The sequence below is a fragment of the Salinispora mooreana genome (assembly GCF_000379065.1).
GTDB classification, from domain to species: Bacteria; Actinomycetota; Actinomycetes; order Mycobacteriales; family Micromonosporaceae; genus Micromonospora; species Micromonospora mooreana.
The window spans coordinates 3,990,128-4,044,728 of the sequence record NZ_KB900614.1; the positions used below are offsets into that span (position 1 = coordinate 3,990,128).

A 54,601-nucleotide genomic window follows, 5' to 3' on the forward strand; every position below is an offset into this window, starting at 1 on the left:
GACCGGATGTCCTCACCGATGAGTGGCTCCGGTACGGAGTGGTAGAGGGTACGGGCACCCAGCCGCCAGCGCGCCGCGTCCAGTGCCTGCCACGTCTCGGTGCCGACGCGGCCGTCCACGCTCAGCCCGCGGGACTGCTGGAAGGCGCGGACGGCACGTTCGGTGCGGGCGTCGAACTCGTCGCTGTCCGGCGCTGCCGGGACGAGTAGGTCGAGGCCGGCCAGCACCTTACGGATCTCGGTGACCGCCGGTCCACGGTCGCCGGGTCGGATCGGACGCACGAGCGACCCCCTTTTGCACGGATGCTGGCTAGCCGGATGGCCCGGCGCGGCTGCCGATGGCCCGGTTCCGGTGGCCCCGCCGACGACCGGCGGTGTTGTCTCTGGGATTGAGGTTAGGCGCTTGCCGGGCCTGAGGTGTGGCGGCCGGAAAAAGACCCGCCCCCCGCACCCGGTGGAGCGGATGCGGGGGGCGGGTCGGCGGCGGGGTGCCGGTCAGAGCGCGGATTGGATGAGCTTGACCAGCTCCCCCTTGGGCTTGGCGCCGGCGATCGACTGCACTGGCTTGCCGTCTTTGAACACGGTGAGCGTCGGCACCGACATGACCCGGTAGTTACGGGCGGTCTCCGGGTTGTCGTCGATGTTGAGCTTGACGATGGTGACCTGATCGCCCATCTCCCCGGCGATCTCTTCGAGCAGTGGCGACACCTTCCGGCACGGCCCGCACCACTCCGCCCAGAAGTCCACCAGAACCGGCTTTTCGGACTGCAGTACCTCGGTGGTGAAGCTGGCGTCGGTGACCGACTTGGTTGCTCCCACTACGTTCCCTCCTCGGGGGATGTGTTTCGGAATTCAGCCCTGGATCGTGGCGATGAAGCGCTCGGCGTCCAGGGCGGCGGCGCAGCCCGTACCGGCGGCGGTGATGGCCTGCCGGTAGGTGTGGTCAACCAGGTCACCAGCGGCGAACACACCCGGGATGCTGGTCTTGGTGCTGGGCGCGTCCACCTTCACATACCCCTCGTCGTCCAGGTCCACCTGGCCACGGAAGAGCTCGCTGCGGGGATCGTGGCCGATCGCCACGAAGACGCCGGTCACGTCGAGCACCCGGGAATCGCCGGTGTGCACGTGGCGGAGCCGGACGCCGGAGACCTTACCGTCGGCGCCGAGGATCTCCTCCACCACGGCGTTCCACTCGACCTTGATCTTGTCGTTACCCAGCGCGCGCTCGGCCATGATCTTGCTGGCCCGGAACGAGTCTCGACGGTGGACGATCGTGACCGACTCGGCGAATCGGGTCAGGAAGTTGGCCTCCTCCATCGCCGAGTCACCACCGCCCACCACGATGATGTGCTGGTTGCGGAAGAAGAAGCCGTCGCAGGTGGCGCAGGACGACACACCGTGGCCGAGGTACTCCTGCTCACCCGGCACACCCAGCGGGCGCCAGGCGGAGCCGGTGGCGAGGATGACGGCCTTCGCCCGGTAGCTGGTCTCCCCCACCCAGACGGTGCTGACCGCGTCTGAGCCGACCTCACCGGTGTTCTTGAGCTCAACCCGGCTGACATCGTCGGTCAGGAACTCGGCGCCGAAACGCTCGGCCTGCTTGCGCATGCTGTCCATCAGCTCGGGACCGAGAATGCCGTCGGCGAACCCCGGGAAGTTCTCCACCTCGGTTGTCGTCATCAACGCGCCACCGGACTGCGCTCCCTCGATGACCAGCGGTGCGAGGTTCGCGCGCGCGGCGTAGACCGCCGCCGTGTATCCGGCCGGCCCGGAGCCGATGATGATCAGGTTGCGGACGTCGTCCACTGCCGTCTCCCGATTCGTCTGTGTGTTCGCCGACGGCGCACCGACGGCGAGTCGGTGCCGACACCCCTGGATCAGGCGTCGGCCGCTGATGTAGAGAACGCCATCGTACGAACCGGGAATTCCCGAGCCGGTCATCCGGTGGGTCAGCTCACGCCACGGCACAACACCATGCGACCGTCGTGGGGTCCTACCCTACCCGCGTACGGTACCGGGTGTCCGCGCCCGACCCCGGTACCCCGCACTCGGGCCCGCTGACCCAGGCCCAGCGGGCACCAGTCGCATCGGTGAACCGGACGACCAGCGCCGGTTGGCGCTCGAACCGGGCGTAGTCCACCAACTCGACCGCCAGCCGGCCAGCATCATGCTCGACGCCGATCTCGGCCAGGCAGGTGTCGAGCGCGGCCGAATCCGCCAGCCGATCGAATCCGATCGACCCGGCTGTCCGGTCGCCCTGGATCCCCACGCCGGATGGCTCCGATTCGGCGGTGGCCTCGCCGGAGAGCTGCTGCGGCGACGAGGCCGGAGCCGCCAAGTCCTCCCGCTGGTAGTCCCTACCGGTCTGCACCGGCGGCGCGGTGGTGACCACCGGCCCGGCGACGGCCTGCTCGGTGGTGCCGGTGGTTGACCCCGGGCCGTCCGTCCCCCGGTCGAGTTGGTCCAGGCCGAGCAGCCCGACAGCGGCCACCGCTACCGCGGCGAGCGCGACGGGAGCACCGACCCGCTGCCATCGCCGCCGCCGTCGGCCGGGGCCGGCGGCGGCCAGTTGCGGAACGCCACCGGGGCGCCGCGAACCAGCGTGCGGCTGGGCCGGCACGACCGAAGGGCGCGCTGCCCTGCCGGCCGTCCCGCCCTCGGTTGCCCTGCCGGCCGTCCCGCTCTCGGCAGGCGTGCCCTCAGTCGTCGTCGCGTCGTCGGTCGCGGCCAGCGCGGCGCGAATCTGATCCGCCACGGCCGCGGGCATCTCCTCCGTCGTCCCGTAGGCGACCAGGGCGGCGTGGACCTCCGCGACCGCCGGTGCGAGCCGGGTGTAGGCGTCCGCCCAGGCCGTGTCCCGTTCGACCAGGCGGGCGACGGTCACCTCGTCGGGAGTGCCCACGAGCGCCCCGCCGACGTAGTCGGCGAGTAACTCGTGGTCGACCTCCCGGAACCCCCCGGTCGTCACAGCTCCTCCTGGTTGGCTTCGCGCCGGGGTTGCCCCGACACCGATCGGACGCCACCGCGCGGCTGCTGGTTCCGTCCCGTGACGGCTGGCATGCCGCCATCCGAGAGTGGCTGCCCCAGTGCCGGCCGGAGATAGCCGAGCGCCGCCGCCAGGCGGGCCCGGCCCCGGGCACACCGGCTCTTCACCGTTCCCTCAGCTACCCCAAGGATGCGGGCAACCTCGGCTATCGGGTAGCCCTGTACGTCAACCAGGATCAGCGCGGCACGCTGGTCGGCCGGTAGCGCGGCCAGTGCCTCTCGGACCACCAGCGCGGTGTCGTGGTCGGGCACGGGAGCGGCCGGCTCTGGGCCACCGGTGGCACCCGCCACCTCGCGTACGCCGTCGGGCAGTGGCACCGTCGGATGCGCCTGGCGGCGTCGGATCCGGTCCAGGCAGGCGTTGACCACGATCCGGTGCAGCCAGGTGGTCACGGCCGAGTCACCCCGGAACCGCCCGGCGGCCCGATGGGCAGAGAGCAGCGCGTCCTGCAGCGCGTCGGCCGCCTCCTCCCGGTCGCCGAGGGTGCGCAGCGCCACCGCCCAGAGCCGGTCCCGGTGCCGGCGCAGCAGCTCGGCAAAGGCGTCCCGATCGCCAGCTACGTGCGCGCGCAGCAGGTCGAGATCGGAGGAAGGATCGACGGCCGGCGGGCTGTCGTTACCCACCGGCCGCTCGGCCGACCCGTTCGGCCCCATCACCACGTCCGGCGGAGACGATGCCGGGGACGCGGTGAGCGGATCACGAGACCCTGATCTCCTGGATGCCGACCTTGTAACCGCCGTCACTCGGCGGCAGCTCGGTCAGCCAGACGAGCAGGTACTGGTATTCCGTGTCCGCGTCGAACGCGTCGAAGGTCATCGTCGTGCCGGCGTCTTCCTTGGCCGGCCCGATCGGGTTCTGCTCGTACTCATCGAAGAGCGCGTTGTCGCCCGCACTCGAGGAGGGGTGCTCGTTGGTGCCCGTGAACAACCGGGCCGACGCACCCCGGGCCGAGAGCTGGACCTGCAGGGACGTGAGGGTGCGGGGCTCACCAAGATCGAGCCAGACGCCCATCCCCCGCTTGATCCGGCCGAAATCCGGGTGCCCCTTGTAGGTCTGGGTCGCCCAGCCCTCATCCAGACTGCCGTCGAAGACCTTCTCGGCGTCGCGGACCTCGGCGCGGTCCCCGCTGTCCGGATCAACGATCTTCGCAGCGGTGATTGTCGGTGGTCCGGCCGCTGGGGGGTCGGGCGGGTCTTCACCGGCCGTCGTGGTGGGAGCGGGGCGTGCGGCCGTCGCCGGGTTCTGATCGCTGTCCCCGCCTCCGTTGAGCATGCTGATGCCGATCAGGAGGCCGACGAGCGCTACGGCGAGGAGACTGGCGATCCCGACGGCGAACTTGCGCCCGCCGGCGGCGGTCAGTGGTGACGGCTCGTCTCCGGTCTCGGCGGTGAAGCGCAGCGGGCCGTTGCTCTCCAGGAAGTGCTCGTCGGCCGGGACGTCCAGCCGGGCCAACTCCGCGGCGAGGACATCCGACGGCGGGGGCGGGAGTGAGCCGTCCAGGAGGTCCATGGTGAGGTCGTCCAGGTATGCCGGAACCCCGGCCCGCACCTGGCGCGGCGCGGCGAGCGCACCCTCCGGGCCCCGGACCGCGTCGGGGGTCGCCGCCCGCCCGTGTCCGGCGGTGGCACCGTGTAGCGGGACCTCGGCGTGGGGCCAGTGGCCGGTCAGCGCGAAGTAGAGGACACCCCCGACCGCCCGGATGTCGCTGGCCTGGCTGTCGGCCCCGTCGGTGCGCGCGTCCGCCAACACCACCCGGCCGTCGTTACTGATCATGATCGTGCCGGGGTGGACGTTGCCGTGCACCATTCCGGTGGCGTGCACGGCGGCCAGGGCGCTCGCGACGGCGTTACCGACGGCGGTCGCCCGAGCCGGGTCCAGCGCCCCCGCGGCCACGAGTTCCCGCAGCGACTGTCCGTCGACCCACTCGCGGACCACGTATGCCCGCTCGCCCTCGTCGATCGCGTCGTAGACACCGACCAGGTTGGGGTGGATTACCCGACTGGCCGCGACGGCGGCCTGGAGCATCTCGGTGGCGGAGTCGCCGCCCGGGTAGCGCAGCACCACTGCGACGGGACGGCGCAACACGACATCGACCCCGCGCCAGAGCAGCCGGCCAGCGCTGTCGTTGTTGATGTGCTCAACGAGTTCGTACCGCTCGGCGAGCACGTCACCGGCGACCGGAGCACCGAAGGTCATGACCGGCGGAGCGCTCTCGTCCGCATCTTGACCCTCGCCGACCTGGGGCACCCGTCCTCCCTTGGTGATCATGTCGATCGATGGAGCAGTGTTGCTGGGCATCGTGGCTTCCGCTTTGCCTTCCACGAACCGGCCGGCTGTTGTCGGCACCTGCGCCGACGCCTGCCACATCCGTCGAGAGCGACCTTACCTGGGTTCGCCGCCTTCCCCAGCATGTCATCTTCCCGCCGCACCGGTAGCGACTGCCGGGCTCGGGTTACTTGTCCGGTTATGGCCGTTGTCGGCGGTGTTGCTGGCGCATGTACTAGCCAATCTAGAGGTTGACCGCTAGTAGTTGCCGCAGGGGCTGGGGTCAGGTGGCGGGCACCCGGGCCAGGTTCCCGGGTGCGTACCGGACATGCCTCCCCGCCCGGCGAGTTATCCACAGGACGACTCGGCAACTGAGCGGCGAGGCCACAGTTATCCACAGCCACATCCCCAGGTTGGTGATCCTCGTTCACGCAGAGTGCACTCCACCCGGTGGGCAGATCCGATCGTCCGGACCCCGAGAAACGGTCATAACGGGACGCTCAGTGACCGAGCCGGCGGCGAATCATGGCGACCACCTCGGTGACCTCCCCGATCCGGAGCAGCATTGCGAGCCCGAGGTAGCTGAAACCGATCGCCGCCCCACCGATCAGCAGCTGGACGGCCGCCGCGAACCACTCGAGCTCCTCCGGTCGGCCCGGCAGCAGGCGGACCACCAGGAGACCGACCAGCGCGGCTCCGAGCGCGGCGACCAGCACCTTGCCCACCGTACGCATGATCCCGCCCAGCCCGATCCGACCAACCCGGGGCCGCAGCAGCAGCGCGGAGAGCACCACCGCCGCCAGGTACGAGATCGCGTTGCCGAGCATCATGCCGGCCGCCGCGAAGGTGGCGGGAAGGACGACGTAGAGCCCGACCTGCAGCAGCACCCGCAGCGTCACCACCGGAATGTTGACCAGCGCGGGCGTACGGGTGTCCGGCAGCGCGTAGAAAGCGAAGGTGAGGAGCTGGCTGACCGCGAAGGGCACCAAGCCGATCGCGGCGACCAGCAGCACGGTGGCGGTGGCGACCGCGTTCTCCCCGGTGAACGCGCCGTAGCGGAACACCACCACGGAGATCGGCGCGGCCAGCACCGCGTAGCAGACCGCCACCGGGGCGAGCACGGCCGTGACCATCCGGGTGCCCCGGGACAGGTCGGCCGTGAGGTCGGTGAATCGGCCGTCCGCCGCGGCGGCGCTCATCCGGGGCATCAGCGCGGTGATGATCGAGACCGCGATGACGCCGTGCGCCATCATCAGTAACAGGAAGACGTTGTTGTAGATCAGCAGGCCGGCGTCGTCCTCGCCGGCCACCCGGGTGAGCAGGTTGACCACCACGAAGAGCCCGAGCTGGTTGACCGCGACATAGCAGAACATCCAGGCGCCGAGCCGAGCCAACTCCCGCAGCCCCAACGCGCGGAAGTCGAAGCGCAGCTTCCACCGGAAGCCGACCTTGCGCAGGGCGGGCAGCAGACCCGCGGCCTGCACCGCCACCCCGAGTAGGGTGCCGCCGCCGACCAACAGGATCCGGTCCGGCCCGACCTGGCCCGGCTGGAGCGCCTGCGCGCCGTAGACCCAGATGTAGAGGCCGAAGGTGCCGATGGCCACCAGGTTGTTCAGGATCGGCGCCCACATCGGGGCGGCGAAGTGCCCGCGCGTGTTCAACACGGCGGCGATCAGCGCACTGATGCCGGTGAAGAACAACATCGGCAGCATCAGGTACGACAGGTTGGTGACCAGGCCCCGGTAGTCCTCGTCCTTGCCGCCGGCGTAGATGCCGGTCAGCACCGGAGCCAGGACCACCGCGATCAGGGCGGCGGCGGCGAGCGCCACCACCGCCAGGGTGAGCAGCCGCTGGGCGTATGCCTCGCCCCGGTCCGGGTCGGCCTTGCGCCGCCGGACCAGCACCGGCACCAGCACGCTGGTGAGCACTCCGCCGAGCAGGAACTCGTACACCTGGTTCGGGAGGAAGATCGCCGTGGTGTACGCGTTACCGACCAGGTTGCCCAGGGCCGCGCCGATCATCAGGTTCCGGATGAAGCCCGTACCCCGACTGACCAGGCTGCCCGCGGCCATCACCAGGCTGTTCGCCGCGGCGCTCCCCTCGGCCACCGCCTCATCCGGGGGCGCCACCGCCTCGGCGGCCGGCTGGTTCAGCGGCTCAGCCGAGATGAATATCGCGTCGTCACCCGTCGGTCGGCCACCGTCGCCCAGCGCGTTGGCGCTGCGGTAGAGCCGGCCGCTCATCGTTGTCGCCTCCAGGGTCTGGTCGGTGCCCGGCACCGACCATGGGTCCGCGGGCGAGGGCCTCGACACAGACTAGTGGTCGGCCCGGCGTCATCCGCGCCCGGCGGACGCCGGGCCCGGTCGGACCGATAGGCTGGCCCTCCCATGTCCGACTCCGCACCGCACGCCGCCGACCGCCGCGAGCTCACCGCCGCGCAGCGCACCGCCGTAGCCGAACTGCTCCGGGTCTCCCCGGTCGCCGACGAGTTAGGCCGCCGCTTCGCGAGCGCCGGTCACGAACTGCACCTGGTCGGCGGATCGGTCCGCGACGCACTGCTCGGCCGCCTCGGCGACGACCTGGACTTCTGCACCGACGCGCAGCCGGACGAGACGCTACGGATCGTGCGTGGTTGGGCCGAGGCGATCTGGGAGACCGGGCGGGAGTTCGGCACCATCGGCGTGCAGCGCGACGGTCTGCGGCTGGAGATCACGACCTTCCGCGCGGAGGTGTACGACCAGGTCAGCCGCAACCCGGTGGTGCAGTACGGCACGAGCCTCGCCGAGGACCTGAAGCGGCGGGACTTCACCGTCAACGCGATGGCGGTGAGCCTGCCCGAGCATCGCTTCACCGACCCGCACGGCGGGTTGGCGGATCTCGCGGCCACAGTGGTCCGTACCCCGGCGGCGCCGGAGGAGTCGTTCCGCGACGACCCGCTGCGGATGCTGCGGGCGGCCCGGTTCGCCGCGCAGCTGCGGTTCGCCGTGCACCCGGACGTCCGGGCGGCGATGGTCCGGATGGCCGCCGACCTGGACCGGATCACGGCGGAGCGGATCCGGGACGAGTTCACCAAGCTGCTCTGCGGCGCCGACCCGGTCGCCGGCCTGCGGCTGCTGGTCGACACCGGGCTGGCCGAGCGGTTCCTGCCCGAGCTGACCGGGCTCAAGCTGGAGATCGACGAGCACGCCCAACACAAGGACGTGTACGAGCACACGCTGACCGTGGTGCGCAACGCCGTCTCCTACGAGGAGGACGGCTGCGACTTCATCCTCCGGATGGCCGCGCTCATGCACGACGTCGGCAAGCCGGCGACGAAGGCGGTCGGGTCGGACGGTCGGGTCAGCTTCCACCACCACGAGGTCGTCGGCGCCCGGATGACCAAGGCCCGGATGAAGGCGCTGCGCTTCCCCAAGGAGACCACCACCAAGGTCACCGCACTGGTCGCGCTGCACCTGCGTTTCTACGGGTACGGCCGGGGCGAGTGGACCGACTCGGCGGTGCGCCGGTACGTCACCGACGCCGGTGACCTGCTGGCACGGCTACACAAGCTGACCCGCTCCGACTGCACCACCCGCAACCGGCGCAAGGCCGCCCAGCTCGCCGCCGACTACGACGCGCTGGAGGAGCGGATCGCCCGGCTCGCGGCCGAGGAGGACCTGGCCCGGGTCCGCCCCGACCTGGACGGCAACGCGATCATGGAGCTGCTCGGCGTACCGCCGGGTCCGGTCGTCGGGCAGGCCTGGAAACACCTCAAGGAGGTACGGCTGGAGCGGGGCCCGCTGGGGCGGGACGAGGCCGAGGCCGAGCTGTTGCGCTGGTCCCGCGAGCAGGGAATCGTCGAGTAGCCCGCTGTCAACGGGGCGCCACCAGAACAAACGGGAGCTGCCCGACCTCGCCCGGAAGAGCCTGCCGGACGAGGTCCCGGCCCTCCAGGTCGATCAACACCATCTCCCCGGTCAGCCGGTCCCGGTACAGCAATCGGTTGTCGGGGCCCCACACCGCCTCCGCGCTCGCCGTTGGCCCGAGCACGCGTCCGGTCGCCACCTCGACGATCTCCGGCCCCTGCGGGCCCCTGACCACCACCCGCTGCCCGTCCGGCGACCAGGACCACGGTCCGGTGGGGTCCCCCTTGATCGGGAGGAACCTGGTCGGACGGCCGTCGTCGGGGGAGAAGAGCTGCACCCCCCGCCGGATGTGCGGCGCCGCCTCGGAGTGGGGCGCGGTGGGGTCGGTCTGTTGCCACACCACCTCCCGGCCGTCCCGGGTCCAGGTGAAGTAGCAGGAGTCGGTGCAGAAGTACCTCTCGGTGTAGTCCACCGGGAACATCCGCCATTCGCCGGTGGCACTCAGCACGCGGAGAAATCTGTCTCCGCTCGCCTTGTCGGGGATGGTCAGGGCGATTCGGCTGCCATCGGGTGACCACTGCGGCGTCATGCCGTGCTGACCGGTACGCACCCAGCGGACCACACCGCTGTCCAGGTCGAGCAACCCGAACTCGCCCGGCCGGTCGTAGTCCACCACCCCCGCGACCTCACCGCTGGGCGAGGCCCAGATCTCGTCGTACTGGTCGGTGCTGACGTACTGGTTGTGGGCGCGGTCCAATGCGTACCCCTGCCGGATGATGCGCTGGCCGTCCGGCGTGTAGGACGTGCCGGTCGGGGTGGCACCGACGAGTAGCCATCCGCCGGGCAGCGTCAGGGGGCACTGGGTCCAGTCGCCGGCGGGTGCCGGTATCCGGGATGGGCTCGGCGTCGCTGAGTCTGCCGGCGGACCCCAGGCGGCGGGGCCCGGCTCGGGGGCGGTTGGCCGGAGCCAGACGAAGGGAGCGGCCAGGGCCACCAGCGCCGCCAGCGCGCCACCGGTCATGGCGAGTCGTCGTTGGTGCCGCAGCCGGGCCAGCGCCCGGGAGGTCTGACTGGCGACCGTGCCGGCCCGGCAGCCGAGCAGCTCGGCGGTCTGCTCGACACTCAGGTCTTCCAGGTAGCGCAGGGTCAGTACCGCGCGTTGCCGTGGTGGCAGCGCCAGCAGCGCCTCGCGCAGCAGCAGCCGCAGGTCAACCTCGTGCCCGCGGTCGGGTCCGCCGACGTTGTCGGGCGGCACGGCGACCGGGAACTCCGGCCGGCGGGAACGGCGCCGCCAGCCGGACACCTGGTCCCGGTAGAGGATCTGGCGTACGTACGGCTCGGCGTCCCGTTACTTCCGACGCCGACGATCGCTGAGAGTTTGCCCGTTCAGGGAATCTAGATGTTGACAAGATTCGGGCGGAGGTGCATCTTTACACTGACTAGTTGGAGGTGCCCGCATGTCCCCGTCAACCCTGCACACCGCCGGAATCCTGCTGATCACCGTCGCGACGATCGCGTTTGGCGGACTGGCCCTGCTCCAGCACCTCGCCGGGCGCACAGCCGGCTACCTGGACAACCCGGTCCGCCGGGGCCTCTGGACCGCCGGGCACGCGCACGCCGGGGTGCTGGTCCTCTTCGCCCTCGTGGCCCTGCCCTACATCGAACAGGCCGACGCGGGGGACGGCACCCGTACGCTGATCCGGCTGCTCTTCGTCGCCGCCCCGATCCTGATGCCGCTCGGCTTCTTCCTCTCGGTGGTCCGGCCCCGGGACACGAAGCCCAACAAACTCATCTGGATCACCGTCGCCGGCGGCGCCAGCCTCACCGCCGGCACCCTGCTGCTCGGGGTAAACCTCCTCTGAGCCCGGTCAGGTGGTGACCGGAGGGTTTACCCCGTCGTTGTGGTGGCTTGTGGCCGGTTCGCGGCCAGGGCGGTGTCGATGAGGGTGGTGGCGGCGGCGCGGGCGTGGTGGGCGGCGTCGTTGGTGCCGGCGATGGCGGCGGTGGTCTGGGCTCCCTCGGCGAGGATGGCGAGTTGGTGGGCGAGTGTGGCGGGGGCGCCGGTTTTCGTGACCACATCGGCCAGCCGTGCCTGGAAACTCGCCTTGTGTTCGCGGATGAGCGTGGCGATGTGGGGTGCGGTGCCACCGAGCTCGCCGAAGGTGTTGATGAAGACGCAGCCGCGGAAGTCGTCCTCGTCAAACCAGTGGGCCAGCATGTCGTAGACGGCGAGTAGTTGGTCGCGGGGTGTGTCTCTACCGGTGGCGATGGCAGCTTCGACGAGTCTGTTCCAGACCCGGCGGCGACGGTGCAGGACCGCCTCGATGAGGGCCTCTTTCGAGGGGAACAGCTGGTAGAGGCGTTTGAGGGAGACGCCGGATTCGTCGCGCAGCGCGTCCATGCCCACGGCGTGGATGCCACGGCTGTAGTAGAGCCGGTCGGCGGTGTCCAGGACGCGCTCGCGGATCTGCTCGGCCTGGAGTGTGGTCCGGTTTCGGGCGGTGCTGGCCATGGTCTCCTCTTGTCCGGTTCGGTGTGGTGACGGTCACGCCGCTTCGACTGGCACTCGGGAACGTTCGTTCTCTAACGTACTCCTCAGCGCAACTGAGAACGAGCGTTCTCAAAATTGGCTGGGAGGCCGTCATGCCACACATCACCGTCGGAACCGAGAACAGCACCAACATCGACGTGTACTACGAGGACCACGGTCAGGGACAGCCGGTCGTGCTCATCCATGGCTACCCGCTGAACGGGCACTCGTGGGAGAAGCAGTCCGCCGCCCTGCTCAAGGCCGGGTACCGGGTGATCACCTACGACCGGCGGGGGTTCGGGCAGTCCAGTCAGCCCACCGTCGGCTACGACTACGACACCTTCGCCGCCGACTTGAACACCGTCCTGGAAACCCTTGACCTCACTGATGTGGTGCTGGTCGGCTTCTCGATGGGCAGCGGTGAGGTCGCCCGCTACCTGTCCCGCTACGGCTCGGCGCGGATCGCGAAGGCGGCGTTCCTGGCCTCGCTGGAGCCGTTCCTGCTGCGGACCGACGACAACCCCACCGGGGTGCCGCAGGAGGTGTTCGACGGCCTCCTCGCCGCGGTCACCGCGGACCGCTACGCCTACTTCACCGACTTCTACCGCGACTTCTTCAACACCGACGACACCCTCGGCACCCGCCTGTCCGAGGAGGCGCTGCGTAACAGCTGGAACGTCGCCGCCAGCGCGTCCTGGTACGCCTCCAGCGCCGCCGTGCCCACCTGGGTCACCGACTTCCGCGCCGACATCCCGAAGATCGACGTACCCAGCCTGATCCTGCACGGCACGGCGGACAACATCCTGCCGATCGACGCCACTGCCCGTGAGTTCCACAAGCAGCTACCCGAGGCCGACTACGTCGAGATCGACGGCGCACCCCACGGGCTGCTCTGGACCCACGCCGACGAGGTCAACCAGGCCCTCCTGACCTTCCTCGCCAAGTAACGCCAACTCGGTCCCCTGCCAGGACCACACTCAGACAAGGAAACCCGACATGGACACCCTCGACACTTCCAGCCGCGTGACCAGCCACCGCCGTCGTCCCGTGTGGGCCGCGCTGCTGGCCGGTGTGGCCGTGCTCAGTATCGCCGCCGGCGGCACCGCCATCGCCACCAACAGTGCCAGCGAGGCCCAGGCCGGCCCCGCCGCGACCGGCAAGGACGCCGACCGCAACGAAGGCTTCGTCACCACCCGCGACGGCGTCGACATCTTCTACAAGGACTGGGGCCCCCGAACCGGACGACCCGTGGTCTTCAGCCACGGCTGGCCCCTGAACTCCGACAGCTGGGAATCCCAGATGATGCACCTGGCCGACAACGGCTACCGCGTCATCGCCCACGACCGTCGAGGCCACGGCCGCTCCTCCCAAACCTGGGAGGGCAACGACATGAACCACTACGCCGACGACCTCGCCACCGTCATCAAGAAGTTGAAGCTGCGGGACGTGACCCTGGTCGGGTTCTCCACCGGCGGCGGAGAAGTCGCCCGCTACGTCGGCCGACACGGCACCGACCGCATCGCCCAGGTCGCCCTCGTCGGCGCGGTCACCCCACTGATGCTCCAGACCCCCGACAACCCCAACGGCGTACCCATCGACGTCTTCGACGGCCTCCGCGAAGGCTCCCGCGCCGACCGCTCCCAGCTCTACCGCGACCTCGCCAACGGACCCTTCTTCGGCGCCAACCGCCCCGACGCCCAGGTATCGCAGGGCATGAAGGACACCTTCTGGCTCCAGAGCATGCAGGCCGGCCACAAGGCCGCCTACGACTCGATCAAAGCCTTCTCCGAAACCGACCTCACCGAGGACCTCACGCGCTTCGACGTACCCACCCTGATCATCCACGGCGGCGACGACCAGGTCGTACCGATCGAGAACTCCGCCAAGGAAGCCCACGAAATCGTCACCGATTCCACCCTCAAGGTCTACCCCGACGGCCCCCACGGCGTCACCGACACCCACAAGCAGCAGCTCAACAACGACCTACTCACCTTCGTCAACAGCCTCTAACCACCACACCACCACAAACCGGGGGTGGGCCGGCCCGTTGTGGCCGGCCCACCCCCGGTTTGTCGTACCGGCGAAGGAGAATAGGCGGATGCGCTGGACCGTGCTCGACTCGCCGATCGGCGAGTTCTCCCTGGCCACCGACGGTGAGAGCGTGTGCGGAGCGCACTTCGCGCGGGTCACCGAGGCCGCCGACGAACCGGCCGACGACCTCTCGGCCCGCGCCGTGGCCGAGTTGCGGGCCTACTTCGCCGGCGAGCTGACCGCCTTCACCGTGCCGGTGCGAATCCCCCGGGGTTCGGAGTTCGAGCGGGCGGTGTGGCGGGAGATGACCGCCATTGACTACGGGGAGACGCTCACCTACGGCGAGGTGGCCCGGCGGCTCGGCGACGCCTCGGCGGCGCGTGCGGTCGGCGTGGCGTGCAACCGGAACCCGGTGCCGGTGATCGTGCCCTGCCACCGGATCGTCGGCTCCGGCGGCAAACTGGTCGGCTTCGGTGGCGGGCTCGACCGGAAGGTGAAGCTGTTGGAGCTGGAGGCCGGTGTGGCCCTTCGGCGAAGCTGGTCGGCGGCGGGTTAGCCGGTCAGGGTGCCGGACCGTAGGCCGGTGAGGAAGTCGGTCCAGCAGGTGGCGGAGAAGCCGAGGACCGGGCCGGAGCGGTCCTTGCTGTCGCGTACGGCGACCCGCCTGCTCCCATCGAGCACCGGCCCCGCCTCGACACAGTCACCGCCGCCACTGCCGCTGCGGGTGCTGATGTGCCAGGCGACCCTGCTCGGCTCGATCGGGTGGACCCAGGTCTTCGCCGCCATGCTCACTCCAGACGTGCTTTCAGATCAAAGAGGAACCGCTGCACGGCCCCATTGCGCAGCCCTGCTACGGGTAGTGCTCTGCGAGTAGGACCCGAAGCTTGCGGCGAGGCCCTTCGGCGTAGGTGGTCGGCGGCGGGGGGTTAGCCGGTCAGGGTGCCGGACCGTAGGCCGGTGAGGAAGTCGGTCCAGCTGGTGGCGGAGAAGCCGAGGACCGGGCCGGAGCGGTCCTTGCTGTCGCGTACGGCGACCCGCCTGCTCCCATCGAGCACCGGCCCCGCCTCGACACAGTTGCCGCCACCGTTGCCGCTGCGGGTGCTGACTCGCCAATCAACCGGTGCCAGGTTCACCGGTCTGGTCGTGTCCGTCGCCACCATTGCCAACTCACTCCAGACGCGCCTCGAGATCGAAGAGAAGTCGCTGCACGGCACCGTTGCGCAGTGCCATGGTGCGGAGACGATCGTACCGCTGGAAGAGTGAATCGGCCTTGTTCCCCCCGACCACGACGATGCCGACAGCGGTGGAGATGCAGCCAGTTGGCGGGTAGGGCCGCTGCATTCGGAACGCGTCGAAGGCGCCGTCCGGACTGGCATGCGCGCCAGCCGTTGCTGGTAACACCATGATCTCCACGTTTGGCCAGGTGGAAACGCTTCGCAGGTGGGCGAGTTGACCGCGCATGACGTCGGGATTGCCGACGGTCCGGCGTAACACGCCCTCCTCGATGATCGTTGAGAAGGCGACCGGCTGATCTTGCTCCAGCTGGCGCTGTCGGCTCATCCGTAGCTCGACGTACCGGTTGATCTGGTCTTCGCTGGCTCCGTCGTCCTCGGCCCGGATGACGGCCTCGGCGTACTCCCTTGTCTGGATCAGGCCGGGGAGGACACTGACCTGAAACGAGTAGATCCGGGTGGCCCGGCTTTCCAGCCAGACCCAGTCGATCAGCGTGCCGGCGACGTTCGGCGTGAATCCATCCCACCAGCCCTTCTGCCAGGCGTCCTGAGCCATTGTCTTGAGGTCGTCGCGCCGTCGCGGATCGTCGATGCCGCAGAGGTCGAGGTATGCCAGGACCTCCGGAACGCGGGGCGGGATGAGCCCTGACTCCATGCGACTTACCGTGGACGGGTTTCGATTCAGGTAGTCGCCTACCTCCTTGAGGGTCAGCCGTGCCTGCTCCCGCATGCCTCGTAGCTGATGGCCGATCCACTGTGCTCGGAGTGTCACCGCCTGCTCGGTAGCCATCGCTACTCCCGCCCTCGACTAGATTCAGGATGAACGACGAAACATTGAAATGCAAGCTTGCGTCGATGCAAGAGCTGATGCGTGCTCAGTAGTAATAGCGACACGACGAGTGAGTTGAAGAGCGGGTCGGGGTGGGCTCTGGTTTGGCGGCCGGCCCACCCCGACCCGGGAACGAGCCGTGGGAGACATCGCGATAGATCGCGTCCCGAAGACCGACTCAGTGACTGTCTACCATGCCGTACCCCTGTGCCGGCAGCCCGCCGGTCCCGGGCCGATGCGTGCCTCCCCGGCTTCCGACCGTCCGGTGTTCTTCGATGCCGGACCAGGCCGGGCGTGCATCTGGTCCCACGCCGTCGCGATCGGTCGCGGCTGCTAACTCCGCTGCGACCTGTGCGCGCCCCAACGGAAGGGTGCCAACGGCATGGCTGTCCATCAGAGCAGGGCGCGAGCGGAAACGCTGGCCGCGCACGAGATGCTCGCCGCGCACGTCCTCGATTCGGAGAGCCAACTCTGCCGGGTCTGTCTGGCTGTCGCACCGTGCTCACCGGCCAACGCGGCGGCGAACCGGCTGGTCGAGCTGGGCCTCCCGGTTCTCGAACCAGTGCTGCCGCCGCAACGCCGTGACGCGCTGCGGCGTTGGTTCGCCCCACACTGGCGAGGTCGACCACGTACGGCACCGCTGCTCACCTGGGCCTGGCGTAGGCGGTTCGGGTTGGTGGTGGACTGATGCGGCTCAGCTTCGATCCGGAGAAGCCGCCGGAGGACCCGCCGGCCGAGTGTGTGTCGCCGACCGTTTGGCGGCTGAGCTACCGGCTGTACCGCAGCCACCAACTCACCGATCCCGGCCGCTGCACCTGTGGCGACCCTTTTCCGTGCTCGGCTCGCCGCCTCGTGGAGCGCGGCTTCTTGGCGGCGCTCGGCGTGAACACTGAAGTGAGTCGTCCGAGCGATCTGCTTGACCGACTCACCCAGGAGGAGAGGTGGCGCTGAGGTGCCGACCACTCATACCTCCGAGCGGACAATGCATAGATAGCCGGACAATAGAATTATTGTCTCCCAATCTTCCAGATAGGCCGAGAAACGCCCGTCGTTGGTCGAGTCGGCAAGATCCCGCCAAACGCCAGCCGGCCGAGGGGCGGGCCGGAGGTAGCGCGTTGCGGTCGCTGCCTTCTGAACGCTGGGCAGGCCTTATGTCCGGTGCAGACCTGTTTGGGGTGTGGTCGGGGGCATGGCGGTGGCGGAATCTCGGCGGGGGTCGGGGCGTTACACCATGCGTACGACCGAGGAAGTGCCCCGCCGTCAGCGGGGTCGGCCGCCGGGAATGATGGTGGCCGGCCGGTCGTTACATCTGGACCCGGCGCCGTGCGTGTCCCGCGAGACCCGCGGTCGCCGACCTTTCCCCTGGTTCTTTGAGCGCCAGACGGTGCTTGCACCCCGCTCCCGACCCCCTTCGGGTGCGTGTGGGTGTCGACCCCCGAATGGAGCATTCCCCATGAACACGATTCTGCGTCGTAGCGCACTTGGTATTGCTGGTCTGGCCTTCGGTGCTGGTGTGATGGCCGGCCCTCAGGCCTTCGACACCACCACCGCTACCACCCCCACCCCCGCCACGTCGGCGGACGTGACCGCCTCGGCGGCTGCGGCGCCGGCGAAGAAGCCGGACATGGCCACGCTGATCCCGCACGGCACCCAGGGTGAGCAGTCCCGCATCGACCTGGGCGACGAGCAGGTGTCGAACGTGAAGGCCATCATCGAGGCCACCAAGGCCGCCGGGATGGACGAGCGGGCCGCCGTGGTCGCGATCGCCACCAGTTTGCAGGAGTCGAAGCTGGAGAACCTGGGCCACCTGGGCGCGCGTAACGACCACGACTCGCAGGGCCTGTTCCAGCAGCGCCCGTCGTCCGGGTGGGGCACGGTGGAGCAGATCACCGACCCGGCCTACTCCACCACCGCCTTCCTCAACGGCCTCAAGCAGGTCGAGGGCTGGCAGGACATGCCCCTGACCGAAGCCGTGCAGACGGTGCAGGTGTCGGCATTCCCGTTCCACTACGCCCAGTGGGAGACCCAGGCCGCCGACCTCGTCGCCGAACACTGGACCAGCTAACCCACCCACACCACCACACATATCTGACCCGCAAGGGGGAACACGTTGTTGGCCGGCACCCGGTTCGGGTGCCGGCCAACGGCTGTCTCTGGAAGGTGCGCTGCGCGGGTGGGCGTCAGTGGGAACTGTCGGTGGCGGTCCTCTCGCGGCGCCCGGCTCGAGTCAGGCCGACGGTGAGCAGCGCGTACGCGGTCAATTCGATGGCGGCGGCCAGTGCGGGGAGCGGGGCCACCATCAGCGCCGGTGGCGCGACGGCGAACGACCTGACCACGGCGGAGTTCCGCCCGGCATCGAGCGGCAGGGCTACCGCGGCCAGCGCCAGGTCCACCTGTGGCAGGGCGGCGACGGCGAGGAGCGCGGCACCTCCGGCGGCGATCGCCCGACCCCGCCGGAACAGTACGGCGGTGAGACAGATCGCGGCCAACCCGAGTACGAGTGGCGCCAGCAGCACCGAGCCGGCGCTGAACACGGTCGCCGAGACCGGGTCGGTCGAAGCGGAAGTCGACTGCTCCCGCGCGAACAGGTCGAGGGCGATCTCGCCGAGCCGGACGGCTGGATAGGCCGTAAACAGCAGAGTGGCAAGTATGGTGCCCACGACGACCGGCCCGCGTCGCGGGGCCGGCTGGTGATGAGCGACCGGCCAGCGGCGTCCGGCGTCGAGCAGCAGCAGGGAAACAGCCAGGGCTGCCCAGGTCAGGGCGAGACCGTCGGTGAGCATGACCGGTGACGGGGAGTGGCCGTCGGGCGCGACGGCCAGCCGCTGCAGGTCACCGCCGCCGTTGATATCGGCCGGAGCGGTGCGGTACGCCTCCACAACGAGCACGAGGAGTGCGGCCGGTACGACCCAGCGGGGCTTCGGCAGCTCACCGAGCAGTGCGTAGGCCCCGAGCGCCAGCAGGGCCCAGACCTCCGCGTGGCGCAGCGGGGGATCGCCAAACAGGACGCCGAGGATGTGGGTGGCGGCCAGTACGGCCGCCGTGCCGAGCAGCAGTGGTCGTAGGCGCACCGCCGTCATGCTGCCAGGAGCGGTGGTGCTGCGCTGCCCCGTGCCGGGGACACCGTATGCGTCGCTGCCGGGGACTCGGTACACGGCGCCGAGGGGGTGGGGCCACCGGCCCCACCCCCTCGCGGTACGTCAGAACGTCAGCGCGCGATCTCGCCGGCGATGAACTCCTCGACGGCGGCGTGCGCGTCGGCGTCGGCGTACTGCACCGGCGGGGACTTCATGAAGTATGACGACGCCGACAGGATCGGGCCGCCGATCTTCCGGTCCAGGGCGATCTTCGCGGCCCGGACCGCGTCGATGATGACGCCGGCGGAGTTCGGCGAGTCCCACACCTCGAGCTTCAGCTCCGCGTTGAGCGGGGTGTCGCCGAAGGAGCGGCCCTCCAGGCGGATGTAGGCCCACTTGCGGTCGTCCAGCCACGGCACGTGGTCCGACGGGCCGATGTGCACGTCGCTCTTGGCCATCTCGTGCGGCACCTGGGAGGTGACCGACTGGGTCTTCGAGATCTTCTTGGAGACCAGGCGGTTGCGCTCCAGCATGTTCATGAAGTCCATGTTGCCGCCGAAGTTGAGCTGGTACGTGCGCAGCAGCTCGACGCCGCGGTCCTCGAACAGCTTCGCGAGGGCGCGGTGCACGATGGTGGCGCCGACCTGGCTCTTGATGTCGTCACCGACGATCGGCAGGCCCGCGTCCTCGAACTTCTTCGCCCAGACCGGGTCGGAGGCGATGAAGACCGGGAGGGCGTTGACGAAGGCGCAGCCGGCCTCGATCGCGGCCTGGGCGTAGAACTTGCCGGCCTCCTCGGAGCCCACCGGCAGGTAGGCCACGACCACGTCGACCTTGGCCGCGCGCAGCGTCTCGGCCACGTCCACCGGCTGGGTGTCCGACTCCTCGATGATCTCGCGGTAGTACTGGCCGAGACCGTCGAACGTCGGGCCGCGCTGCACGGTCACCCCGGTCGGGGGCACGTCGCACAGCTTGATGGTGTTGTTCTCGCTGGCGACGATCGCCTCGGCGAGGTCCATGCCCACCTTCTTGGCGTCCACATCGAACGCCGCGACGAACTCCACGTCCGAGACGTGGTAGTCGCCGAAGGTGACGTGCATGAGACCCGGGACGCGGTCGTTCGGGTCGGCGTTCCGGTAGTACTCCACGCCCTGTACGAGGGACGAGGCGCAGTTACCCACACCGACGATGGCGACGCGGACGGAGCCCATAGCGTCTGCCTCCTTCTCCTTCATCACGGCCGCTCTTCCCTGGACTCGCCAGGCGGAGGCGGGCTGTTGTCTTCTGGTCGACCGCCGGCCGCCCCGGTGGTCGGGGCTGTCGGGGCACGGCCGGAGCGCTCGTTGGCGATGAGCTCCTCCAGCCAGCGGACCTCACGCTCACAGGCCTCCAGGCCGTGGCGCTGCAGTTCCATGGTGTACGCGTCGAGCCGCTCGGCGGCGCGACCAAGCACGTCGCGGAGCCCTTCGCGGCGCTCCTCGATCTTGCGGCGGCGACCCTCCAGGATGCGAAGTCGGGTTGCCTGGTCGGTGCGGGCGAAGAACGCGAAGTGCACACCGAAACCGGTGTCGTCATACGTCTCTGGCCCGGCTTGGGCGATGAGTTGGGCGAACCGCTCCTTGCCCTCCGCGGTGATCTCATAGACCACGCGGCCTCGTCTGCTGGTCAGCGCGGGAACATCCGAGGCGGTGGTTGTCTCGTTGGCCTCGGTGATCCACCCTGCCGCCTGTAGGCGGCGCAGGGTCGGGTAGAGAGTTCCGTAGCTGATGGCCGCCCGGATGGCGCCGAGTTTCGCGGTCAGCTCCTTACGCAGCTCGTAACCGTGCATCGGAGCCTCCTGCAGGAGACCGAGGATGGCGAATTCAAGCACTGCCATCCTCCTTACCCTGCTCATCCGAGCACTAACCACGACGATGTATCGGACCGATACATCGTCACGCTAGCGGATCGCCGCAGGTGGGGCAAACCCCGCACCGCCGTGTCTCGATTACAGGTAGTTACCCCGGTCGCCGGCTGGGGCGCCGCCGCGTACTCTCGTGCTCATGCGTACGCAGCGCCAGGTGGTCGACTACTCGCTCCGGAAGCGGGCGGCGCTGCGGGACCTTCGGGCCAACCGGGTCGGCCCGGATGACCTCTGCGATGCGTCGCCCTACCTGAAGAACGCGGCCCGGTTCCACGGCGAGCCGACCGACGAACGGTGCCCGATCTGTCGGAGTGAGAACCTGACGCGCGTGCACTACATTTACGGCGACGAACTCCGACAGTCCGCCGGTCAGGCCCGGAGGCTGGTGGAATTGCCCGCACTGGCGATGACGCTGCGTGAGTTTCAGGTCTTCGTGGTAGAAGTGTGCCTCGGCTGCGGCTGGAACCACCTCATCGAGCAGTATCTGCTCGGGCGGGACGGGCTGGCGGCGAACGGGCCGGAGCAGGTCGCAGTGGGCGGGGTGCCCACCACGGATGCCCCGGACAGGCAACGGAGGCGAGAGGCGCAACGGTGACGTCAGCACGATTGGTCGATTCGGCCCAGTGGGCCGTCCCCCAGACCGGTCGACGGCCTGATGGTCCGATTAGCCCTCTTGGTTGGCAAATAGGCACTTTTGTGCGACGGAACGTCGCGCTACCTGGTGCCACAACTCACGGCAAACCGGTGGTGGCGCGGCAGCGCTCCACCGCGACCGGCAGGGTGTGAAGAATGAACTCGTACGGCGACCCCAGCCCCTCGCGCGGGCGGGCCCAGATACCGGGCCAGCACGGCGTCCCCGGACGGGCCGACGACGCGTACCGTGCCCCCGACGGCGCGGCGCGCGGCCAGTCGGCCGCACCGGAGGGAACAGCGGGCCGTGCCTCGGTGACACCCCGGCGGGGCGCCTCCAGCGGCCGGGCCTCGGTTGGTGGCTCCGCGTCCGTCCCCTCCCAGAGCACCGCCGGCTCGGCCTCGGTCGGTCGGGCAGGTCGCGCCTCGGTGCCGGCACCCGGTGCGCCGGGTCGCGCCTCGGTGCCGGCGCCATCCGCGCCCGGCCGCGCCTCCGTGCCGGTATCCCCGGCGCCGGGCGGCCCCGCCGGGCGCGCAAGCGTCGGCGCTGCGAGCGGCTCGGCCTCGGTTGGCTCGGCGTCCGCGGGGCGGGCCCGAGCCGGCGCAGCGGCCGGGGGCCGGGCCTCGGTGGCGCGGGCCAGTGTCGCGTCGGCCGCCGGTGGTCCCGGTGGCCCGGGCGGCCCCGGTGGGTCGGGCCGATCCCGAAACGGTGGTCGTGACCCGAACGCCGTCGCGCGGGCGAAGAAGCGGAAGCGGGCGAACATGGTGATCGCCTCGTTCGCGGTCCTCATCATGTTCGCCGGCCTGGGCGTCGTCGGCTTCACCTACTTCTCCACCAACGTCGTCCTGCCCGACGAGATCCCACTTCCGCAGTCGACGACGGTCTACACGAGCGACGGCAAGGGCTTGGTTGCGAAGCTCGGCAACGAGAACCGGACGCTGGTCACGATCAGCCAGATGCCGCAGCACGTGCGCGACGCGGTCGCCGCGGCCGAGGACCGGAACTTCTACCGGCACTCGGGCGTCGACTACAAGGGCATCGCCCGGGCCGCCTGGAACAACTTCACCGGTGGCGACCGGCAGGGTGCGTCCACGATCACGCAGCAGTACGCGCGTAACGCCTACGAGAGCCTTGAGGACGATACCTATGCCCGAAAGGTGCGGGAGGCGATCTTCGCCTCCAAGCTGAACGACAAGTTCAGCAAGGACGAGATCATGGAGAACTACCTCAACGTTATCTACTTCGGCCGTGGCGCCTACGGGGTCGAGGCCGCGGCGCAGACCTTCTTCGGTAAGCCCGCCAGCAAGTTGACCGTCGGCGAGGGCGCCGTGCTGGCCGGGCTCATCAAACAGCCGGAGAAGACCGCCACCCACAACGGGTACGACCCGGCTACCAGCCCGGACGACGCGAAGTCACGATGGGACTACGTCCTCGACGGCATGGTGGCCGAGGGCTGGCTCGACGCGGCGGAGCGGCCGACCGAGTATCCGGAGGTGAAGCCGCCGGCCGAGGGGGGCAACGGCTTCGGTGTGGCGACCCCCCGCGGCAACGTCATCAACTATGTGCGGGCGGAGATGGAGCAGTGGGGGCTCTGCACCAACACGGGGGCCGAGGGTAGGCCGTCCTGCTTTGACGAGCTGCGCATGGGTGGTTACCGGATCACCACGACGATCGACGACAAGATGCAGACCGCGATGGAGAATGCGGCCCGGGCGGAGGCGAAGGGCTCGCCCCTCAACGGCGAGCCGGACAACCTGCAGGCCGCCGGGGTCGCCGTGGACCCCAAGACCGGCCGGGTGCTCGCCTACTACGGTGGGGAGAGTGGCGCCAATACCGACTACGCCGGTATGAACACCGACGAGAACGGCACTCTCTACGGCGGCCATCCGCCCGCCTCGTCCTTCAAGGTCTACACGCTGGCGGCGGCCATCGAGGCCGGCATCTCCGTCAACTCGCGGTGGGACGCCACGCCCTTCACGCCGGAGGGCTACGACAACCGCATCTACAACGCGGGCCGAAATGCGACGTGTCGCAACTCCTGCACGCTGGACGAGTCGACGGTCGAGTCGTACAACGTTCCGTTCTTCCACGTGGCGGAGCAGATCGGCCCGGACAAGGTGGTCGGCATGGCCCGGCAGGCGGGCATCACCACCATGTGGAACGAGAGTAAGGAGACGGTCCACAACCTGTTGGCGGAGAAGCCGGAGGACCTGGCGCCGGAGCACTTCGACCGGGTGGTGGGCTATGGCCAGTACCCGATCACCGTCCTGGACCACGCGAACGGGCTCGCGACGCTGGCGAACGACGGCGTCTTCCACCAAGCGCACTTCGTCCTCAAGGTCGAGCAGAAGGACGAGGATACCGGCGAGTGGAAGGTCGTCCGCGGGACCGGCGAGAAGCTGGACGGGCAGCAACGGATCCGCAAGCAGGTCACCGATGAGGTAACCGGGGTCCTGAAGCAGATCCCGAACAAAGGCGCCCTCTCCGGGGGGCGGGAGGCGGCCGGGAAGACCGGCACCTGGGAGCTGGACGGGACCGCATATAACTCGAACGCCTGGATGGTCGGCTACGACGACAACCTGGCGACCGCGATCTGGATCGGCAGCCGGTATCGCGATGAGAGCCCCGCGATCAAGTATGAGAGCGGCAAAGACATCGGCGGCAGTAGCATGCCGGCGGATGTGTGGAAAAAGTTCATGAACGAGGCGCTGAAAGACGCGCCCAAGTCTGACCTGCCGAGCATCACCGGAGTCGGGGACGACACGGTCGGTAACGGCGAGCCGCCGGAACCGGAGGAGCCGGACTGCGGAGCGCTCGGCCTGTTCTGCGACGACAACGACGACAACGACGGCAACAACAACGGCGGCAATAACGGCGGCAACAACGGCAACGACGGCAACAACAACGGCGGCAACAACGGCAACGACGGCAACAACAACGGCGGTGGCAACGGCAACGACGGCAACGACAACGGCGGTGGCAACGATGGGGATATCGGATTCCCGCCACCGCAGAACGGAGGCCCCGAACGACCCGGGCGGGACTAGCCAGCCCGGCCGTGCGGGTAAGGGCCAACTGTCCCAACGCCCTCCAGGTACACGACGGCAACGCGGATCTAGTGCAGGATGCACGTCATGAAGACGCAGACGACGGGTGGGATGGACAACGCCGCCGCACCGGACCACCCGTCCCGCTCCGACGGCTTCGTCCGTGGCGTCTCCGGCCTGATCGGGGGCCCGTTGGGCGACCACGCCACCGCGCTGGACCGGCCGGTCGGCGGGGAGCGTCGGTTCTGGACCGCGGTGCGGATCGTCCTGGCCCTGGTCTGCCTGACGTTGGCCCTGCACTGGGTGCAGAAGTCGCCTTGCCAGGATGGCGCCTGGACGAACAACGTCCAGTACACCCGCTTCTGCTACACCGACGTGCTCGCCCTCTACTACGCCGAAGGGCTCAACGAGGGCAAGGTTCCCTACCGGGACCACCCGGTGGAATATCCGGTACTCACCGGCTACTTCATGGGTGCCCTCGGCCTGCCGGTGCACGCACTCGGCAGCGCGGACCCCGGCCTGAACCAGGCCCAGTGGTTCTACAACCTGAACGCGCTGGTGCTCGGGGCGCTGGCGGTGGCCACCGTCGCGGTGATCCTGGCGCTACGGCGTCGACGACCCTGGGACGCGGCACTCTTCGCGCTCGCCCCCGCGCTGCTGCTCACCGCCACCGTCAACTGGGACTTTCTCGCCATCGGGCTGGCCGCGTTCGGCCTGTTCGCCTGGGCACGCCGCAAACCCGCGCTGGCCGGCCTGCTACTCGGCCTGGGCGGGGCCGCGAAGCTCTGGCCGCTCTTCCTCTTCTGGCCGATCCTGCTGCTGGCCATTCGGAGTAGCCGGCTGCGGGCCGCGCTCACCGCGATCGGTACGGGTGCGGTGGCGCTGGTCCTGGTGAACCTCCCCGCTGTGCTGACCAACCCCACCAACTGGGGACGCTTCCTGGAGCTCAACACGGAACGGCCGATCGACTGGGGCACCCTCTGGTATATCGGCCGCTACCTCGACGGCAAGATCGGCGAGCCCGGTGCCGGCCCGTTCGAGTGGCTGAGCAACAACATTCCGGTGCTGAACAACCTGGCGTACGCGCTGTTCTTCCTGGCCTGCCTCGGTATCGCCGTGCTGGCCCTGCGGGCCCCGCGCCGGCCGCGCCTCGCCCAGCTCGCCTTCCTCGTGGTCGCCGCCTTCCTGATCTTCAGCAAGGTCTGGTCGCAGCAGTTCGTGCTCTGGCTGCTGCCCCTCGCCGTGCTCGCCCGCCCCAGGTGGGGTGCCTTCCTGGCCTGGCAACTCGCCGAGGTCGGCTACTTCCTGGCCTTCTACGGCGAACTGCTGGGCACCTCCACCGGCACGCCGGTCTTTCCCGAAGGCGTCTTCGTGCTGGCCGCCACGTTCCGGCTGACCACCGTCGTGGTGCTCTGCGCGCTGGTCATCCGGGAGATCCTCCGTCCGGAGCAGGACGCGGTACGGGCCAGATACCCCGACGACCCGGATGCCGGGGTGATCGACGGCGCGCCGGACGCTCCCTGGGTGGCCAGACAGCGAGCGTCCACGGTCGTCTACCGCCAGTGACCGGATCTCGCGCGGTCACAGGCGGTAGACGACCACGTCGCCGATCTCCTCCCGGGTGATGCCGAGCGCGTCAACCGGTGCGTCGATGCTGAACTCCCACGGCGTGCCGGCCACCTGATTCCGAGGGATCAGGACGTTGCGAACGCCCAGGGTGCGCAGGTAGTCGACGCTGGCCTGGTCGGGGAACGTGACCGTTACCCGACGTACCTCCCCGAGCAGGGTCGGGGTGAAGCCACTCCCACCGTTGACGATGTCCTGGAAGTGGGTGGTCGACCAGAGCATGACCGGCTGGTCATGACCCTGGTCGCTCGGCAGCACCAGCAGCGGGCCGTCCACCGTGCGCATCGCCGCGGGTTGCACCGGGACGACCGGGTGCGGCGTGCGGTTCAGCCCCTCGACGGTCACCAACAGCAGCGGTAGCAGCGTGGCCAACCGCAGCCACGGGCTCGGCCAGGAAGGGATCCGCGCGGCGGAGATCTTCCGGACCCGCCCGGCGAAGGCGCTCACCGCGCCGGCCGCGAGCAGCCCGAGCAGCAGCGTTGCCCAGAGCATCAGTCGGCCCGGCGTACGCAGGCCGTTCCAGCCGGGTAGGTGCTCGAAGAGCGGCACGAAGGTGTACTGCCCGTCGAAAAGTGCGGTGCCCATCGCCAGCACCATGCTGACCACGACGCCCGCCAGCAGCAGGAGCCGGTGCCGGACCCGCCACACCGAGAAGAAGAGGCCACCCAGGGCGAGTGCGTAGAGCACGTAACCGGGCAGCAACGTCATCTCCGGCTGCCAGGGCAGCGTTGCCCGAGCCCCCTCGTGGAGGTCACCCCAGATCCGTGACTCGGCCGGCGCGGTGAGGAAGCCCCGCGCGGGTGGGGAGAACCAGGCGAGGTCGGCGGCGGTCCGCTCCGCCTGCGGATGCAGCTCGGCGACGGTGAAGTAGGGGAGCGCGAGGAGCCCGCCGACCGCGGCGAAGATCAGCCCGCCGACCACGTCGGCGGTGAACAGCCGTCGACCGAAGGGGCGTCGCACCGGGCGGACGACCCAGCGCCGCAGGAACCAGGTCAGCGTGGCGACCAGCCCGATCCCGGCGAGGACGTACGCGAACGGCAGTCCGATGCCGAAGCCGAGGCTCAGCTGCCAGGCGGCGACCAGCCAGCCGGCGTAGACCCAACCGACCCGTCGCTTCTCGGGTCGGTAGCCGTGTCGCAGTGACCAGCCGTGTCCCCGGGCGAGCATCGCCAGCGCCAGCGGGATGCCACCGTTGGAGACGACGTGCAGGTGCCCGGCCTGGGCGAGCAGCCAGGGTGCGTACGTGTAGGTCACTCCGGCGACCGCGGCGCCGATCCGGCCCGACCCCAACTGCCGCGCCAGCGCGTACGCCCCGAACGTGGCGAGGGCGTGGGCCAGCACAAACATGATGTTGTATCGGAGCAGGGCCGCTTCGGGGCCGGTCCCGATCATCCCTGCTGGGGCGTACCCCAGCAGGGTGTCAGAGAAGGCGAAGCTCCACCGTTCCGGGAAGAACGCGTTGGAGTGCAACAGCCGGCCCGGGTCGGTCAACAGCGCGTGCCCGGACCAGGCCATCTGCCACGCCTGCAGGCTCGGATCCCAGTAGTCCTGGGGCAGGGTGTAGCGGGGGTAGCGCAGCGTCGGCCAGGTCATCGCGACGGCCAGGGCCAGCGACCCGAGCGCCGCGAGTGTCCACTCGTGCGCCAGGAACCGGCCGACGGCGCGGGTTGCCCGGCCCACGCGGGTCGGCACCGGCGGCGGAGCGGGGCCGAAGGACGCGAACGGGTCCGGCTTCTCCTTGTCGTCCTTCCCGCTCTTGTCGTCCTTCTTGGCGGTGCTCTCGGTGCCGGCGGTCGTGGAGCCGTCCGTGGGTGACCTGGCGTCACCCGGGTCGGTTTCGCGCTTGTCCATGTCGGTCGTGGGCTTTCGGTCGCCGGCGGTGCTGGCCGCCTCGGGATTCGGTGGCGGTGTGCCGTCGGAGCGTCCGGCGGTCATGCGGTCGGGGCCGGCACGCCGAGCTGCTCCCGGAGGAAGGTGATGTCGGCTGCCTGGCCGTCCGCCCCGCCCGGTGTCTCGACCACCACCGGGGCGCCCGCCGCGCGGATCACCGCCACCACCTGCTCCGGGTCGATCGTGCCGCCGGTCAGGTTGTCGTGTCGGTCCTGGCCCGAGTTGAAGGCACCCTTGGAGTTGTTGGCGTGGATCAGGTCGATCCGCCCGGTGATCGCCTTGATCCGGTCGACCAGCCCGAGCAACTCCTCACCGCCCGCGTAGGCGTGGCAGGTGTCCAGGCAGAAGCCCACCTCGTGGTCGCCGATCGTGTCCCAGAGGCGGGCGAGCGCGTCCAGCCGGCGGGCGCAGGCGTTCGTCCCGCCGGCGGTGTTCTCGATCAGCACCGGTATGCCGAAGCCGCCGGACTCCGCCGCGTAGGCGAAGGCCTTGCGCCAGTTGTCGAACCCGGTGGCGAGGTCGTCGCCCGCGTTGACGTGGCCCCCGTGCACGATCAGACCGCGGGCTCCGACAGCAGCGGCGGCGCGGGCGTGCGCGAGCAGGAGTTTACGGCTGGGGATTCGGATGCGGTTGTTCAACGTGGCCAGGTTGATCACGTACGGCGCGTGCACGTAGAGGTCCACCTCGGCGCTGCGCAGCCGGTCGGCGTCCGCCCGCGGCTTCGGTGCCTTCCAGCCCTGCGGGTCGGAGAGGAAGAACTGCACGGTGTCGGCGGCTCTTGCGGTCGCCTCCGCCAGTGGGTCGGACGAATCGACGTGGGCTCCGATACGCATGCGGGGAGCCTACGTCGAGTTCACCGACCGACGGCGACCGCAGTGCGGCGACGCGCGTAACCGGAGTGGTCAGAGGTGCGTCACCGTAGCGATCAGTGGTCGTTGAACGAGATGGGATGGACGGTTCTGCAGCCTTGGATTAGTAGATTGTCTGAGATTTACCAAATTCTCCGACAAGTCCTGCACATCAGGGATATGGTCGAGAAACAACATGAAGAAGCCCCGCGGGGTGTCGCCGGTCCAACCTCATCGGTGTGGTCGTTCCTCCCCAGGTCCCACCCAAGGAATGCGGACGCGACACCCCGCGGTCTCTGGTCACGGGGGGCCCAGCCAGGACATCGATGTCCTGGCTGGGCCCCCCGTGAACCATGTCCGGCGGCGCTTCCACCGCCGCGGGCATGATCCTTCGGACCGGGTATCCTGGTCCGGTTGTCCACGTCCGGCCGGGTCCCCCCGTTCCGGAGTGGGCCACGACGCACGACCTCCTGCCACGGAAGGACCGTGGCCGCCTAGCCCATAGGAGGTGAGCACGTCTTGCGTCATTACGAGATCATGGTGATCCTCGACTCCAGCCTTGAGGAGCGCACCGTCGCCCCGTCGCTCGACACGTACCTGAACGTGATTCGGACTGCGGGTGGCTCGGTCGAGAAGACCGATGTGTGGGGCCGTCGGCGCCTCGCGTACGAGATCAACAAGAAGACCGAGGGGATCTACGCCGTCATCGACCTGCAGGCGACGCCAGCAGCGGTGGCCGAGCTGGACCGTCAGCTGCGGCTCAACGAGTCGGTGCTGCGTACCAAGGTTATTCGGCCGGAAGTGCGCTGAGGCGCACCCCGACCACCCGACCCCGACACCCCCGGATCAGCCTCGTCGGCATTGTCGGACGGCTCTGTCAGCCTGTACGGCGAGACGATGAGTGCGCGAGGAGATGGTCATGGCAGGAGAAACCATCATCACGGTCATCGGCAATCTGACCGATGACCCCGAGTTGCGATTCACCCCCTCCGGTGCGGCGGTCGCCAAGTTCCGGGTCGCCTCGACGCCCCGGTTCTTCGACAAGTCGTCCAGCGAGTGGAAGGACGGCGAGCCGCTGTTCCTCTCGTGCACCGTGTGGCGGCAGGCCGCCGAGCACGTCGCGGAGTCGCTGCAGCGCGGCACCCGCGTGATCGTGTCCGGTCGGCTGCGGCAGCGGTCGTACGAGACCCGCGAGGGTGAGAAGCGCACGGTTATCGAGCTGGAGGTCGACGAGATCGGCCCGTCGCTGCGCTACGCCACGGCGAAGGTGCAGAAGATGTCCCGCTCGGGCGGTGGTGGTTTTGGCGGCGGTGGTGGCCAGGGCGGCGGAGGCAACTTCGACGACCCGTGGGCCTCGGCCGCTCCTGCCCCTGCTCCCTCGCGTGGCGGGTCCGGCGGTGGCAACTTCGACGAGGAGCCTCCGTTCTGATGGCGCCGAGCGCCCGCAATCGCAAACCAGGAGCAAGGTCAATGGCCAAGGCTGCGGCACTTCGCAAGCCGAAGAAGAAAGTGAACCCGCTTGATAAGGACGGGATCACCTATATCGATTACAAGGACACTGCGCTGCTGCGCAAGTTCATCTCCGACCGCGGCAAGATCCGTGCCCGGCGAGTGACTGGCGTGACCTCGCAGCAGCAGCGGCAGATCGCCCGTGCGGTCAAGAACGCCCGCGAGATGGCGCTCTTGCCGTACACGGCGACGGCTCGCTGAGAGGAGGCGCCGACATGAAGATCATCCTGACCCAGGAGGTATCCGGCCTCGGTGCCCCGGGGGACATCGTGGAGGTCAAGAACGGCTACGGCCGTAACTACCTGCTGCCGCAGGGCTTCGCGATCGCCTGGACCAAGGGTGCGGAGAAGCAGGTCACGCTCATCAAGCGGGCCCGGTCGGCCCGCGAGATTCGTGACCTCGGCCACGCCAACGAGGTCAAGGGCCAGCTCGAAGGGCTGAAGGTGGCCCTGAAGGCCCGCGCTGGCGAGGGCGGCCGGCTCTTCGGTTCGGTTACCGCGAACGAGATCGTCGCGGCCGTCAAGGCCGCTGGCGGCCCGACGCTGGACCGTCGCCGGCTTGAGCTGCCCGGGCAGATCAAGTCGCTCGGCTCCTACCCGGTGCGGATCAAGCTGCACCCCGAGGTGACCGCCGCGTTCGACCTGAGCGTCGTTCAGGGCTGACACCCCACCCGCACCATCGGTCGGGCCCGCGCCGTACACGGCGCGGGCCCGACCTGTGTCCGGGCGCGACCTGTATCCGGACGGGCGCGATCCGGCCGTCGGTGGTCGGCAAGGTAGCTTCCCGGTTTCTTTTTATCCACAGGGTGTGGATGCCATCGTTCCAGCTCAGCCCGGTGTCGGAGGGAAGCTCTCCACAGTTATCCACAGGCATGTGCACAAGCTGCACACATGCCTACCCCCTGCTATCCACAGGTTGTCCCGAGACTCGTCCACCGCTGCTGTTGAGGCACCCTCCTGGTCTTCCGTATGGTTGCCACCCGACCCGCCGCACGATGGCCCCCGATCGCCCTGCGGGTCGAGAAGGCCGTGACTCCGCGGTGAAGCTGGGACGATGAGTTGACGGTGTGAAGGGGGAGCCGTGTCGGTCGCCGACGAGATGCCAGCCGAACCGCGTGCTGGCGGGCCGACATCGGTGCCGGTGCAGCGGGACGGCCAGTTCGAGAAGACCCCACCGCAGGACATCGCCGCCGAGCAGTGCGTGCTGGGCGGGATGCTCCTCTCCAAGGACGCGATCGCCGACGTCGTCGAGATTCTCAAGAGCAACGACTTCTACCGACCGGTCCACGCCACCGTCTTCGACACGATTCTCGAGATCTACGGCCGGGGCGAGCCCGCTGACTCGATCACGGTCGCGGCGGCCCTGGCCGACTCCGGTGACCTGGTCCGCATCGGGGGCGCACCATACCTGCATACCCTGATCGCCAGCGTGCCCACCGCGGCCAACGCCGCCTACTACGCCCGGATCGTCAGCGAGCGGGCCGTGCTCCGGCGGCTGGTCGAGGCCGGCACCAGGATCGTGCAGCTCGGTTTCGGCACCGCCGCCAGCGGCAGCCGGGACGTGGATGACGTCGTTGACCTCGCCCAGCAGGCCGTCTACGACGTCACCGAGCGGCGGGTCAGCGAGGACTTCGCGATCCTCGCCGACATGCTCCAGCCCACGCTCGACGAGATCGAGGCGGTTGGCGCCCAGCACGGCATGATGACCGGCGTTCCCACCGGCTTCACCGACCTCGACCGCCTCCTCAACGGCCTGCAGGCCGGCCAGCTCATCATCGTCGCCGGGCGGCCCGGCCTGGGGAAGTCCACGGCGAGCATGGACTTCGCGCGGAATGCCGCGATTCGCGCCAACCAGGCTTCGGCGATCTTCTCGCTGGAGATGAGCAAGGTCGAGATCGTCATGCGACTTCTCTCGGCCGAGGCCCGGGTGCCCCTGCACGTGCTGCGCAGCGGGCAGCTCTCCGACGACGACTGGACGAAGCTCGCCCGCTGTATGGGCGAGATCAGCGAGGCGCCGCTCTTCGTGGACGACACGCCGAGCATGAACCTGATGGAGATCCGGGCCAAGGCGCGGCGTCTCAAACAGCGACACGACCTGAAGCTCATCGTCGTCGACTACCTCCAGCTGATGACCTCGCCGAAGCGTACGGAGAGCCGGCAGCAGGAGGTCGCCGACCTGTCCCGTGGCCTCAAGCTTCTCGCGAAGGAGGTCGAGTGCCCGGTCATCGCGGTCAGCCAGCTAAACCGTGGCCCCGAACAGCGGACCGACAAGCGGCCCCAGCTCTCCGACCTGCGGGAGTCCGGCTCCATCGAGCAGGACGCCGACGTCGTCATCCTGCTGCACCGCGACGACTACTACGACAAGGAGTCGCCGCGGGCCGGGGAGGCGGACTTCGTCGTGGCCAAGCACCGGAACGGGCCGACCGACACGGTGACGGTGGCAGCGCAGCTCCACCTGTCGCGCTTCGTGGACATGGCGATCGTGTGAGTCGACCCCGGCGACCGGGTGAGTGGAGCTGCGATCGGGTGAGCCAGCCGGCTGACCGCTGAGCGTCCGGAAGGTCCCGCCCCGCGCTGCCGCGGTGGGTTCCTTCCGGACGCGCCGGAGCGGCGCTCAGCCGAGCAGGTCGCCCAGGAAGCCCTTGTGCCGCTTCCGCCGGTAGTGCCCGTGGTAGCCGTAGTGCTGGCCGTGGCTGCCGTAGGCCGGGGCCGGAGCCGGGGGGTAGCCGTGCGCGGGCGGCGGTGGGGGCGGCACGGTGCCGTAGCCGGGCTGCTGCGGCGGAGGCGGGGGCGGCGGGTATCCGCCGGGCTGGCTGGGCTGGGCGGGTGCCGGAGCGGCCTGCTGCCGGTTCCAGTTAGCCTCCGCCTCGAACAGCTTCTCCAACTCGCCGCGGTCGAGGAAGATCCCCCGGCACTCGCTGCACTGATCGATGACGACGCCACTGCGCTCGTACTGGCGCATCTCGCCGTGACACTTGGGACAGGTGAGGCTCATCATCCGACCGTACCTGGTTGACCTAGGCGGTCGCGGTCAACGTGGCGGTCACTTCGTCGTCGGGGACCTCGTGGAAGTCGTCGTAGTAGGCGCTGACCGCGGTGAACTCGGCCGGGTGCTGCGGGCAGACAACCTGGTCGGCCTCGGCGGAGAGCAACTCGTACGCCTCCTGCGAGCCGACCGGGGCAGCCGCCACCACCCGTCGGGCACCGAGGTGGCGGGCGACCTGGACCGCGGCGCGAGCGGTGGCGCCGGTGGCGAGGCCGTCGTCAACGATCAGGGCGGTGCGGTCGGTGAGGTCCAGTGGCGGGCGGTCGGCCCGGTAGAGCCGCTCCCGGCGGTCCAACTCGGCCCGCTCCTGGCGGTCCACGTCGGCGATCTCCGCCGGGCTGAGCCGGCTGGCGATCCGCTCGTTGAGCACCTGGGCCCCACCGGGACCGATCGCGCCGAACGCGACCTCGGGCGCCCCGGGAAGGCCGAGCTTGCGGACGGTGATCACGTCGAGCGGGGCCTCGAGCCGGCGGGCGATCACCTCGGCCACGGGCACGCCGCCGCGCACCAGAGCAAGCACGATGACATCGGGTTCGCCGACGAGCGCGGTGAGCCGATCGGCGAGCGCCCGACCCGCGTCGCTGCGGTCACGAAAGGTGGTCACCTCTCAGGTGTACGCCGTGTGAGCCGGCTCCGTGGCGGGTTGCTGGATTCCGGTGGGCGAGTGCGGGGGCCCAGATCAGGAAGGCCAGGGGGTAGAGCAGGTAGCCGAACCGGCTGGCGGGCATGAGCAGGAGCGCGACGAGGAGCCCGTACCCGCAGATGAGCGACGCGGCGGCGGCCGTACGCGGCGGGCGGCGGGTGAGGCGCAGGGCGAAGGCCAGCCCGACGGCGAGCAGCAGTCCGCCGGCGAGTATCCGCCCGGCGGGCAGCCCGGTGGAGATCAGGTGGCCGGGGAGCGGGGACTGGGCCGGGCTGGTGACCAGGCCTTGGCCGAGCGGGAAGCGGAGCACGTTCTCGATCAACGCGTCGTGGTCGATCAGCAGGACGGGCAGCAGGGCGATGACCGGCAGCCCCAGGGCACCGGCGAGGACGCGCCGGCCGGACGACCGGGTGGCGCCCCAGACGGCCAGGACCACCGCGACCGGCCAGGCGAAGAGCTTCAGGGCGGCGGCGAACCCCACGGCCGCTCCGGCCCGGCCCGGTTGACCGGCGGCGGCGAGGGTGAGCGCAAGCAGGCAGAGCGCGAGAACGGGCAGGTCGTCGCCGCCGGTGGCGAGGGTGAGCGCGCTGACCGGCAAAACTGTGACGGCCTGTACGCCGCGCAGGATGCCGTCGCCGGGCCGGTGTGGGTCGCGGTCCCCGGCCCGCCAGAGCGTGCGCCCGGCGAGCGCGAGGATGACGACGGTGGCGAGCGCGAACCACACCCGGGCGTCGGTCAACGCGGTGTCGACGATGGCGCGGGGCAGACCGAACAGGGCCATGCCCGGTTGGTACGGGGTGTAGCCGAAGAGCTGCTCGCTGGTGGGAAGCGCGGCGATCGCCTCGCGGCTGAGATAGGGGGTGCCGGTCTCGATCAGCCGCCGCCCAGAATCCTCAATGACGATGACCTCCTCCTGCGCCCGGTCGGTGCGTCCGAGGGCCCGTTCGACGCTCTGCCAGAGCACCGGCAGCAGCACGGTGGTGGTGGCGGCGAGCCCGGCGACCACCCAGCGGGTGGAGAGCCCGGTCAGTGGGGATCCGGGGCGGCGCCGCCAGATCAGCAGCTGGGCGGTGGCGGCGACGGCGGCGACGAGGTAACCGGCGGTGGCGACACCGCCCCACGCGCGGTGCGGGGCGATGGTGGAGGTCAGGGTGGTGAGTGTGGCGAATCCGGCCGAGGCGGCGTAGAGGGCAAGGTCAACGCCGAGGCCACCGGCGGCGTTGTCCAGGGCGGGCCACCCGCGGCGTATGCCCGGAACGGCGCTGGTCACGCGGTCAGTTTTGCAGATCAACGGCGGCGGGTCAGGCGGGCTGGGAACGCCGCGGTGGTAGCCCGCCGTCGTCCGGCGGGAAGGCGGACGACCGTACCGAATCCCCATCGGGCGGCGCCGTCCCGCAGCCCACTCGAACCGGCGGCCCGGGCTGGGCGCAGCAGTGACTAGACTCGCCGTCGTGACGGATTCCGCGCAGCTCACCCACGTTGACGCGGCAGGCGCAGCCCGCATGGTTGACGTCTCCGCCAAGGCGGTGACCGGGCGGCTGGCCGTCGCCGCCGGCCGGCTCCGGACCACCCGCGAGGTCGTCGACCTCCTGCGCCGCGATGGGCTCCCCAAGGGGGATGCGCTCGCCGTCGGCCGGCTCGCCGGGATCATGGGCGCGAAACGGACCCCGGACCTGATTCCGCTCTGCCACCCGATCGCCCTGCACGGGGTCACCGTCGACCTGACCCTCACCGACGACACCGTCGAGATCACCGCGACCGCCCGGACGGCTGACCGCACCGGCGTCGAGATGGAGGCGCTCACCGCCGTCGCGGTCGCCGGCCTGGCCCTCGTCGACATGGTCAAGGCGGTTGACCCGGCGGCCACGGTGGACGCGGTCCGAGTCCTGCGCAAGGAGGGCGGAGCGTCCGGTGAGTGGGTCCGCCCCGAGGACCGGCTGTGATCCGGGCGCGGGTGGTCGTCGCCTCCAACCGGGCCTCCGCCGGTGTCTACCCGGACACCAGCGGCCCGCTGCTCGTCGCCGGCCTGCGGGAGCTGGGCTGTGCGGTGGACGGGCCGATCATCGTGGTCCCGGACGGAGACCCGGTCGGCGCGGCGCTGAGTGCTGCCGCCGCCGAGGGGGTGGATGTCGTGGTGACCAGTGGCGGCACCGGCATCAACCCGACGGACCGCACCCCGGAGGTGACCCGGGCGCTGCTCGACCACGAGATCCCGGGCATCGCGGAGGCCATCCGTGCGTACAGCCGGGACCGCGTGCCCACCGCGGTGCTGTCCCGGGGAGTCGCCGGTGTCCTGGGGCAGACACTGGTGGTGAACCTCCCCGGCTCGACCGGGGGTGCCCGCGACGGGCTGGCCGTGCTCGGACCGATCCTCGCCCACGCTGTTGACCAACTCCGTGGTGGGGACCACTGATCGGTTCGCGAACTAACGCACCATTGGACGCCCCGATACTCTCGTCGGGTGAGCATGGAAGCCGCAGCCGCCGACCCCGTCGCTCCGCCCCCACCCGCGGGCTGGGAGGAGGCGCGTTCCCGGGCGTATGCGGTGGGTCGAGCTGCCGCGCTGCCGGTGGTGAGTCGGCCGCTCGTTGACCTAGACGGGCACACCCTGGCTGAGCCGTTGGCCACCCGGACCCCCCTACCGGCGTTCCGCACGACCAGTGTGGACGGCTGGGCGGTGCGTGGCGCCGGCCCGTGGCGGATCGTGGGCCGGGTCCTGGCCGGTGGGGTCCCGGCGCCGCTGACCGAGGACGGCACCACCGTCGAGATCGCCACCGGTGCGATGGTTCCTGACGGCGCCGCCGCTGTGTTGCGGGTGGAGGAGTCGAGCCGTACTCCGGACGGGTTGGTGGCCGGCACCCCGCGTCCGTCGCCCGAGTGGCGTCTGCCGGGGGAGGAGGCCGCCGCCGGAGAGGAGCTGTTGCCGGTCGGGACGCCCGTGGACCCGGCGGTGATCGGGTTGGCCGCCTCCTGCGGACACGACACCCTGCGTGTACGGCGGCAGCCGCGTGCGGCGCTGCTGGTCTTCGGGGACGAACTGTTGACGGCCGGGCCGCCCGGGGCGGGGCGGGTCCGGGACGCGCTCGGTCCCGCCGTGCCGGCGTGGCTGCGTCGGTACGGGTGCGCGGTGCGCCCCGCCGACGTGGTCGGACCGGTGGCGGACACCCTCTCGGCGCACGTGGCGGCGCTCAGTGATGCGCTCACCCGCGCCGACCTGGTCTGCACGACCGGCGGCACCATGCACGGCCCGGTGGACCACCTGCACCCCGCACTCGAGGCGTTGGGAGCGGAGTATGTGGTCAACACCGTCGCCGTGCGGCCCGGCTTCCCGATGCTGCTGGCCCGGGTGGTCGGCACCGACGGCCGGGTACGCTTCGTCGCCGGGCTGCCCGGTAACCCGCAGTCCGCGATCCTCGCCCTGGCGTCGCTGGTCGCGCCGCTGCTGGCCGGCCTCGCCGGCCGGTCGATGCCGGAGCTTCCACAGGCGGCGCTCGCCGAGCCGATCCCCGGGCGGGGCGCCTTCACCCACCTTGCGTTGGTCCGGCTGGATCGAGTCACCGGCACCGCCCACCCGCTCCGGCATGTCGGCTCGGCGATGCTGCGCGGCCTGGCCGGAGCCGACGGGTTCGCGGTGATCCGCCCCGGCGCGTCCGGCGAGCCGGGCGACCGGGTGTCGGTCGTGCCGCTGCCGTTGCTGCCCGGGGAGCGCGGGTCATGACCGCCCCGACCGTGGCGTTCGGCGAGGTTACCGAGCGGCCACTGGATCTCGCCGCACACGAGGGCGCGGTGGCCGACCGGGCCGCTGGCGCGGTGGTGTCGTTCCAGGGTGTCGTCCGGGACCACGACCACGGCCGGGCGGTGGTGGCGCTGACCTATGAGGGGCACCCGAGTGCCGAGCGGGTGCTGCGCGAGGTCGCCGCCGAGATCGCCGCCGACCCCGAGGTGTACGCGGTGGCCGTCTCGCACCGGGTCGGGCCGCTGGAGATCGGCGAAGCGGCGCTGGTGGCGGCGGTCAGCACCGCCCACCGAGCCGCCGCCTTCGCCGCCTGTGCCCGATTGGTTGACGAGGTGAAGGCACGGCTGCCGATCTGGAAGCGGCAGGTGTTCGCGGACGGCACCGAGGAGTGGGTGAACTGTCCCTGACGTCGACAGCGTTCGTCGGTCAGCGTTCGTCGGTTGGTCGCCCGTTGTCGGTCACCCGTCGCCGGTCAGCGGCGGCTGGCCAGCGGGACGGGACGGCCTGGACGCTCGCCGTAGAAGGCCGGCTCGGCCCCGGGGCGCCAGGGCAGCGCGGCGACCAGCACGATCAGCGCCAGGGCCAGCGAATTCTCCATCAGGGCACCGAAGAGACCGTCCTGATAGTGCGACACCTCGGGTAGCTGGTGCTCGTACGGCCAGATCGGCGAGACGAGGAAGAGGAGATAGAGGGCCAGGGCGGCGGCCCCGTGCCGGAGCCCGGTCAGCGTCGGGTACCAGATCGGGGGGCGCAGACCGTTGACTCCGGGTAGGCCCTCCAGGCCGGCCCGGGCGGCGAGCGCCCGGCTGGCGTCCCGGCGGCGGACGGCGGCGTCGGCGAGCACGATGATCGCGGGAATCACCCAGACGAGGTGGTGCGTCCAGGAGATCGGGCTGATCACACTGGTGGTGAGCCCGACCAGGGTGAATGCCGTCAGCTCGTCGCCGTCTGCCCGTGCGTTGGCGGCCCGGGACAGACCGAGTGCGAGAACCAGGATCGCGAACGTGAACCAGAGCAGCCCCGGGGTCTCGATCGAGTCGTGGAGGCGGGCGAGCAGGCCGGCGAGCGACTGGTTGGGGGTCATGTCGGCGGCACCGACCCGCTCGGTCTGCCAGAGCACCCCGCCGAAGTAGGCCCGGGACTCGGGTCCGACGACGGCGAACGACCCGATCGTCACGGCCAGGACGGTGCCGACGGCGGTGGTCGCCGCCCGCCACTGACGGGTGATCATGAGGTAGGCGATGAAGAGGGCGGGGGTCAGCTTCACCGCGGTGGCGAGGCCGATGCCGACGCCCGCCCAGGCGCCGCTGTAGACGAAGCGCAGTAGCGGCCCGTCGGTGGGAGCGACGTGGGTGCCCCGGCGGGATCGCCAGCGCAGGCCGACCAGGTCGGCCATGACCAGTGCGAACAGCAGTAGATTGACCTGCCCGTAGCCGATGGTCTCCCGGGACGGCTCGAGGGCGGCGGCGAGCACCGTCGCGAGCGCCACCGCGTACCACAGGGGATAGTTGAGCCGGTCGGCGATCGGGCGGAGCAGTGCGGCGAGGACCACGGCCAGCGCGGCGACGCTCGCCACCGCGTTTACCAGCCCGGCCAGCCCGACCGGAAGATGCGCCATCGGGAGCATGGCGAGCCCGGCGAAGGGTGGGTAGGTGAAGCCGAGGGTCGTGTCGGGGGCGATGAACTCGTACAGCTCGTGGCCGTTCGCCCACCACACCGCCGCGCCGTGATAGATCTTCATGTCGAAGAAGTTGTACGGTCGCCCGAACTCGCCGACGGCGAGCCAGGCGGCGTATGCGACGACGGCCACGACTCCGATCCGGATGACGGTCCGGCGATCGAGCCCTCGCGGGACGCGGCGAACCGGGGTGAGGCGACGCATCCGCCGACGGAGAATCGTCGGCATTGAGTGGCCACCCCCGTACCAATATCGACCTAGCCGTCCTGGTCCGTTACGGAGCCTAGAACGGTCCCTCACGTTTCGCCTCCCGCGCTATGGGACCGTGTCCGACCCCACACTGGTTTCTGATTTTTCCACCGGGTGAACGCCGGGTGGGCGGTACGTCGGACTCGCTGTTTCGTCCGACGGAGTGCGACGGGAGGGGATCGACGCGGGTCAGCCAGGAAAGCGTCGAGCCGTCGCTGCCGATCGTACGGCGATCCGGGCCTGCCGGCGGGCGGTACGGCCAGCCCGGGTTACCCGACGTCGGGAGTGGCCGAGCCGCTGACCGGCTCGCCAGCGTAGCCCCGGTTTCCCTTCGGTGTCCGCGGCGGCCAGTAGGAGCCCACCGAAGAGGCCGAGGTTTTTCAGAAAGTGGAGTTGGTTGTTGACCCGCACCGCCGGATCCACGTCAGTCCAGAAGGGATGCCCGGCGATAGTACCCGGCACCAGAGTGCCGGCCAGAACCAAGGCCGCCGGTCGGGTGAGCCGTCCGGTGGCGAGCAGTAGGCCGGCACCGAACTGTACGGCTCCATTGGCGCGGATCAGCGTCTCGGTATCGGTGGGGACGCCGGGAACAGCGCGTCGCAGCAGGGGTTCGACCCGGTCGGTCATCGGCGTGGCGGCGGGGACGAGCCGGCCCGGGGCGGTGAGGCTGCGGGCCCCTTCGACCACGAGGATGCCACTGAGCATGACTCGGGCGAGGGAGCGTACGGGTGTCATGGGTCAGTCATACCCTGTCGGACCCGCCGTCACCCCGGCAACCGACCGATCCGGTTGGTTGCCGCAGCTCGCCTGCCACGCCGAATCGCGCGACTGTCCCGGACGGGCCAGCGCCGGAGGGGGTAAGGTCCCCGGCGTGACCACCATGCGGCTACGGCCCGAGGAACCGGCAGATACCGGTGCGGTGCGTCGGGTCCTCGCTGGCGCGTTCGCCCGTCCCGATGTCACCACCCCGCCGGAGGTCGGCCTCGTAGACGAGCTGCGGGGCAGCGCGGAGTGGCTGCCGGCACTGGCCATGGTGGTCGAGTACGGGGGTGAGGTCGTCGGCTACGCGTTGCTCACCCGGGCGCGGGTTCGCTCCGACCACGACGACGTGGCCGCGCTCGCCCTCGGGCCGGTGGCGGTCGCCCCGCACCGGCAGCGCATCGGGCTGGGTAGCGCGGTGGTGCAGGCGGCCCTGGACGCGGCCGCCGAGCTGGGTGAGCGTCTCGTGGTGGTGTTGGGTGATCCGGCCTTCTACCGGCGGTTCGGGTTCGGTCGGGCCGACCGGCTCGGCCTCACCAGCCCCTGGTCTGGGCTCGGCGAGCCCTGGCAGGCCCTGGTGTTGCCCTCGGTCGGCGGTGGCACGGGACCGCCCGCCCCCGGTGAGGTGATCTTTCCGCCGCCGTGGTCGAAGGTGTGAGTCGATCGGGCTACGTTGGCTGGGTGCGGAGGTAGCGGCCGAAGTGGGGCACCGTGAACGCCACTGTGCCGCGTTCGCCGGAGTAGATCAGACCCTTTTTGATCAACGCGTCTCGAGCTGGGGAGAGGCTGGCGGGCTTGCGCCCCAGCGCGTGGGCGATCTCGGCGGTCGGCACGGCGGCGTCCATGTCGTCCCGGGCCCCGTCGTCGGCAGCGTCAACCAGGGAGAGGGTCGCCATCGCCCGCATGTATTCGCGCTCGGCCGGAGTGGCTCGTTCGAACCGGGAGCCGAAGAAGCCCACCGCCAGCTCGGCCTCGGCATCCGGCGCCGCCACCCGGACATCGGCGGCGGTGATCGGGGAGCGGGGGGCGTGGTCCCAGGTCGTCTTCCCGTACGCCTGGACAAAGTAGGGATAGCCGCCGGAATTCTCGTAGAGCAGGTCGAGCGCCTTCTGCTCGTACTCGATCTCCTCGCGTTCAGCGGGCGCGCAGAGCGCCTGGTCGGCGGCGATCCGGTCGAGTCGATCGATGCGCTGGTAGCGAAAGAGCCGTTCGGAGTACGACTTCGCCGCGCTGAGGACGGCCGGAAGGTGTGGCAGGCCGGCACCGACCACGATCAGCGGCGCGCCGAGTTGGGACAGCTCATGGCAGGCGGCGCAGAGCGCGGAGACCTCCTCCGGGGCGAGATCCTGCATCTCGTCGATGAAGACGGCGATGCCGGTGCCGACATCGGCAGCCACCGCGGCGGCGTCGGTCAGCAGCTCCACCAGGTCGATCTCGATGTCGCCGGAGTCGGCCCGCCCACTCGCGGCGGGGACATCGATGCCGGGTTGCCACCGGTCCCGCAGCCGCGGGGAGGCCCCGCCCCGACCGCTCGGGGTGGACCGTTGCGCGAAGGCCTTCAGGACGCCGAGGAAGGCGTCGATCCGGTCTGGAGCGCGGTGTCGGGGGGCCAGCTCGCGTACGGCCATGTGGAGGGCGGCCGAGATCGGACGGCGCAGCGACTGGTCCGGCCGGATTTCGATCTTGCCGCTGCCCCAGAGTCGGTTGATGGCCTGCGACCGTAGCATGTTGAGCAGCACCGTCTTGCCCACTCCACGCAGCCCGGTGAGCATCAGGCTGCGCTCGGGTCGGCCGCGCGCGATCCGCTCCAGCACGATGTCGAAGACGTCCAGCTCACGCCCCCGCCCGGCCAACTCGGGCGGGCGTTGCCCGGCGCCCGGAGCGTAGGGATTGCGGATCGGATCCACGCATCGGAGAGTATCGGGCTGTCTAGCAACAGGGCTAGATCTCGGTAGATGGAGCTACCGGCGTGTCGCGCACTCCGACGTCGAGTCAAATCTAGGGGTATCTAGCTTTCACGCTAGACGGTCCTAGGTGTGTAAATCGATGCCTTCGTCCGGTGCCTCGTTGGTTGTCGTCCCCCGGGGTTCGGTGCTCAGCGTTCTTTCAGGCAGAGCACGAAGTCGAGGGTGTCCAGGTCACTGTCGAAGAAGAACCAGTTGGTGTAGCCGCCGACGGAGGCGCACTTCGTCGCGGCGTCCTCCTCACCGGTCGTCGGGCCGTCAACGCGGAGCAGCACCTCGTACGTCTGCGGCCCGCACTCGGTGATCAGCAGCTCTGGTGTGCCGCCGGCCGGTCCGTCGTTGCGGACGCACTGGCCGACCTCGACGAAGCGGGGGTTGGTGGAAGAAACTGGGGCCGCGACGCTGGGTGTTGGGCTCGCCGACGTAGCTGGCTCGGCCGAGGGGACCGAGGCTGCGACGGTGGGGGTGGGGCCGGGCCCGGACGTCGCCGGCGCCTCGTCGTCCCCGGCGCGGAACCAGAGGACACCCGCCCCGCCCTCGAGGGCCCCGCCCCCGAGGGCCACGACTGCGACGCTGCCGAGGGCCACGACTGCGACGATGCCGAGTATCGCGACCAGCGGTCCGCGACGCCGAGCGGGGGACGGCACGTCGCCGTGGCCGGCCGGCGGTTCGTAGTCCGGCATGCGCATCCTCCTGCGGGAGTGTGAGCGGCCGGACACTCGGGATCCCGCCGCCGTTGCCACGGTGGTGTGGGGGGTGCGATCTCAGATCAGGCGGAGCTGGCGGTCCTTGGGACGGCGGGACTCCGGTTCCCCGAGGCGTTCGAAGAGGCCGGGATCTATCGTGGACAAGAATGGGGAGGGTCGACAATCGTACTCGGTGCCGTGCCGGAATCGCCGGGCGGCGTGGCTGAGGTAGAGCCGATCCTGCGCACGGGTCACCCCCACGAAGAAGAGCCGTCGCTCCTCGGCGACCGCGTCCTCGTCCGGCTCGCTACCGGGCCAGCGCAGTGGCAACAGCCCGTCCTCGGCACCGACCAGGAAAACCACCGGGAACTCCAGCCCCTTGGCCGCGTGCAGAGTGAGCAGGGTGACCGCCTGCGCGCGTGGGTCGAGCGCGTCCACCTCCGCCCCCGTCGCCAGCTGGGACAGGAACAGCTCCAGGTCGTCACCGCAGCGCCGGGCCAGTGGGGTGAGCAGATCGACCGCCACCCGGACGTCGGTCGGGCCGGCGGTGCCCGAGCCGTCGAGGGTGGGGGTGGCGAACCGTTGCGCGACCACCTGCCCGGCGCGCCGAACCCGGGCCGGCAGACCGCCGTCGACGCCGTCGGTGTGCCGGAGCTCTCGGGCGATCTCGGCGACGCCGGGGCGGTCGCGGAGCCGGTCATGAGAGCGCTTCTGCACCGGGATGTTCGCCCGGGACAGCGCGTCAACGATCGGGGCGGCCTGCGCATCGGTGCGGTAGAGCACCGCGATGTCGGCGAACGAGAGCGTTGTCGCGGCACCGTCGATCCGCCCCGAGTCCAGCGAGCGGTGCGACAGCCCGCCGACCAACTCGTCCACCGTACGGGCGACGAAGGTGGCCTCGTCGGCGACGGAGGCGGCGGCGTACCGGCCGAGCAGTGGGGCCTCCGGGTCGAGTCGGGCCGGGTCCAGCCGGCGGCCCCGGACCAGCGACGAGGGGGCGATCGCCTGGACCGCGGCGGCCAGGATCGGTGCCGACGAACGGTAGTTGCGGTTCAGCCGGACCAGCCGGGCATCGGTGAAGTCCTGCGAGAAGCGCAGGAAGTAGCGGACATCGGCCCCCCGGAAGGAGTAGATCGCCTGGTCCGGGTCACCGATCGCGCAGAGGTTCCCGTCGGCGGGGCTGAGTAACCGGAGTAGCTCGTACTGCACCTCATCAACGTCCTGGTACTCGTCAACGAAGATCCACTGCCACCGCTCGCGATAGGAGTCGGCCAGCCGTCGATCGGCTCGCAGCAGGGTCAGCGGCAGGGTGAGCAACTCGTCGAGGTCGATCAGGTTCTGCTTGCGCAGGAGCGCCAGGTAGGTGTCGTGGTCGTCGCCGGCTTCGTCCCGGGCGGTGGCGCGGTCCGCGTCGTCGGCGATCCGGAAGTCCGCCGGCAGACCGGCGACCGCATGGTTCTCCCGCAGGATCTGTAGGCCGACGGAGTGGAACGTGCCGACGGTGACGTCCTCGGCGACCGGCCCGAGTAGCCCGTCGAGTCGGTGCCGCAGCTCCTCGGCGGCGCGCCGGGTGAAGGTGATCGCCAGGCAGCGCTCCGGGAAGACGTTCAGCTCCGCGCAGAGGTACGCGATCCGATGCGTCAGCGTACGGGTCTTGCCGGTGCCCGGACCGGCCACGATCAGCAGCGGTCCGCCGGGCGCGGACGCGGCCACTCGCTGCATCGCGTCCAGCCGGTCGAGCAGGCCGGTGCCGACCTCCTCCATCCCGGAGAGCATCGGCTCGAAGGGCTCGTGCGGCGAGGGGGGTGGCGCGATCGGCGGCGAGGGTGGGCTGACCCGCCTCGGCTCCGGCTTCGTCGCCGGGCGACGAGCCTTCGACTTCGGGGTCGGCTCCGCGGGTCGGCGCGGCGCCGGCACGGCGGGTACGTCGAAGAGCGTCTCCTGCGCCGCCACGCCCCCGCCGGAACGGAGTTCGGTCGGGTCGAAGAGGGTGATCACGCCGTACTCGCCGTCGAAGCCCGGCACCCGGCGGACCTCACCCCGGCGAAGCCGGCGGATGCCTTCGGCGAGGAGTTCGCCGCCGACCCGGTCGATCTCCGGGAGCGGCGTCCGGGTGAGGATCTCCAGCTCCGGACCGAGCGCGGCAACCAGGTCGTTGAGTTTGCCCGCGACCTTCTTGGATCGCGGCCCCACCGTGTTGATCTCACCGAGGAGCTCGGCCAGCGGCACCAGGTGGGTGACGTCCCGGGCGTGCGCCGGCCGGTGCCCCGCGGGTCGGTCGGCCAACTCCTCCACCCGGTTGAGGACCCCGACGGTGAGCGGCTTGCCGCACTCCGGGCAGCGGCCGCCGGCCGCCCGGGTCTGCTCCGGTGCCCAGTTGACGCCGCAGAGTCGGTGGCCGTCCGCGTGGTATTTCCCCTCTTCCGGGAAGAACTCGATCGTCCCGGCCAGCCCGTCGCCGGTCCGCAGCGCCTCCCGGATGGCGAAGTAGTTGCGGGCGGAGCCGAAGACCGTCGCCTCTCGGGCCAGCGCCGGCGGGGAGTGGGCGTCGGAGTTCGACACCAGCCGATAGCGGTCGAGGCTGCCGACCCGCCAGTTCATCTCCGGGTCGGAGGAGAGGCCGGTCTCCACCGCGAAGATGTGTTCGGCCAGGTCGGCGTAGCAGTCGGCGATCGCGTCGAAGCCAGACTTGGAGCCGAGGGCGGAGAACCACGGCGTCCAGATGTGCGCCGGTACGAGGTAGCCGTCCGGGCTCGCCGTAAGGGTGATCTCCAGCAGGTCGCGGGAGTCCAGACCGAGGATCGGCCGGCCGTCCGAGCCGAGGTTGCCGATCCGCCCGAGCGCCGTGTTGAACCGGGCCACCGCCGCCAGGTCCGGTAGGTAGACCAGGTGGTGCACCTTACGCGTCCGATCGCCGCGTTTGTAGATCGTGGAGATCTCGACGCTGAGCATGAACCGTACCGGGGTGTGCTCCGCCTCGTCAGCGAGTCGCGGCGGTAGCTGGCGCGCGATCTCCCGCTCGGCCTCCGGAGCGAGCCGGTACAGGCCCGGCTCCGCCGGGTGCAGGGTCTCCCGGAGGTGGTCATACCAGGCAGGGTGGGTGAAATCGCCGGTGCCGAGGACGGCGACGCCCTTACGCCGAGCCCACCAGGCGAGGTTCGGCAGGGTGAGATCACGGCTGCACGCCCGTGAGTACTTCGAGTGGATGTGCAGGTCCGCGACGAAGGACGGGAGGCCACCGGGGGGTGCGGCGTTGATCGGAGGCACGACGCATCTTGCCATGAAGCCCGCGCCCTACGCTCGCCGCCACGCGCTCACGTGAGCTGCACTATGCCGAACGCAGCTCGACGAGGGTGATCTGCGGCTCGGCGCCCACCCGGACCGGGGGGCCCCAGAAGCCGGCACCGTTGGTCACGTACACCTTGGTGCCGTTGATCTCGCCGAGGCCGGAGACCACCGGCTGCTCGAGCCCGACCAGGTAGTTGAAGGGTACGAGCTGCCCACCGTGGGTGTGCCCGGAGAGCTGCAGGTCAACACCGTGGGTGGCGGCCTCGAACGCCGCGTACGGCTGGTGGGCGAGGAGTACCACTGGTCGGTTCGGGTCCCGGTCGCCGAGGGCGGCGGCGTAGTCCGGCGGGCCCGCCACCCCGGTGCCGGCTGCCTCGACGTCGTTGACCCCGGCCAGGTCGAGTACCCCACCCCGGGCCTTGATCTCCACCCGGTGGTTCTGGAGGACCCGCAGGCCGAGGCGGTCCAGCTCCTGCACCCACTCCTCCACACCGGAGTAGTACTCGTGGTTGCCGGTGACGAAGTAGCTGCCGTGTCGGGACTGCAGGTCGCGCAGCGGTGCTGCCGCCTCGCCCAGCTCGGCGACGGAGCCGTCCACCAGGTCGCCGACGACCGCGACGAGGTCGGCGTCCATCCGGTTGATGGCGGCCACGATCCGCTCGGTGTGCGCGCGCCCGAGCAGCGGGCCGAGGTGGATGTCGGAGACGGTGGCGATGCGCAGACCGTCCATGCTCCGGGGTAGCCGGGCCAGGGGGATCTGCACCCGGTCCAGCCGGGGTGGGCCGAGGGCGGTGCGTACGCCGTAGCCGGTCAGACCGGTAGCCGTGAGCCCGGCGAAGATCGCCGCCCCGCGCGCGAGGAGTAGCCGGCGGGACGGATCGTGGTCCGGCTGCCCGCCGACGGGCGGGGCGGTGGCCGGCGGTTCGACCGACCCGCCGGCCGTCACCAGGGCCGGTTCTGGTGCCGGGGCGGTCGGCGCGGCGGCGGCTACCCGGCGACGCAGCACCAGCCGGGCGACCAGCATCGGCAGTTCCAGGGCCGCCAGCAGGAGCAGCAGGTAGAACATGACCGCGACCCAGAGATAGCCCGGCCAGGCGAGCCAGTACGCCCCGGCTTGGGTGGTGATCAGCGTGGCCGGGACGAGCACCGCGAGGACCAGCATGGTGACGCCACCGATGCGTCGCGGGAGCCCCGGTCGAGTGGTGTCGCGTACCAACCGCTTCCACAGGTAGAGGTGGACCAGGCCGGTGAGGAGGGCCAGAGCGGCGACGAACCCCAGTACGGCTAACAAGGCTGTGCCTCCCTCAGCCACCCGCGAAGGGGGGCAGAACGTCGATCGTGGCGCCCGCGGGCAGCGGTGCCCGTCGATCGTGCCAGTTCACTCCGTCAACCAGGAAACTGGCAACGCCCAGTACCGCGCCGAGCCGCTCGCCGTGCCGGTCGGCGATGTCGGTCAGGACCGCGTCCAGCGACCGGCCGGCGGGCAGGTGCTCCTCGGCGCATCCGGCCGCTGCCCGGGCCCCGGCGAAGTAGCGGATCGTGATGGTCTTGGTCATCCGGTCGGGCCGGGCGTCGGTCGTTGTCCTCCGCCGGTCGGACATGTCAGCCTCCTATCGCGGACATCGAGCGGTCGGGCTGCAGGAACCCCGGGTCGTCGATGCCGTGGCCCGCCCGTTTACCCCACATCGCGGCCTGCCAGCGGCGGGCGATCTCGTCGTCGTCGGCCCCGGCGCGGAGCGCTCCGCGCAGGTCGGACTCGGTGGTGGCAAAGAGGCAGTCGCGGACCTGGCCGTCGGTGGTGAGCCGGGTGCGGTCGCAGTCTCCGCAGAAGGGGCGGGTGACGCTGGCGATCACGCCGACCCGGGCCGGGCCGCCGTCAACCAGCCAGGTCTCGGCCGGCGCCGCGCCCCGGTGGGCTGGGTCCGGGACCAGGGTGTGTTCGGCCCGCAGCAGGGTGAGGATCTCGTCGGCGGTGACCATGGTCGACCGGTCCCAGCCGTGCTGGGCATCCAGCGGCATCTGTTCGATGAAGCGCAGCTCGTAGTGGTTGTCGAGGGCGAAGCGCAGCAGTGCGGGCGCCTCGTCCTCGTTGATGCCGCGGATCAGGATGGTGTTGATCTTCACGGGGGTCAGCCCGGCCTTGGCGGCGCCGGTCAACCCAGCGAACACGGCATCCAGTCGGTCCCGTCGGGTCAGCCGGACAAACCGCTCCCGGTCGAGGGTGTCCAGCGAGACGTTCACCCGGTCCAGGCCGGCGGTGCGCAGGGCCGGCGCCAGCCGGTCCAGACCGATGCCGTTGGTGGTCAGCGAGATGCGCGGCCGGGGGGCCAGCGCCGCGACCGCCGCGACGATGCCGACCAGGCCGGGCCGGATCAGCGGCTCACCACCGGTGAACCGCACCTCGGTCACACCGAGGCGCCGCACCGCGATCCCGATCAGCCGGACCACCTCGTCGTCGTCGAGGAGCTGCGGCCCGGCGAGCCAGGGCAGCCCCTCGGCCGGCATGCAGTAGGTGCAGCGCAGGTTGCACTTGTCGGTCAGGGAGACGCGCAGGCTTCGGGCGACGCGGCCGTGCCGGTCAACGAGGACGCCAGCGGTCGGTCGGGCGGCGTTCACCTGTTGACGGTAGCGCGCCCGAGGCGAGCAGGGCGCTTCGGGCGGTGTGGGCAACCGCTTCGCGGTAGGTCGCACCGAAGAGTGCGGTGTGCACCAGCAGCAGGTGGAGTTGGTGCAGTGGGATCCGCTCCGGCCAGCCGTCGGCCAGTGGCCACGCCTCGTCGTAGGCGGCGCGGATCCGGTCCAGGTGCGGTGCGCCACCAAAGAGCGCGAGCTGCGCGAGGTCGGTCTCCCGGTGGCCGCCGTGTGCTGCCGGATCGACCAGCCAGGCCCGGTCGTCGCGGCCCCAGAGCAGGTTGCCCGGCCAGAGATCACCGTGCAGCCGGGCCGGCGGTTCGTCGCCGCCGAGGGCGGCGGCCCGGTCGGTGACCTGCTCGACCAGCTTCCGCTCCGCCGGGCCGAGCGCGCCGTTGTCGACCGACATCCGCAGGTACGGCAGGAGCCGGCGCTCGACGAACCACCGCGACCACGGGCCCTCGTCCCGGGTGTTGTCCGCCGGCAGCGTGCCGATGAAGCCCGGCCAGTCGGCGCCGAAGGCCGGGGCGCCGGCCCGGTGCAGGGTCGCCAGGTCCCGGCCGAACCGCTCGGCGGCCCCCGGGTCGGGCTCGCCGGGCTCGACCCACTCCAGCGCCAGCAGGTTGGGCAGTGCCACGATCACCTCCGGTACGGCGACCGCGTCCGCCTCCTGTAGCCAGCGCAGCCCGGCCGCCTCGCTGGCGAAGAAGTGCCCCGGCTGGTCTCCGGTGGCCGACTCGGCCCAGGTCTTCGCGAAGATCGAATGCCCGTCGTCAAGGGTGAGCCGGGCGGCGGTGCAGCTACTGCCGCCGGCGACCGGCGTCTCCCGGATCCGTTGGTGGGTCCGGAAGGTCGGCAGGTGCTCCGGGTGGGCCCGCAGATACGCCAGATCCATGGGTCGGACGGTAGTGGGTGGGGGCGGGTCGAGGGCGGCGGAGGCCGAGAAGTCGCCGCCACCTGCCCAATTACCCACCGTGGCTGTGGACAGACCGCGTGTCGTCCACAGGGGGCTGACGGCGGTCGGGGCGGTGAACAGGCTGCCGGAATGGCCTCCAACGACCGCCCCCGGTTCTCCCGTCGCTCCGGCGTGAACCTGATCGCCGCCGTGCCCTGTCTGCTCGGCCGGTACCCTAGCCGGGTGCGCAGGTACGCGGCGGTGGTGCTGGCCGGGGGTGCGGCCCGACGGATGGACGGCGTGGACAAGCCGGCCCGGCCGGTCGGTGGCCGTCCGATGCGGGACCGGGTGCTGGCCGCGGTCGCCGACGCCGCACCGCGGATCCTGGTGGGCCCAGCGGCCGGCGCGCCGGCCGACGTGTTGATCACCCGAGAGTCGCCACCGGGCGGGGGGCCGGTCGCCGCTGCCGCGGCCGGGCTGGACCGGATACCCGCCGATGTGGACCTCGTCGCTCTCCTCGCCGCCGACCTGCCGCTGTTCACCCGGGACGCGGTCCGGGAACTACTGGACCAGCTCGACGGCGAGCGGGGCGGGGGCCAACCGGCGGCGGGTCCCGGCGGGATTGACGGGGTGTGTTTCGTGGACGACACCGGGCGGCGGCAGCCGCTCTGTGGGGTGTGGCGGGTCGCCCCGCTGCGGGCCGCGTTCACCCGGCTGGTTACCCAGCGCCCCCTGGCCGGGGCGTCACTGCGGGTGCTGCTGCACGGGCTGGCCGTACGTGAGGTGCCGTGGCGTGGAGATGGCCCCCCACCATGGTTTGACTGTGACACTGACGAGGATTTACGCCGGGCAGAGGAGTGGGTGCGATGACTTCGATGGACGACTGGGTGACGGCGGTCTGTACCGAGCTCGGCCTCGACCCGGCTCGGGTGCCGGTGCCAGCAGTGCTCGACCTGACGCGGGAGGTGGCGCATCAGGTGTTGCGCCCCGGCGCCCCGGTCGCCGCCTACCTGGTGGGGGTCGCGGTCGGCGGGGGCGCGGAGCCGACCGTCGCCGCGGCCCGGATCCAACAGTTGGCCGCCGACTGGCCGGTCGAGCTGGGTGCGGCGGGTGAGCCCGGAACGTCGAACGGCCGGGCCCACCCGCCGGGCCAGAGCTGATCAGCTATTTGGCAGCCAGGCCAGACTCTGCCCGGTCGTCGGGTCGGTGGCCCGCAGGCCCGCATCCGACACCGTCCAGAGGGTGTCGCCGACGAGTAGCGAACGGGTGATGTGCCCACCAGCCGGGTGGGTCACCTCGCCCTGGTCGGTGAGGGTGTCCCCGGAGACCCGCAACAGACGCAGGCCGGCGTTGACCGGGACAGCGAGTAGCCCGGTGCTCGGGTCGTACCGGAAGGCGTGCGGGTCGTGCTCGGCGGCGGACCAGGCGTCCGGGCGGTGCCAGCGGTCCAACCGGAGTGGTTGGGCCGGGTCCCGGACATCGAAGAGCGAGACCTGGACTCCCTGTACGCGTCCATCGAGGTCGGCCTCCTGACCGATACCGAGCAGCCGGCCGTCCGCGACCGGGTGTAGGTAGGCCGAGTAGCCGGTGATCTTCAGCTCCCCGGTGACCCGGGGGGCAGCGTGGTCGCTCAGGTCGAGCGCGTAGAGCGGGTCGGTACGCCGGAACGTCACCACGTAAGCGGTGTCACCGAGGTAACGCACCGAATAGATCCGCTCCCCCGGGCCCAGGCCGGTGACCGCACCGATCCGGGTCAGCACCCCGCCCTGTCGACGCAGCACGTGGACGCCGGACTCCGAGCTGCGCTCGTCCTGTCCCGTGCTGGCGAGTTGACTCGTGGTGGTCGTGGCGACGCGTAGGTGGCCCTGCCACTGGGACAGGGCGTACTGGTTGATCAGCCGGCCGGGCACTGCGCCGGCGGCGACGTACTGGGGACGGCCCGCGGTGGTGGTGTCGAACTGGTAGATGTCGGTGACCGAGGTGCCGAACTGGTCGGGCCACCGGCCCGGAGCGGGCGATACCGCCGGGCGTCGCTGGCCCGCCAGGTAGAGGCTGTCGCCGGTGCTGTAGACGGTGTCCGCGTCGGCGGCCACGCTGACCGGGGTGCCGTCGGTGAGCCGGTCGGCGGTGAGGTCGAAGCTCAGCACGGTCAGCACGGCGGAGCCGGTGCCGGTCTGCGGACGGCTGAGTCGGTCGCAGTCAACTCGGCCGCTCCCGTGCTCCGCTCCGGCCGTCCACTCATAGGCCGGCAGCCACGCCTCGATGCCCGCAGCGGCCACCGCGGCCCGGTTCGCCTCCTGACGGGTCGCCTCGTCGGCGGTGGCGGGCTGCTCCGGGAAGGTCACCTGGGGGTGGGACTGGATCACCACCCGGACCGTGCTCTCGGTCTGTCGGGCGTCAAGGGTGCGACCGTTGATTTCGTAGGTGCTGATCACCCGGGGTGGGCCACTCAGGTCAACCAGGTGGAGCTGGGTCGCGGTGGGCGGGTTCGATCCGGGTCGCGGCACGGCAATGTCCTCGTGACCGAGGCCGGCCGCGGGCAGGACCATCGGTGCCGCGTCGGTGAGGACCATCGCGTGATCGCCGTACAGGAGCAGGTCGTGCTGGCCCCAGTGGCGCTGGTCGGGGCCATCGTTGAGGTCCAGCCGCCCGATGAACTGGTTGGTGGTGGGGTTGACGACCCGGAGCACGCCCTGGCTGATGGTGACGATTCGCCGCCCGTCGGTCTTGACCAGGTCCGGCTCGTCAACGCCGGGCTCGTATGCATTGGTGAGTGAGTGCTCCCCGGCCGGCTTCGACTCGGCGGCGACGCTGGTGGCGTCCTGCGATTCCAGTCTGCCCCGTTGCTGGGGCACACCGTTGGCGAGCCCCCACGGGCCGACCTCGGCTGTGGTCGCGGCGCGCAGTTCGGCCAGCGCATCGGCGCAGGAGTCGAAGGAGACCAGCCGTAGTGGTGACTCGGGGCCGGCTGGTGGGATCTTCGGGGCCGGTGACCGGGTCGCGGCGGCGCTGCCCGCGAGCAGGAGGAGCGCGAGCAGCGTACCCGCGACAAGAGTGGGACGGCGCGATGTCATGCCCCCTCCGACGCCGCCGGCCGACCCGCGGTTCCCGAGCGGCTCGCTGTCGTGCGGCGGGGCTCGCCCCCATAGATACGGCGGTGGCGGGCCCCAGGACGGGTGGGAGCGGCTGCGGCGATCAATCGGGGGACGGGCCGACGCCGGGGGACTCGACGAGCCGGGAGAGCACGATGGTGCTGCGGGTGGAGGTCACAAAGGACTCCGCTCGCAGGCGTTCCAGTGCGGCCTCGAGGTGGGCAATGTCGGCGGCGCGCAGGTGGACGAGGGCGTCCGCCTCACCCGAGACGGTGTAGGCCCCGACGACTTCGGGGTGCCGGCGGGCGGCGACACCGATCTGCGGTGGCGTGGTGCGACCGGCGCAGAACAGCTCGACGAACGCCTCGGTGGTCCAGCCGACCGCGGCCGGGTCAACGACGGCGGTAAATCCGCGGATGACTCCGGCCGCACGAAGCCGATCAACCCGCCGTTTCACTGCTGGGGCGGACAGGGAAACCCGCTGTCCGATATCGGCGTATGACGCACGGGCGTCGGCGACGAGCAGCGCAATGATTCGCTGATCCACCACGTCTATCTGCAATGTTCTACCCCCTGGAAGCAACATTTGTGGCTGTTATCGCTGCTAGACGATACCTACCTTGGTAATCGTGAACCAGCAGCGAGTGCCGCGAAAGCGGACATATCTCATGTGCTTGCCGAAGCATTTCGCGGTGGAGTACGCGATCAACCCGTGGATGGACGTCACCGCCGCGGTTGACGTGGAGTTGGCGGTCAAGCAGTGGGACCGACTGCGGGAGACACTGGTCGGGCTCGGCCACACCGTGCGCCTGCTGACCCCCGAGCCGGGGCTACCCGACATGGTCTACGCAGCCAACGGCGCCTTCGTCGTCGATGGCACCGTCTACGGCGCGCGGTTCAAACATGCGCAGCGGAGCGCCGAGGCCGCGGCCCACCGCGGCTTCTACCAATCACACGGTTGGCACTTCATCGCCCCGACCGCTACCAACGAGGGCGAGGGTGACTTCGCATACCTGCCGGCGGCGCACGGTGGTCTCGTCCTGGCTGGCTACGGCTTTCGGACCGAGCCTGCCGCCCACGCCGAGGCGCAGGAGGCGCTGGGCCGACCGGTGGTCTCGGTGCGGTTGGTCGACCCCCGCTTCTATCACCTGGACGTGGCGTTGGCCTCGATCGACGACAGCAACATCGCCTACTATCCGGGCGCCTTCTCCGCCGCCAGCCAGAAGGTTCTGGCGCGGCTCTTCCCAGCGGCTGTCGTCGCCGATGACGCCGACGCCCTTGCGTTCGGTCTGAACCTGGTCAGCGATGGACGCAACGTCGTCCTGAACAGCGAGGCGACCGGTCTCGCCGACAAGCTGGCCGCCGCCGGCTACCAGCCGGTGCCGGTGGCGCTGGCCGAGTTACGCAAGGGCGGTGGCAGCGTGAAGTGTTGCATCGCCGAACTGCGCCACTAGCGCTCGCCGCCGAGCGGCGCGGCACTCGGCGGGGTGGTCAGAGAGCGGATCCACGCCGTCCCCGCTCAGCCGAGCGTGGCCAGCTCGGTCAAGAGCACGTTGGCGAGGAGCTGACCGTCGAGCTGGACCTCCCGGAGGTACCACCGCTGCTGCGGGGTGCGCGGCTGGTTGAA

57 protein-coding genes (2 of these 57 cut by a window edge) are annotated in these 54,601 nt (G+C 70.4%); 24 read left to right on the forward strand and 33 right to left on the reverse strand.

What is annotated here, in order from left to right; all coding sequences use genetic code 11:
• From SALPAC6_RS0118975 to murJ, 7 genes are all read right to left on the reverse strand, one after another.
• A protein-coding gene (locus SALPAC6_RS0118975; protein WP_018254933.1) for an N-acetylmuramoyl-L-alanine amidase crosses the window boundary here: on the reverse strand, window positions 1–281 show its start. Its footprint begins 898 nt before the window's first position; the window shows 281 of its 1,179 coding nt (coding positions 1–281); the start codon lies at window positions 279–281; its stop codon lies beyond the left edge, outside the window.
• Between the two features lie 213 nt (window positions 282–494).
• Entirely contained in the window at window positions 495–818 is a 324-nt protein-coding gene (gene trxA / locus SALPAC6_RS0118980) for a thioredoxin (protein WP_018254934.1), read from the reverse strand.
• A 33-nt stretch (window positions 819–851) separates the two neighbouring features.
• The gene (trxB, locus tag SALPAC6_RS0118985) at window positions 852–1,805 is read right to left on the reverse strand and encodes a thioredoxin-disulfide reductase (protein ID WP_026189841.1); all 954 of its coding nucleotides are present in this window, start codon (window positions 1,803–1,805) and stop codon (window positions 852–854) included.
• 187 nt (window positions 1,806–1,992) lie between these two features.
• A complete protein-coding gene (locus tag SALPAC6_RS0118990) occupies window positions 1,993–2,967 on the reverse strand; it encodes a hypothetical protein (protein ID WP_018254936.1) in 975 nt (324 codons plus the stop codon).
• Window positions 2,964–3,698, reverse strand: a complete 735-nt coding sequence (gene sigM / locus SALPAC6_RS0118995; protein ID WP_018254937.1) for an RNA polymerase sigma factor SigM — start codon at window positions 3,696–3,698, stop codon at window positions 2,964–2,966. Before sigM ends, SALPAC6_RS0118990 begins: the two co-directional genes overlap by 4 nt.
• A 43-nt stretch (window positions 3,699–3,741) precedes the next feature.
• Complete coding sequence (locus SALPAC6_RS0119000; protein ID WP_026189842.1) at window positions 3,742–5,343, reverse strand: protein kinase family protein; 1,602 nt, start codon at window positions 5,341–5,343, stop codon at window positions 3,742–3,744.
• A gap of 467 nt (window positions 5,344–5,810) precedes the next feature.
• Complete coding sequence (gene murJ / locus SALPAC6_RS0119005) at window positions 5,811–7,553, reverse strand: murein biosynthesis integral membrane protein MurJ (RefSeq protein WP_026189843.1); 1,743 nt, start codon at window positions 7,551–7,553, stop codon at window positions 5,811–5,813.
• Window positions 7,554–7,697: 144 nt separating this feature from the next.
• Here murJ and SALPAC6_RS0119010 point away from each other — a divergent pair, with 144 nt between their 5' ends.
• Window positions 7,698–9,155: a CCA tRNA nucleotidyltransferase gene (locus tag SALPAC6_RS0119010; protein WP_018254940.1), complete on the forward strand. Its 1,458-nt coding sequence runs from the start codon at window positions 7,698–7,700 to the stop codon at window positions 9,153–9,155.
• A 7-nt stretch (window positions 9,156–9,162) separates the two neighbouring features.
• On the opposite strand, the gene SALPAC6_RS31315 is transcribed toward SALPAC6_RS0119010, so the two are convergent.
• Window positions 9,163–10,458: a sigma-70 family RNA polymerase sigma factor gene (locus tag SALPAC6_RS31315; protein ID WP_018254941.1), complete on the reverse strand. Its 1,296-nt coding sequence runs from the start codon at window positions 10,456–10,458 to the stop codon at window positions 9,163–9,165.
• Between the two features lie 154 nt (window positions 10,459–10,612).
• On the opposite strand from SALPAC6_RS31315, the gene SALPAC6_RS0119025 reads away from it, so the two are divergent.
• The gene (locus SALPAC6_RS0119025; RefSeq protein WP_018254942.1) at window positions 10,613–11,017 is read left to right on the forward strand and encodes a hypothetical protein; all 405 of its coding nucleotides are present in this window, start codon (window positions 10,613–10,615) and stop codon (window positions 11,015–11,017) included.
• Window positions 11,018–11,043: 26 nt separating this feature from the next.
• Here SALPAC6_RS0119025 and SALPAC6_RS0119030 read toward each other — a convergent pair whose 3' ends face one another.
• Window positions 11,044–11,667, reverse strand: coding sequence for a TetR/AcrR family transcriptional regulator (locus SALPAC6_RS0119030; protein WP_018254943.1), 624 nt, complete (start codon window positions 11,665–11,667; stop codon window positions 11,044–11,046).
• A gap of 131 nt (window positions 11,668–11,798) precedes the next feature.
• Between SALPAC6_RS0119030 and SALPAC6_RS0119035 the strand changes: the two genes are divergently transcribed.
• The 3 genes from SALPAC6_RS0119035 (at window position 11,799) to SALPAC6_RS0119045 (ending at window position 14,272) form a co-directional block, all read left to right on the forward strand.
• Window positions 11,799–12,632 (forward strand): alpha/beta fold hydrolase, encoded by an 834-nt coding sequence (locus tag SALPAC6_RS0119035; protein ID WP_018254944.1) that lies wholly within the window; start codon window positions 11,799–11,801, stop codon window positions 12,630–12,632.
• Between the two features lie 49 nt (window positions 12,633–12,681).
• Window positions 12,682–13,695: an alpha/beta fold hydrolase gene (locus SALPAC6_RS0119040; RefSeq protein WP_018254945.1), complete on the forward strand. Its 1,014-nt coding sequence runs from the start codon at window positions 12,682–12,684 to the stop codon at window positions 13,693–13,695.
• Window positions 13,696–13,783: 88 nt separating this feature from the next.
• Window positions 13,784–14,272, forward strand: coding sequence for a methylated-DNA--[protein]-cysteine S-methyltransferase (locus SALPAC6_RS0119045; RefSeq protein WP_018254946.1), 489 nt, complete (start codon window positions 13,784–13,786; stop codon window positions 14,270–14,272).
• On the opposite strand, the gene SALPAC6_RS0119050 is transcribed toward SALPAC6_RS0119045, so the two are convergent.
• From SALPAC6_RS0119050 to SALPAC6_RS0119060, 3 genes are all read right to left on the reverse strand, one after another.
• The gene (locus SALPAC6_RS0119050; RefSeq protein ID WP_018254947.1) at window positions 14,269–14,502 is read right to left on the reverse strand and encodes a DUF397 domain-containing protein; all 234 of its coding nucleotides are present in this window, start codon (window positions 14,500–14,502) and stop codon (window positions 14,269–14,271) included. The two genes, SALPAC6_RS0119045 and SALPAC6_RS0119050, sit on opposite strands and share 4 nt — an antisense overlap.
• Window positions 14,503–14,642: 140 nt before the next feature.
• Entirely contained in the window at window positions 14,643–14,876 is a 234-nt protein-coding gene (locus SALPAC6_RS0119055; protein WP_018254948.1) for a DUF397 domain-containing protein, read from the reverse strand.
• A 7-nt stretch (window positions 14,877–14,883) separates the two neighbouring features.
• Window positions 14,884–15,738, reverse strand: coding sequence for a helix-turn-helix domain-containing protein (locus tag SALPAC6_RS0119060; RefSeq protein WP_018254949.1), 855 nt, complete (start codon window positions 15,736–15,738; stop codon window positions 14,884–14,886).
• A gap of 421 nt (window positions 15,739–16,159) precedes the next feature.
• Here SALPAC6_RS0119060 and SALPAC6_RS0119065 point away from each other — a divergent pair, with 421 nt between their 5' ends.
• From SALPAC6_RS0119065 to SALPAC6_RS0119075, 3 genes are all read left to right on the forward strand, one after another.
• On the forward strand, window positions 16,160–16,465 hold the full coding sequence (locus SALPAC6_RS0119065; protein WP_026189844.1) for a hypothetical protein: 306 nt from the start codon (window positions 16,160–16,162) through the stop codon (window positions 16,463–16,465).
• Complete coding sequence (locus SALPAC6_RS0119070; protein ID WP_018254951.1) at window positions 16,465–16,728, forward strand: hypothetical protein; 264 nt, start codon at window positions 16,465–16,467, stop codon at window positions 16,726–16,728. The genes SALPAC6_RS0119065 and SALPAC6_RS0119070 overlap by 1 nt, the downstream gene beginning before the upstream one ends.
• A 502-nt stretch (window positions 16,729–17,230) precedes the next feature.
• The gene (locus SALPAC6_RS0119075) at window positions 17,231–17,842 is read left to right on the forward strand and encodes a hypothetical protein (RefSeq protein WP_018254952.1); all 612 of its coding nucleotides are present in this window, start codon (window positions 17,231–17,233) and stop codon (window positions 17,840–17,842) included.
• A gap of 115 nt (window positions 17,843–17,957) precedes the next feature.
• On the opposite strand, the gene SALPAC6_RS0119080 is transcribed toward SALPAC6_RS0119075, so the two are convergent.
• From SALPAC6_RS0119080 to SALPAC6_RS0119090, 3 genes are all read right to left on the reverse strand, one after another.
• Window positions 17,958–18,857 carry a hypothetical protein gene (locus SALPAC6_RS0119080; RefSeq protein WP_026189845.1) on the reverse strand — a complete coding sequence of 300 codons (900 nt, stop codon included), beginning with the start codon at window positions 18,855–18,857 and terminating at the stop codon, window positions 17,958–17,960.
• A 128-nt stretch (window positions 18,858–18,985) separates the two neighbouring features.
• The gene (locus SALPAC6_RS0119085) at window positions 18,986–20,065 is read right to left on the reverse strand and encodes an inositol-3-phosphate synthase (RefSeq protein ID WP_018254954.1); all 1,080 of its coding nucleotides are present in this window, start codon (window positions 20,063–20,065) and stop codon (window positions 18,986–18,988) included.
• A gap of 23 nt (window positions 20,066–20,088) precedes the next feature.
• On the reverse strand, window positions 20,089–20,724 hold the full coding sequence (locus SALPAC6_RS0119090) for a PadR family transcriptional regulator (protein WP_018254955.1): 636 nt from the start codon (window positions 20,722–20,724) through the stop codon (window positions 20,089–20,091).
• 172 nt (window positions 20,725–20,896) lie between these two features.
• Between SALPAC6_RS0119090 and SALPAC6_RS0119095 the strand changes: the two genes are divergently transcribed.
• Window positions 20,897–21,352, forward strand: coding sequence for a DUF5318 domain-containing protein (locus SALPAC6_RS0119095; protein ID WP_018254956.1), 456 nt, complete (start codon window positions 20,897–20,899; stop codon window positions 21,350–21,352).
• A 136-nt stretch (window positions 21,353–21,488) separates the two neighbouring features.
• Here SALPAC6_RS0119095 and SALPAC6_RS30395 read toward each other — a convergent pair whose 3' ends face one another.
• The gene (locus tag SALPAC6_RS30395; RefSeq protein WP_026189846.1) at window positions 21,489–22,181 is read right to left on the reverse strand and encodes a hypothetical protein; all 693 of its coding nucleotides are present in this window, start codon (window positions 22,179–22,181) and stop codon (window positions 21,489–21,491) included.
• On the opposite strand from SALPAC6_RS30395, the gene SALPAC6_RS0119105 reads away from it, so the two are divergent.
• Both SALPAC6_RS0119105 and SALPAC6_RS0119110 read left to right on the forward strand, forming a co-directional pair.
• A complete protein-coding gene (locus SALPAC6_RS0119105) occupies window positions 22,150–24,435 on the forward strand; it encodes a transglycosylase domain-containing protein (RefSeq protein ID WP_223874248.1) in 2,286 nt (761 codons plus the stop codon). The genes SALPAC6_RS30395 and SALPAC6_RS0119105 overlap by 32 nt on opposite strands.
• 87 nt (window positions 24,436–24,522) lie before the next feature.
• A complete protein-coding gene (locus SALPAC6_RS0119110) occupies window positions 24,523–26,001 on the forward strand; it encodes a glycosyltransferase family 87 protein (protein ID WP_018254957.1) in 1,479 nt (492 codons plus the stop codon).
• 15 nt (window positions 26,002–26,016) lie between these two features.
• Here the strand turns inward: SALPAC6_RS0119110 and SALPAC6_RS0119115 are convergent, their stop codons facing one another.
• A complete protein-coding gene (locus SALPAC6_RS0119115) occupies window positions 26,017–27,996 on the reverse strand; it encodes a hypothetical protein (protein WP_018254958.1) in 1,980 nt (659 codons plus the stop codon).
• On the reverse strand, window positions 27,993–28,784 hold the full coding sequence (locus SALPAC6_RS0119120; RefSeq protein WP_018254959.1) for a deoxyribonuclease IV: 792 nt from the start codon (window positions 28,782–28,784) through the stop codon (window positions 27,993–27,995). The genes SALPAC6_RS0119115 and SALPAC6_RS0119120 overlap by 4 nt, the downstream gene beginning before the upstream one ends.
• A 534-nt stretch (window positions 28,785–29,318) precedes the next feature.
• Between SALPAC6_RS0119120 and rpsF the strand changes: the two genes are divergently transcribed.
• The 5 genes from rpsF (at window position 29,319) to dnaB (ending at window position 32,795) form a co-directional block, all read left to right on the forward strand.
• Window positions 29,319–29,609, forward strand: coding sequence for a 30S ribosomal protein S6 (gene rpsF, locus SALPAC6_RS0119125; RefSeq protein WP_025618049.1), 291 nt, complete (start codon window positions 29,319–29,321; stop codon window positions 29,607–29,609).
• Window positions 29,610–29,700: 91 nt separating this feature from the next.
• Window positions 29,701–30,228, forward strand: a complete 528-nt coding sequence (locus tag SALPAC6_RS0119130; protein WP_018733076.1) for a single-stranded DNA-binding protein — start codon at window positions 29,701–29,703, stop codon at window positions 30,226–30,228.
• A 41-nt stretch (window positions 30,229–30,269) separates the two neighbouring features.
• A complete protein-coding gene (rpsR, locus tag SALPAC6_RS0119135) occupies window positions 30,270–30,509 on the forward strand; it encodes a 30S ribosomal protein S18 (RefSeq protein WP_007073789.1) in 240 nt (79 codons plus the stop codon).
• Between the two features lie 14 nt (window positions 30,510–30,523).
• Window positions 30,524–30,970 (forward strand): 50S ribosomal protein L9, encoded by a 447-nt coding sequence (gene rplI, locus SALPAC6_RS0119140; protein WP_018254960.1) that lies wholly within the window; start codon window positions 30,524–30,526, stop codon window positions 30,968–30,970.
• 418 nt (window positions 30,971–31,388) lie between these two features.
• Entirely contained in the window at window positions 31,389–32,795 is a 1,407-nt protein-coding gene (gene dnaB / locus SALPAC6_RS0119145; RefSeq protein WP_018254961.1) for a replicative DNA helicase, read from the forward strand.
• 126 nt (window positions 32,796–32,921) lie between these two features.
• On the opposite strand, the gene SALPAC6_RS0119150 is transcribed toward dnaB, so the two are convergent.
• The 3 genes from SALPAC6_RS0119150 to SALPAC6_RS0119160 are packed head-to-tail and all read right to left on the reverse strand — an operon-like array spanning window position 32,922 to window position 35,266.
• A complete protein-coding gene (locus tag SALPAC6_RS0119150; protein ID WP_026189848.1) occupies window positions 32,922–33,305 on the reverse strand; it encodes a TFIIB-type zinc ribbon-containing protein in 384 nt (127 codons plus the stop codon).
• A gap of 19 nt (window positions 33,306–33,324) precedes the next feature.
• Window positions 33,325–33,957 carry a phosphoribosyltransferase gene (locus SALPAC6_RS0119155; protein WP_018254963.1) on the reverse strand — a complete coding sequence of 211 codons (633 nt, stop codon included), beginning with the start codon at window positions 33,955–33,957 and terminating at the stop codon, window positions 33,325–33,327.
• Window positions 33,941–35,266, reverse strand: a complete 1,326-nt coding sequence (locus SALPAC6_RS0119160) for a glycosyltransferase family 87 protein (RefSeq protein ID WP_018254964.1) — start codon at window positions 35,264–35,266, stop codon at window positions 33,941–33,943. The genes SALPAC6_RS0119155 and SALPAC6_RS0119160 overlap by 17 nt, the downstream gene beginning before the upstream one ends.
• 181 nt (window positions 35,267–35,447) lie before the next feature.
• Here SALPAC6_RS0119160 and moaC point away from each other — a divergent pair, with 181 nt between their 5' ends.
• The 4 genes from moaC to SALPAC6_RS0119180 are packed head-to-tail and all read left to right on the forward strand — an operon-like array spanning window position 35,448 to window position 38,139.
• Entirely contained in the window at window positions 35,448–35,939 is a 492-nt protein-coding gene (gene moaC, locus SALPAC6_RS0119165; protein ID WP_026189849.1) for a cyclic pyranopterin monophosphate synthase MoaC, read from the forward strand.
• Window positions 35,936–36,409, forward strand: coding sequence for a MogA/MoaB family molybdenum cofactor biosynthesis protein (locus SALPAC6_RS0119170; RefSeq protein ID WP_018254966.1), 474 nt, complete (start codon window positions 35,936–35,938; stop codon window positions 36,407–36,409). The genes moaC and SALPAC6_RS0119170 overlap by 4 nt, the downstream gene beginning before the upstream one ends.
• A gap of 54 nt (window positions 36,410–36,463) precedes the next feature.
• Complete coding sequence (locus tag SALPAC6_RS0119175; RefSeq protein WP_026189850.1) at window positions 36,464–37,714, forward strand: molybdopterin molybdotransferase MoeA; 1,251 nt, start codon at window positions 36,464–36,466, stop codon at window positions 37,712–37,714.
• Window positions 37,711–38,139: a molybdenum cofactor biosynthesis protein MoaE gene (locus SALPAC6_RS0119180; protein ID WP_018254968.1), complete on the forward strand. Its 429-nt coding sequence runs from the start codon at window positions 37,711–37,713 to the stop codon at window positions 38,137–38,139. The genes SALPAC6_RS0119175 and SALPAC6_RS0119180 overlap by 4 nt, the downstream gene beginning before the upstream one ends.
• Window positions 38,140–38,204: 65 nt before the next feature.
• On the opposite strand, the gene SALPAC6_RS0119185 is transcribed toward SALPAC6_RS0119180, so the two are convergent.
• Complete coding sequence (locus SALPAC6_RS0119185) at window positions 38,205–39,638, reverse strand: glycosyltransferase 87 family protein (RefSeq protein ID WP_018254969.1); 1,434 nt, start codon at window positions 39,636–39,638, stop codon at window positions 38,205–38,207.
• 210 nt (window positions 39,639–39,848) lie between these two features.
• Window positions 39,849–40,394 carry a DoxX family protein gene (locus SALPAC6_RS0119190; protein WP_018254970.1) on the reverse strand — a complete coding sequence of 182 codons (546 nt, stop codon included), beginning with the start codon at window positions 40,392–40,394 and terminating at the stop codon, window positions 39,849–39,851.
• Between the two features lie 145 nt (window positions 40,395–40,539).
• Between SALPAC6_RS0119190 and SALPAC6_RS0119195 the strand changes: the two genes are divergently transcribed.
• Complete coding sequence (locus SALPAC6_RS0119195; protein ID WP_033666461.1) at window positions 40,540–41,076, forward strand: GNAT family N-acetyltransferase; 537 nt, start codon at window positions 40,540–40,542, stop codon at window positions 41,074–41,076.
• A 10-nt stretch (window positions 41,077–41,086) separates the two neighbouring features.
• On the opposite strand, the gene SALPAC6_RS0119200 is transcribed toward SALPAC6_RS0119195, so the two are convergent.
• The 7 genes from SALPAC6_RS0119200 to SALPAC6_RS0119230 form a co-directional block, all read right to left on the reverse strand.
• Window positions 41,087–42,325 carry an ATP-binding protein gene (locus SALPAC6_RS0119200; protein WP_018254972.1) on the reverse strand — a complete coding sequence of 413 codons (1,239 nt, stop codon included), beginning with the start codon at window positions 42,323–42,325 and terminating at the stop codon, window positions 41,087–41,089.
• Window positions 42,326–42,513: 188 nt separating this feature from the next.
• Window positions 42,514–43,065, reverse strand: coding sequence for an LppU/SCO3897 family protein (locus tag SALPAC6_RS0119205; RefSeq protein ID WP_018254973.1), 552 nt, complete (start codon window positions 43,063–43,065; stop codon window positions 42,514–42,516).
• Window positions 43,066–43,146: 81 nt separating this feature from the next.
• Window positions 43,147–46,335 (reverse strand): UvrD-helicase domain-containing protein, encoded by a 3,189-nt coding sequence (locus SALPAC6_RS0119210; protein ID WP_018254974.1) that lies wholly within the window; start codon window positions 46,333–46,335, stop codon window positions 43,147–43,149.
• 61 nt (window positions 46,336–46,396) lie between these two features.
• Window positions 46,397–47,647: a metallophosphoesterase gene (locus tag SALPAC6_RS0119215; protein ID WP_018254975.1), complete on the reverse strand. Its 1,251-nt coding sequence runs from the start codon at window positions 47,645–47,647 to the stop codon at window positions 46,397–46,399.
• 13 nt (window positions 47,648–47,660) lie between these two features.
• A complete protein-coding gene (locus tag SALPAC6_RS0119220; protein WP_018254976.1) occupies window positions 47,661–47,957 on the reverse strand; it encodes a MoaD/ThiS family protein in 297 nt (98 codons plus the stop codon).
• A 1-nt stretch (window position 47,958) separates the two neighbouring features.
• A complete protein-coding gene (moaA, locus tag SALPAC6_RS0119225) occupies window positions 47,959–48,972 on the reverse strand; it encodes a GTP 3',8-cyclase MoaA (RefSeq protein WP_018254977.1) in 1,014 nt (337 codons plus the stop codon).
• Window positions 48,935–49,882 (reverse strand): fructosamine kinase family protein, encoded by a 948-nt coding sequence (locus SALPAC6_RS0119230; RefSeq protein WP_018254978.1) that lies wholly within the window; start codon window positions 49,880–49,882, stop codon window positions 48,935–48,937. Before SALPAC6_RS0119230 ends, moaA begins: the two co-directional genes overlap by 38 nt.
• Before the next feature lie 150 nt (window positions 49,883–50,032).
• Here SALPAC6_RS0119230 and mobA point away from each other — a divergent pair, with 150 nt between their 5' ends.
• Window positions 50,033–50,752, forward strand: a complete 720-nt coding sequence (gene mobA, locus SALPAC6_RS0119235) for a molybdenum cofactor guanylyltransferase (protein WP_018254979.1) — start codon at window positions 50,033–50,035, stop codon at window positions 50,750–50,752.
• Complete coding sequence (locus SALPAC6_RS0119240) at window positions 50,749–51,042, forward strand: DUF6457 domain-containing protein (protein ID WP_018254980.1); 294 nt, start codon at window positions 50,749–50,751, stop codon at window positions 51,040–51,042. Before mobA ends, SALPAC6_RS0119240 begins: the two co-directional genes overlap by 4 nt.
• On the opposite strand, the gene SALPAC6_RS0119245 is transcribed toward SALPAC6_RS0119240, so the two are convergent.
• Window positions 51,043–52,956 carry a beta-propeller domain-containing protein gene (locus SALPAC6_RS0119245; RefSeq protein ID WP_018254981.1) on the reverse strand — a complete coding sequence of 638 codons (1,914 nt, stop codon included), beginning with the start codon at window positions 52,954–52,956 and terminating at the stop codon, window positions 51,043–51,045. It abuts the gene before it with no gap.
• Between the two features lie 121 nt (window positions 52,957–53,077).
• A complete protein-coding gene (locus SALPAC6_RS0119250) occupies window positions 53,078–53,536 on the reverse strand; it encodes an Lrp/AsnC family transcriptional regulator (RefSeq protein ID WP_026189852.1) in 459 nt (152 codons plus the stop codon).
• Window positions 53,537–53,642: 106 nt separating this feature from the next.
• Between SALPAC6_RS0119250 and ddaH the strand changes: the two genes are divergently transcribed.
• Window positions 53,643–54,428, forward strand: coding sequence for a dimethylargininase (gene ddaH, locus SALPAC6_RS0119255; RefSeq protein WP_018254983.1), 786 nt, complete (start codon window positions 53,643–53,645; stop codon window positions 54,426–54,428).
• 65 nt (window positions 54,429–54,493) lie between these two features.
• On the opposite strand, the gene SALPAC6_RS0119260 is transcribed toward ddaH, so the two are convergent.
• On the reverse strand, window positions 54,494–54,601 hold the 3' end of the coding sequence (locus tag SALPAC6_RS0119260) for an ABC transporter substrate-binding protein (RefSeq protein WP_026189853.1). It continues 1,092 nt past the right edge of the window; the window shows 108 of its 1,200 coding nt (coding positions 1,093–1,200); the start codon falls outside the window, past its right edge; it ends in the stop codon at window positions 54,494–54,496.

What these genes read in the sequence shown, in the direction of transcription:
- sigM (WP_018254937.1), bottom strand. Translation starts at nt 3,698, where the DNA reads ATGGGGCCGAACGGGTCGGCCGAGCGGCCGGTGGGTAACGACAGCCCG.
- SALPAC6_RS0119110 (WP_018254957.1), top strand. Translation starts at nt 24,523, where the DNA reads ATGAAGACGCAGACGACGGGTGGGATGGACAACGCCGCCGCACCGGAC.
- SALPAC6_RS0119245 (WP_018254981.1), bottom strand. Translation starts at nt 52,956, where the DNA reads ATGACATCGCGCCGTCCCACTCTTGTCGCGGGTACGCTGCTCGCGCTC.
- SALPAC6_RS0119075 (WP_018254952.1), top strand. Translation starts at nt 17,231, where the DNA reads ATGAACACGATTCTGCGTCGTAGCGCACTTGGTATTGCTGGTCTGGCC.
- SALPAC6_RS0119065 (WP_026189844.1), top strand. Translation starts at nt 16,160, where the DNA reads ATGGCTGTCCATCAGAGCAGGGCGCGAGCGGAAACGCTGGCCGCGCAC.
- SALPAC6_RS0119150 (WP_026189848.1), bottom strand. Translation starts at nt 33,305, where the DNA reads ATGATGAGCCTCACCTGTCCCAAGTGTCACGGCGAGATGCGCCAGTAC.
- SALPAC6_RS0119230 (WP_018254978.1), bottom strand. Translation starts at nt 49,882, where the DNA reads ATGGATCTGGCGTATCTGCGGGCCCACCCGGAGCACCTGCCGACCTTC.
- SALPAC6_RS0119175 (WP_026189850.1), top strand. Translation starts at nt 36,464, where the DNA reads ATGGAAGCCGCAGCCGCCGACCCCGTCGCTCCGCCCCCACCCGCGGGC.
- SALPAC6_RS0119080 (WP_026189845.1), bottom strand. Translation starts at nt 18,857, where the DNA reads ATGACGGCGGTGCGCCTACGACCACTGCTGCTCGGCACGGCGGCCGTA.
- SALPAC6_RS0119195 (WP_033666461.1), top strand. Translation starts at nt 40,540, where the DNA reads ATGCGGCTACGGCCCGAGGAACCGGCAGATACCGGTGCGGTGCGTCGG.
- SALPAC6_RS0119220 (WP_018254976.1), bottom strand. Translation starts at nt 47,957, where the DNA reads ATGTCCGACCGGCGGAGGACAACGACCGACGCCCGGCCCGACCGGATG.
- SALPAC6_RS0119085 (WP_018254954.1), bottom strand. Translation starts at nt 20,065, where the DNA reads ATGGGCTCCGTCCGCGTCGCCATCGTCGGTGTGGGTAACTGCGCCTCG.
- mobA (WP_018254979.1), top strand. Translation starts at nt 50,033, where the DNA reads ATGGCCTCCAACGACCGCCCCCGGTTCTCCCGTCGCTCCGGCGTGAAC.
- SALPAC6_RS0119105 (WP_223874248.1), top strand. Translation starts at nt 22,150, where the DNA reads ATGGTGATCGCCTCGTTCGCGGTCCTCATCATGTTCGCCGGCCTGGGC.
- rplI (WP_018254960.1), top strand. Translation starts at nt 30,524, where the DNA reads ATGAAGATCATCCTGACCCAGGAGGTATCCGGCCTCGGTGCCCCGGGG.
- SALPAC6_RS30395 (WP_026189846.1), bottom strand. Translation starts at nt 22,181, where the DNA reads ATGATGAGGACCGCGAACGAGGCGATCACCATGTTCGCCCGCTTCCGC.
- SALPAC6_RS0119060 (WP_018254949.1), bottom strand. Translation starts at nt 15,738, where the DNA reads ATGGCTACCGAGCAGGCGGTGACACTCCGAGCACAGTGGATCGGCCAT.
- SALPAC6_RS0119050 (WP_018254947.1), bottom strand. Translation starts at nt 14,502, where the DNA reads ATGGCGGCGAAGACCTGGGTCCACCCGATCGAGCCGAGCAGGGTCGCC.
- SALPAC6_RS0119190 (WP_018254970.1), bottom strand. Translation starts at nt 40,394, where the DNA reads ATGACACCCGTACGCTCCCTCGCCCGAGTCATGCTCAGTGGCATCCTC.
- SALPAC6_RS0119115 (WP_018254958.1), bottom strand. Translation starts at nt 27,996, where the DNA reads ATGACCGCCGGACGCTCCGACGGCACACCGCCACCGAATCCCGAGGCG.
- SALPAC6_RS0119035 (WP_018254944.1), top strand. Translation starts at nt 11,799, where the DNA reads ATGCCACACATCACCGTCGGAACCGAGAACAGCACCAACATCGACGTG.
- SALPAC6_RS0119120 (WP_018254959.1), bottom strand. Translation starts at nt 28,784, where the DNA reads ATGCGTATCGGAGCCCACGTCGATTCGTCCGACCCACTGGCGGAGGCG.
- SALPAC6_RS0119025 (WP_018254942.1), top strand. Translation starts at nt 10,613, where the DNA reads ATGTCCCCGTCAACCCTGCACACCGCCGGAATCCTGCTGATCACCGTC.
- SALPAC6_RS0119010 (WP_018254940.1), top strand. Translation starts at nt 7,698, where the DNA reads ATGTCCGACTCCGCACCGCACGCCGCCGACCGCCGCGAGCTCACCGCC.
- SALPAC6_RS0119180 (WP_018254968.1), top strand. Translation starts at nt 37,711, where the DNA reads ATGACCGCCCCGACCGTGGCGTTCGGCGAGGTTACCGAGCGGCCACTG.
- SALPAC6_RS0119030 (WP_018254943.1), bottom strand. Translation starts at nt 11,667, where the DNA reads ATGGCCAGCACCGCCCGAAACCGGACCACACTCCAGGCCGAGCAGATC.
- ddaH (WP_018254983.1), top strand. Translation starts at nt 53,643, where the DNA reads ATGTGCTTGCCGAAGCATTTCGCGGTGGAGTACGCGATCAACCCGTGG.
- rpsR (WP_007073789.1), top strand. Translation starts at nt 30,270, where the DNA reads ATGGCCAAGGCTGCGGCACTTCGCAAGCCGAAGAAGAAAGTGAACCCG.
- SALPAC6_RS0119240 (WP_018254980.1), top strand. Translation starts at nt 50,749, where the DNA reads ATGACTTCGATGGACGACTGGGTGACGGCGGTCTGTACCGAGCTCGGC.
- SALPAC6_RS0119070 (WP_018254951.1), top strand. Translation starts at nt 16,465, where the DNA reads ATGCGGCTCAGCTTCGATCCGGAGAAGCCGCCGGAGGACCCGCCGGCC.
- SALPAC6_RS0119040 (WP_018254945.1), top strand. Translation starts at nt 12,682, where the DNA reads ATGGACACCCTCGACACTTCCAGCCGCGTGACCAGCCACCGCCGTCGT.
- SALPAC6_RS0119000 (WP_026189842.1), bottom strand. Translation starts at nt 5,343, where the DNA reads ATGCCCAGCAACACTGCTCCATCGATCGACATGATCACCAAGGGAGGA.
- SALPAC6_RS0119205 (WP_018254973.1), bottom strand. Translation starts at nt 43,065, where the DNA reads ATGCCGGACTACGAACCGCCGGCCGGCCACGGCGACGTGCCGTCCCCC.
- SALPAC6_RS0119055 (WP_018254948.1), bottom strand. Translation starts at nt 14,876, where the DNA reads ATGGTGGCGACGGACACGACCAGACCGGTGAACCTGGCACCGGTTGAT.
- SALPAC6_RS0119095 (WP_018254956.1), top strand. Translation starts at nt 20,897, where the DNA reads ATGCGTACGCAGCGCCAGGTGGTCGACTACTCGCTCCGGAAGCGGGCG.
- murJ (WP_026189843.1), bottom strand. Translation starts at nt 7,553, where the DNA reads ATGAGCGGCCGGCTCTACCGCAGCGCCAACGCGCTGGGCGACGGTGGC.
- SALPAC6_RS0119045 (WP_018254946.1), top strand. Translation starts at nt 13,784, where the DNA reads ATGCGCTGGACCGTGCTCGACTCGCCGATCGGCGAGTTCTCCCTGGCC.
- SALPAC6_RS0119185 (WP_018254969.1), bottom strand. Translation starts at nt 39,638, where the DNA reads ATGCCGACGATTCTCCGTCGGCGGATGCGTCGCCTCACCCCGGTTCGC.